At 67.5% G+C, this 55326-nt stretch carries 55 protein-coding genes and 1 tRNA gene (2 of these 56 only partly in view); 23 read left to right on the forward strand and 33 right to left on the reverse strand.

Annotation, left to right across the window (positions count from 1 at the left end; all coding sequences use genetic code 11):
* The 3 genes in view from HWX62_RS18150 to HWX62_RS18160 are tightly spaced (each overlapping or abutting the next) and all read left to right on the forward strand, a layout consistent with a single transcriptional unit that may run on beyond the window.
* A protein-coding gene (locus HWX62_RS18150; protein WP_175931451.1) for a high-affinity branched-chain amino acid ABC transporter permease LivM crosses the window boundary here: on the forward strand, positions 1 to 360 show its 3' portion. The gene continues 912 nt to the left of window position 1, outside the view; only the last 360 of its 1272 coding nucleotides appear in the window; its start codon lies off the left edge, out of view; its stop codon occupies positions 358 to 360.
* Positions 357 to 1130 carry a high-affinity branched-chain amino acid ABC transporter ATP-binding protein LivG gene (gene livG, locus HWX62_RS18155; protein WP_034204315.1) on the forward strand — a complete coding sequence of 258 codons (774 nt, stop codon included), beginning with the start codon at positions 357 to 359 and terminating at the stop codon, positions 1128 to 1130. Before HWX62_RS18150 ends, livG begins: the two co-directional genes overlap by 4 nt.
* The gene (locus tag HWX62_RS18160; protein ID WP_011694813.1) at positions 1130 to 1831 is read left to right on the forward strand and encodes an ABC transporter ATP-binding protein; all 702 of its coding nucleotides are present in this window, start codon (positions 1130 to 1132) and stop codon (positions 1829 to 1831) included. Before livG ends, HWX62_RS18160 begins: the two co-directional genes overlap by 1 nt.
* An 89-nt stretch (positions 1832 to 1920) precedes the next feature.
* Here the strand turns inward: HWX62_RS18160 and HWX62_RS18165 are convergent, their stop codons facing one another.
* Positions 1921 to 2772 (reverse strand): LysR substrate-binding domain-containing protein, encoded by an 852-nt coding sequence (locus HWX62_RS18165; protein WP_006480717.1) that lies wholly within the window; start codon positions 2770 to 2772, stop codon positions 1921 to 1923.
* Between the two features lie 132 nt (positions 2773 to 2904).
* Between HWX62_RS18165 and HWX62_RS18170 the strand changes: the two genes are divergently transcribed.
* The 4 genes from HWX62_RS18170 (at position 2905) to HWX62_RS18185 (ending at position 6252) form a co-directional block, all read left to right on the forward strand.
* On the forward strand, positions 2905 to 3885 hold the full coding sequence (locus HWX62_RS18170; RefSeq protein ID WP_175931450.1) for a hypothetical protein: 981 nt from the start codon (positions 2905 to 2907) through the stop codon (positions 3883 to 3885).
* Positions 3886 to 3912: 27 nt separating this feature from the next.
* Positions 3913 to 4899: a 2OG-Fe(II) oxygenase gene (locus HWX62_RS18175; protein ID WP_175931449.1), complete on the forward strand. Its 987-nt coding sequence runs from the start codon at positions 3913 to 3915 to the stop codon at positions 4897 to 4899.
* A gap of 13 nt (positions 4900 to 4912) precedes the next feature.
* Positions 4913 to 5836, forward strand: coding sequence for a DMT family transporter (locus HWX62_RS18180; RefSeq protein WP_175931448.1), 924 nt, complete (start codon positions 4913 to 4915; stop codon positions 5834 to 5836).
* Between the two features lie 65 nt (positions 5837 to 5901).
* On the forward strand, positions 5902 to 6252 hold the full coding sequence (locus HWX62_RS18185; RefSeq protein ID WP_175931447.1) for a VOC family protein: 351 nt from the start codon (positions 5902 to 5904) through the stop codon (positions 6250 to 6252).
* A 30-nt stretch (positions 6253 to 6282) separates the two neighbouring features.
* On the opposite strand, the gene HWX62_RS18190 is transcribed toward HWX62_RS18185, so the two are convergent.
* The 3 genes from HWX62_RS18190 to HWX62_RS18200 all read right to left on the reverse strand — a co-directional run bounded on the left by HWX62_RS18190 (position 6283) and on the right by HWX62_RS18200 (position 8643).
* Positions 6283 to 6690 carry a DUF2000 domain-containing protein gene (locus HWX62_RS18190; protein WP_175931446.1) on the reverse strand — a complete coding sequence of 136 codons (408 nt, stop codon included), beginning with the start codon at positions 6688 to 6690 and terminating at the stop codon, positions 6283 to 6285.
* A gap of 44 nt (positions 6691 to 6734) precedes the next feature.
* A complete protein-coding gene (locus HWX62_RS18195; protein ID WP_175931445.1) occupies positions 6735 to 7592 on the reverse strand; it encodes an AraC family transcriptional regulator in 858 nt (285 codons plus the stop codon).
* 73 nt (positions 7593 to 7665) lie between these two features.
* Complete coding sequence (locus HWX62_RS18200; protein ID WP_175931444.1) at positions 7666 to 8643, reverse strand: AraC family transcriptional regulator; 978 nt, start codon at positions 8641 to 8643, stop codon at positions 7666 to 7668.
* A 41-nt stretch (positions 8644 to 8684) separates the two neighbouring features.
* Here HWX62_RS18200 and HWX62_RS18205 point away from each other — a divergent pair, with 41 nt between their 5' ends.
* Complete coding sequence (locus tag HWX62_RS18205) at positions 8685 to 9431, forward strand: SDR family oxidoreductase (protein ID WP_175931443.1); 747 nt, start codon at positions 8685 to 8687, stop codon at positions 9429 to 9431.
* Between the two features lie 83 nt (positions 9432 to 9514).
* On the opposite strand, the gene HWX62_RS18210 is transcribed toward HWX62_RS18205, so the two are convergent.
* The gene (locus tag HWX62_RS18210) at positions 9515 to 10816 is read right to left on the reverse strand and encodes an aspartate aminotransferase family protein (RefSeq protein ID WP_175931442.1); all 1302 of its coding nucleotides are present in this window, start codon (positions 10814 to 10816) and stop codon (positions 9515 to 9517) included.
* Positions 10817 to 10894: 78 nt separating this feature from the next.
* Between HWX62_RS18210 and HWX62_RS18215 the strand changes: the two genes are divergently transcribed.
* Complete coding sequence (locus HWX62_RS18215; RefSeq protein WP_175931441.1) at positions 10895 to 11779, forward strand: LysR family transcriptional regulator; 885 nt, start codon at positions 10895 to 10897, stop codon at positions 11777 to 11779.
* Positions 11780 to 12010: 231 nt separating this feature from the next.
* Here the strand turns inward: HWX62_RS18215 and HWX62_RS18220 are convergent, their stop codons facing one another.
* Positions 12011 to 13252 (reverse strand): MFS transporter, encoded by a 1242-nt coding sequence (locus tag HWX62_RS18220; protein ID WP_175931440.1) that lies wholly within the window; start codon positions 13250 to 13252, stop codon positions 12011 to 12013.
* 143 nt (positions 13253 to 13395) lie between these two features.
* On the opposite strand from HWX62_RS18220, the gene HWX62_RS18225 reads away from it, so the two are divergent.
* Positions 13396 to 14268 carry a LysR family transcriptional regulator gene (locus tag HWX62_RS18225; RefSeq protein WP_175931439.1) on the forward strand — a complete coding sequence of 291 codons (873 nt, stop codon included), beginning with the start codon at positions 13396 to 13398 and terminating at the stop codon, positions 14266 to 14268.
* Between the two features lie 74 nt (positions 14269 to 14342).
* Here HWX62_RS18225 and HWX62_RS18230 read toward each other — a convergent pair.
* Positions 14343 to 14427: transfer RNA gene (locus HWX62_RS18230), tRNA-Leu, on the reverse strand.
* 141 nt (positions 14428 to 14568) lie between these two features.
* On the opposite strand from HWX62_RS18230, the gene HWX62_RS18235 reads away from it, so the two are divergent.
* Positions 14569 to 15882: a leucine-rich repeat-containing protein kinase family protein gene (locus tag HWX62_RS18235; RefSeq protein ID WP_175931438.1), complete on the forward strand. Its 1314-nt coding sequence runs from the start codon at positions 14569 to 14571 to the stop codon at positions 15880 to 15882.
* A gap of 15 nt (positions 15883 to 15897) precedes the next feature.
* Here HWX62_RS18235 and HWX62_RS18240 read toward each other — a convergent pair whose 3' ends face one another.
* From HWX62_RS18240 to HWX62_RS18275, 8 genes are all read right to left on the reverse strand, one after another.
* Positions 15898 to 16527 (reverse strand): LysE family translocator, encoded by a 630-nt coding sequence (locus HWX62_RS18240; RefSeq protein WP_175931437.1) that lies wholly within the window; start codon positions 16525 to 16527, stop codon positions 15898 to 15900.
* A 98-nt stretch (positions 16528 to 16625) separates the two neighbouring features.
* Entirely contained in the window at positions 16626 to 16799 is a 174-nt protein-coding gene (locus tag HWX62_RS18245) for a hypothetical protein (protein ID WP_175931436.1), read from the reverse strand.
* 32 nt (positions 16800 to 16831) lie between these two features.
* Positions 16832 to 17275 carry a copper chaperone PCu(A)C gene (locus HWX62_RS18250; protein WP_175931435.1) on the reverse strand — a complete coding sequence of 148 codons (444 nt, stop codon included), beginning with the start codon at positions 17273 to 17275 and terminating at the stop codon, positions 16832 to 16834.
* 83 nt (positions 17276 to 17358) lie between these two features.
* Positions 17359 to 17724, reverse strand: a complete 366-nt coding sequence (locus HWX62_RS18255; RefSeq protein ID WP_175931434.1) for a copper resistance protein CopC — start codon at positions 17722 to 17724, stop codon at positions 17359 to 17361.
* 291 nt (positions 17725 to 18015) lie between these two features.
* The gene (locus HWX62_RS18260) at positions 18016 to 18393 is read right to left on the reverse strand and encodes a DUF2946 domain-containing protein (RefSeq protein WP_175931433.1); all 378 of its coding nucleotides are present in this window, start codon (positions 18391 to 18393) and stop codon (positions 18016 to 18018) included.
* Between the two features lie 92 nt (positions 18394 to 18485).
* Positions 18486 to 18980, reverse strand: coding sequence for an SRPBCC family protein (locus HWX62_RS18265; protein ID WP_175931432.1), 495 nt, complete (start codon positions 18978 to 18980; stop codon positions 18486 to 18488).
* A gap of 19 nt (positions 18981 to 18999) precedes the next feature.
* Positions 19000 to 19302 carry a 2Fe-2S iron-sulfur cluster-binding protein gene (locus tag HWX62_RS18270; protein ID WP_175931431.1) on the reverse strand — a complete coding sequence of 101 codons (303 nt, stop codon included), beginning with the start codon at positions 19300 to 19302 and terminating at the stop codon, positions 19000 to 19002.
* An 82-nt stretch (positions 19303 to 19384) separates the two neighbouring features.
* Positions 19385 to 21286, reverse strand: a complete 1902-nt coding sequence (locus HWX62_RS18275) for a sigma-54-dependent Fis family transcriptional regulator (protein ID WP_175931430.1) — start codon at positions 21284 to 21286, stop codon at positions 19385 to 19387.
* 271 nt (positions 21287 to 21557) lie between these two features.
* On the opposite strand from HWX62_RS18275, the gene HWX62_RS18280 reads away from it, so the two are divergent.
* Together HWX62_RS18280 and HWX62_RS18285 are read left to right on the forward strand one after the other, a co-directional pair.
* Positions 21558 to 21749 carry a DUF2964 family protein gene (locus HWX62_RS18280; RefSeq protein WP_244136059.1) on the forward strand — a complete coding sequence of 64 codons (192 nt, stop codon included), beginning with the start codon at positions 21558 to 21560 and terminating at the stop codon, positions 21747 to 21749.
* A gap of 239 nt (positions 21750 to 21988) precedes the next feature.
* The gene (locus HWX62_RS18285; RefSeq protein ID WP_006486743.1) at positions 21989 to 22276 is read left to right on the forward strand and encodes a DUF1488 domain-containing protein; all 288 of its coding nucleotides are present in this window, start codon (positions 21989 to 21991) and stop codon (positions 22274 to 22276) included.
* Positions 22277 to 22522: 246 nt separating this feature from the next.
* Here the strand turns inward: HWX62_RS18285 and HWX62_RS18290 are convergent, their stop codons facing one another.
* Positions 22523 to 23824: an NCS2 family permease gene (locus HWX62_RS18290; protein WP_175931429.1), complete on the reverse strand. Its 1302-nt coding sequence runs from the start codon at positions 23822 to 23824 to the stop codon at positions 22523 to 22525.
* Between the two features lie 782 nt (positions 23825 to 24606).
* On the opposite strand from HWX62_RS18290, the gene HWX62_RS18295 reads away from it, so the two are divergent.
* Positions 24607 to 24885: a hypothetical protein gene (locus HWX62_RS18295; RefSeq protein WP_027807295.1), complete on the forward strand. Its 279-nt coding sequence runs from the start codon at positions 24607 to 24609 to the stop codon at positions 24883 to 24885.
* A gap of 171 nt (positions 24886 to 25056) precedes the next feature.
* On the opposite strand, the gene HWX62_RS18300 is transcribed toward HWX62_RS18295, so the two are convergent.
* From HWX62_RS18300 to HWX62_RS18320, 5 genes are all read right to left on the reverse strand, one after another.
* On the reverse strand, positions 25057 to 25431 hold the full coding sequence (locus HWX62_RS18300; RefSeq protein WP_175931428.1) for a DUF2917 domain-containing protein: 375 nt from the start codon (positions 25429 to 25431) through the stop codon (positions 25057 to 25059).
* A 250-nt stretch (positions 25432 to 25681) separates the two neighbouring features.
* Positions 25682 to 25969 (reverse strand): hypothetical protein, encoded by a 288-nt coding sequence (locus HWX62_RS18305; protein WP_175931427.1) that lies wholly within the window; start codon positions 25967 to 25969, stop codon positions 25682 to 25684.
* 79 nt (positions 25970 to 26048) lie between these two features.
* The gene (locus HWX62_RS18310; RefSeq protein ID WP_175931426.1) at positions 26049 to 26954 is read right to left on the reverse strand and encodes a metal-dependent hydrolase; all 906 of its coding nucleotides are present in this window, start codon (positions 26952 to 26954) and stop codon (positions 26049 to 26051) included.
* Between the two features lie 29 nt (positions 26955 to 26983).
* Positions 26984 to 28771, reverse strand: coding sequence for an SDR family oxidoreductase (locus HWX62_RS18315; protein WP_175931425.1), 1788 nt, complete (start codon positions 28769 to 28771; stop codon positions 26984 to 26986).
* Positions 28772 to 28812: 41 nt separating this feature from the next.
* A complete protein-coding gene (locus HWX62_RS18320) occupies positions 28813 to 29712 on the reverse strand; it encodes a M24 family metallopeptidase (RefSeq protein ID WP_175931424.1) in 900 nt (299 codons plus the stop codon).
* Positions 29713 to 30219: 507 nt separating this feature from the next.
* On the opposite strand from HWX62_RS18320, the gene HWX62_RS18325 reads away from it, so the two are divergent.
* Positions 30220 to 31497 carry a haloacid dehalogenase-like hydrolase gene (locus tag HWX62_RS18325; protein ID WP_175931423.1) on the forward strand — a complete coding sequence of 426 codons (1278 nt, stop codon included), beginning with the start codon at positions 30220 to 30222 and terminating at the stop codon, positions 31495 to 31497.
* A 23-nt stretch (positions 31498 to 31520) separates the two neighbouring features.
* On the opposite strand, the gene HWX62_RS18330 is transcribed toward HWX62_RS18325, so the two are convergent.
* From HWX62_RS18330 to HWX62_RS18340, 3 genes are all read right to left on the reverse strand, one after another.
* Positions 31521 to 32294 carry a slipin family protein gene (locus HWX62_RS18330; protein ID WP_175931422.1) on the reverse strand — a complete coding sequence of 258 codons (774 nt, stop codon included), beginning with the start codon at positions 32292 to 32294 and terminating at the stop codon, positions 31521 to 31523.
* Complete coding sequence (locus tag HWX62_RS18335; RefSeq protein ID WP_175931421.1) at positions 32291 to 33847, reverse strand: nodulation protein NfeD; 1557 nt, start codon at positions 33845 to 33847, stop codon at positions 32291 to 32293. Before HWX62_RS18335 ends, HWX62_RS18330 begins: the two co-directional genes overlap by 4 nt.
* Positions 33848 to 33968: 121 nt before the next feature.
* Complete coding sequence (locus HWX62_RS18340; protein WP_059584518.1) at positions 33969 to 35003, reverse strand: AraC family transcriptional regulator; 1035 nt, start codon at positions 35001 to 35003, stop codon at positions 33969 to 33971.
* A 136-nt stretch (positions 35004 to 35139) separates the two neighbouring features.
* Between HWX62_RS18340 and HWX62_RS18345 the strand changes: the two genes are divergently transcribed.
* The 6 genes from HWX62_RS18345 to HWX62_RS18370 all read left to right on the forward strand — a co-directional run bounded on the left by HWX62_RS18345 (position 35140) and on the right by HWX62_RS18370 (position 42629).
* The gene (locus HWX62_RS18345; protein ID WP_175931420.1) at positions 35140 to 36273 is read left to right on the forward strand and encodes an acyl-CoA dehydrogenase family protein; all 1134 of its coding nucleotides are present in this window, start codon (positions 35140 to 35142) and stop codon (positions 36271 to 36273) included.
* 160 nt (positions 36274 to 36433) lie between these two features.
* The gene (locus tag HWX62_RS18350; RefSeq protein WP_175931419.1) at positions 36434 to 38140 is read left to right on the forward strand and encodes an AMP-binding protein; all 1707 of its coding nucleotides are present in this window, start codon (positions 36434 to 36436) and stop codon (positions 38138 to 38140) included.
* 114 nt (positions 38141 to 38254) lie between these two features.
* Positions 38255 to 39784, forward strand: coding sequence for a CoA-acylating methylmalonate-semialdehyde dehydrogenase (locus tag HWX62_RS18355; RefSeq protein ID WP_175931418.1), 1530 nt, complete (start codon positions 38255 to 38257; stop codon positions 39782 to 39784).
* Positions 39785 to 39802: 18 nt separating this feature from the next.
* Positions 39803 to 40705 carry a 3-hydroxyisobutyrate dehydrogenase gene (gene mmsB, locus HWX62_RS18360; RefSeq protein ID WP_175931417.1) on the forward strand — a complete coding sequence of 301 codons (903 nt, stop codon included), beginning with the start codon at positions 39803 to 39805 and terminating at the stop codon, positions 40703 to 40705.
* Entirely contained in the window at positions 40702 to 41493 is a 792-nt protein-coding gene (locus tag HWX62_RS18365) for an enoyl-CoA hydratase (protein ID WP_175931416.1), read from the forward strand. Before mmsB ends, HWX62_RS18365 begins: the two co-directional genes overlap by 4 nt.
* Positions 41490 to 42629, forward strand: coding sequence for an enoyl-CoA hydratase/isomerase family protein (locus HWX62_RS18370; RefSeq protein WP_175931415.1), 1140 nt, complete (start codon positions 41490 to 41492; stop codon positions 42627 to 42629). Before HWX62_RS18365 ends, HWX62_RS18370 begins: the two co-directional genes overlap by 4 nt.
* 53 nt (positions 42630 to 42682) lie before the next feature.
* On the opposite strand, the gene HWX62_RS18375 is transcribed toward HWX62_RS18370, so the two are convergent.
* On the reverse strand, positions 42683 to 43618 hold the full coding sequence (locus HWX62_RS18375) for a LysR family transcriptional regulator (protein WP_175931414.1): 936 nt from the start codon (positions 43616 to 43618) through the stop codon (positions 42683 to 42685).
* Positions 43619 to 43807: 189 nt separating this feature from the next.
* On the opposite strand from HWX62_RS18375, the gene HWX62_RS18380 reads away from it, so the two are divergent.
* Positions 43808 to 45346, forward strand: a complete 1539-nt coding sequence (locus HWX62_RS18380; RefSeq protein WP_175985200.1) for an MFS transporter — start codon at positions 43808 to 43810, stop codon at positions 45344 to 45346.
* 37 nt (positions 45347 to 45383) lie between these two features.
* Here the strand turns inward: HWX62_RS18380 and HWX62_RS18385 are convergent, their stop codons facing one another.
* The 8 genes from HWX62_RS18385 to HWX62_RS18420 form a co-directional block, all read right to left on the reverse strand.
* Positions 45384 to 46757, reverse strand: a complete 1374-nt coding sequence (locus tag HWX62_RS18385; protein ID WP_175931709.1) for an efflux transporter outer membrane subunit — start codon at positions 46755 to 46757, stop codon at positions 45384 to 45386.
* Positions 46758 to 46771: 14 nt separating this feature from the next.
* On the reverse strand, positions 46772 to 48814 hold the full coding sequence (locus HWX62_RS18390; RefSeq protein ID WP_175931710.1) for a MacB family efflux pump subunit: 2043 nt from the start codon (positions 48812 to 48814) through the stop codon (positions 46772 to 46774).
* A gap of 2 nt (positions 48815 to 48816) precedes the next feature.
* On the reverse strand, positions 48817 to 49995 hold the full coding sequence (gene macA / locus HWX62_RS18395) for a macrolide transporter subunit MacA (protein ID WP_175931711.1): 1179 nt from the start codon (positions 49993 to 49995) through the stop codon (positions 48817 to 48819).
* Between the two features lie 325 nt (positions 49996 to 50320).
* Entirely contained in the window at positions 50321 to 51079 is a 759-nt protein-coding gene (locus HWX62_RS18400) for a DsbC family protein (RefSeq protein WP_175931712.1), read from the reverse strand.
* A gap of 43 nt (positions 51080 to 51122) precedes the next feature.
* On the reverse strand, positions 51123 to 52028 hold the full coding sequence (locus HWX62_RS18405) for a DUF3658 domain-containing protein (protein ID WP_244136060.1): 906 nt from the start codon (positions 52026 to 52028) through the stop codon (positions 51123 to 51125).
* Between the two features lie 870 nt (positions 52029 to 52898).
* Positions 52899 to 53480: an HD domain-containing protein gene (locus HWX62_RS18410; protein ID WP_175931713.1), complete on the reverse strand. Its 582-nt coding sequence runs from the start codon at positions 53478 to 53480 to the stop codon at positions 52899 to 52901.
* A gap of 77 nt (positions 53481 to 53557) precedes the next feature.
* Entirely contained in the window at positions 53558 to 54124 is a 567-nt protein-coding gene (locus tag HWX62_RS18415; RefSeq protein WP_175931714.1) for a helix-turn-helix transcriptional regulator, read from the reverse strand.
* Positions 54125 to 54171: 47 nt separating this feature from the next.
* Positions 54172 to 54810: a hypothetical protein gene (locus HWX62_RS18420; RefSeq protein WP_175931715.1), complete on the reverse strand. Its 639-nt coding sequence runs from the start codon at positions 54808 to 54810 to the stop codon at positions 54172 to 54174.
* Between the two features lie 346 nt (positions 54811 to 55156).
* Between HWX62_RS18420 and HWX62_RS18425 the strand changes: the two genes are divergently transcribed.
* A protein-coding gene (locus HWX62_RS18425) for a DUF308 domain-containing protein (RefSeq protein WP_175931716.1) crosses the window boundary here: on the forward strand, positions 55157 to 55326 show its start. 1234 nt of this gene lie beyond the right edge of the window; only the first 170 of its 1404 coding nucleotides appear in the window; its start codon is at positions 55157 to 55159; its stop codon lies beyond the right edge, outside the window.

A 55326-nucleotide genomic window follows, 5' to 3' on the forward strand; every position in this document is an offset into this window, starting at 1 on the left:
ATCGCGTGCCGTTCGCTCGGTCTGAACCCGACGCGCATCAAGCTGTCGGCGTTCACGCTCGGCGCGGCGTTCGCGGGGATCGGCGGCGCGTTCTTCGCGGCGCGTCAGGGCCTCGTGAATCCCGAATCGTTCACCTTCATCGAATCGGCGCTGATCCTCGCGATCGTCGTGCTCGGCGGGATGGGCTCGCAGCTCGGCGTGATCCTCGCGGCGATCCTGCTGACCGTGCTGCCGGAAGTCGCGCGCGGGTTCGCCGAGTACCGGATGCTGATCTTCGGTCTGGTGATGGTGTTGATGATGATGTGGCGTCCGCAGGGCCTGTTGCCCGCGAGCCGTCCCCACGTGGAGCTGCCGCAATGAGCGCGAATGCAGAACTGTTGAAGGTCGCCGGGCTGCAGATGCGCTTCGGCGGGTTGCTCGCGGTGGACGGCATCGATTTCGACGTGCGCCGCGACGAGGTGTTCGCGATCATCGGGCCGAACGGCGCGGGCAAGACCACGGTGTTCAACTGCGTCGGCGGCTTCTACAAGCCGACCGGCGGCGACGTGGTGCTCGACGGCCATGCGATCGCCGGGCTGCCGAGCCACAAGATCGCGTTGAAGGGCCTGGTGCGGACGTTCCAGAACATCCGGCTGTTCAAGTCGCTGACGGTGGTCGAGAACCTGCTCGTCGCGCAGCACCGCAAGGTGAAGGCCGGGCTGCTGCACGGCCTGTTCGCGACGCCCGCGTATCGTCATGCGGAGAAGGAAGCGCTCGAACGCGCGGCCGTGTGGCTCGACCGGATGGGGCTGACGTCGGTCGCCAACCGGCCGGCCGGCACGCTGTCGTACGGGCACCAGCGGCGCCTCGAGATCGCGCGCTGCATGATCACCGAGCCGCGCCTCTTGATGCTCGACGAGCCGGCGGCCGGCCTCAACCCGCAGGAAAAGATCGAGCTGCAGCACCTGATCGACAAGCTGCGCCGCGAGTTCGGCGTATCGGTGCTGCTGATCGAACACGACATGAGCCTCGTGATGGGCGTGTCGGACCGCATCCTCGTGATGGAGCACGGCCGGCCGATCGTGATCGGCACGCCGGAAGCGGTCCGCAACGACCCGCGCGTGATCAAGGCGTATCTGGGGGAAGAGTGATGCTGAAGCTGGAACAGGTCCATACGCACTACGGCGCGGTCGAAGCGCTCGCGGGCGTGTCGATCGAGGTGAACAAGGGCGAGATCGTCACGCTGATCGGCAGCAACGGCGCCGGCAAGACGACGCTGATGATGACCGTGTGCGGTACGCCGCGCGCGTCGTCGGGCCGCGTGTTGTTCGAGGGCAACGACATCACCGCGATGTCGACGCACCAGATCATGCGGCAGGGAATGGCGATCTCGCCGGAAGGGCGGCGCGTGTTCCCGAGCCTGACGGTGCTCGAGAACCTGAAGATGGGCGGCTTCTTCGCGAGCCGTCACGAGATCGACGACGGCATCGAGCACGTGTTCAAGCTGTTTCCGCGCCTGAAGGAGCGCGCGACGCAGCGGGCCGGCACGATGTCGGGCGGCGAGCAGCAGATGCTGGCGATCGGCCGTGCGTTGATGAGCAAGCCGCGTTTGCTGCTGCTCGACGAGCCGACGCTCGGCCTCGCGCCGCTCGTGATCGCGCAGATCTTCGACATCATCCGCACGATCCGCGACGAAGGCGTCACGGTGTTTCTCGTCGAACAGAACGCGAACAAGGCGCTGGGCGTGGCCGATCGCGGCTACGTGCTCGAAACGGGGCGCGTGGTGCTGGCCGACACGGGCGCGAACCTGCTCGCGAACGATCGCATCAAGCAGGCGTATCTCGGCGGTTGACGAGAGAAAGCCGCCGGCCTGCAACGGGCCGGCGGCGTGTTGCTTTTCGACGTTTCTGCATGCAAGGCCGGTTCGCGGCCTTGTCTTCCCTATCCGATCCTGAACGTGCTTTTCAGTACGTCGCGCAGATGCAGCGCGGCGCGATTGCTGTCGTCCGTCAGCACCGTGATCAAGTGCGGCGGCAGATCGGGCAGCACGATGCCGGCAACGTGGCTCGTCAGGTTGCCCGACACGCGATCGTGCTCGATCAGGCCGACCGCGAGGCCGTTCGCGATACACGCTTCCACCGCCGGCGAGCTGGCGCTTTCGAGCAGCATCCGGTGCGCGATCTTCGCCTTCTTGAGTGCATTCAGCGCGGTGTCGCGATACGGGCAGCCCTGCAGTTGCACCGCGATCGGCAGCGGCGCATCGGGATTGAACTTGAACGTGCGCGCGGCGACCCACACCGGATGGGTCTTGCTGAGGAGCTCGGCGTGCGGCAGCGCCTTCGGTACGACGGCGATCGTGATGTCGAGCTGGCCGCGCGCGAACAGCAACTGCAACTCTTCGCTGGAGCGCGCTTCGACGGTCAATTCGAGCAATGGCCGGTCGGCGGCGAAGCGCGGCAGGAATTCCGCCATGAAATGCGCGGCGTAGGAATCGGGGATGCCGAGCCGCAGCTTGCCGGTCAGCATCTGCGGCGACAGCGATTCGACGAGCCGGTCGTGGCTCAGCAGGAACTCGGTGGTGTCGCTCAGCAGCTTGTGGCCGAACTGCGTGAGTTCGACCGCCTGGTTGTTTCGCGTAAACAGCCGCTGCGCGACCATTTCTTCCAGCTTCTGGATCTGCGCGGTGACCGACGACGGGCTGCGGTTCACGTGAACGGCCGCATCCTTGAAGCGGCCGAGCTTCGCGACGGCATGGAAGGTACGCAGCAGGTCGACGTCCAGGGTGCGCGGCATGATTTGGTTTTTCCGAATCAGTGATTCAGGTAATGTCGATTGACGGAATTATTGGGCATCCCTATCCTCGGGTCAACAGGCAGACAACGGCAGGCAGCCGGTCGGGCGTTGCACGCATCCGGGGAACGATTCATGTCGATCAATGATTTTGTCGTAGATGCATTGGTGCGGGACAGGAAGCTGAAGGCGGAGTCGGTATGGACGGTCGAGAATCACGAAAAATATTCGACGTTGCATCGCACTGACGATGACGCGCGGCGACGGGCAGCGGGGCGCGAAGTCTTTTCGCTGATGCGCAACCTGAACGAGCTGGGCGTGCGCAGCCCGGCACTGTGCGCGGACCGCGACGGCAACGGTTCGTTGCGCGAAGCGATCGGTGCGTTGAGCGAGCGGCTGGCCACCTTGTCGCGCGGCCGCGATGTCCATTACATCGAGCTCGGTCCCGAGCCGGTCAAGACCACCGAGCTGATGAAGGCGGTCAGCGGCGGCGGGCCGGACCATCTGCGTTACACGGCCGTCGACATCAACGAGTCGTCGGAAGACGCGATGCGGCACGCGATCATGCCGTTCCTGAAAACGCCCGGCTGTTTCAACTACATCGCCGACGATTACCGGAACGTGCAGTGGAGCCATGTCGACCTGGGCCAGGACGTGACGTTCATCACGATGCTCGGGTTCCAGGAAGGCAACGAGTTGCCGGTGACGATCGGCCGGCTGATTCGCACTCTCGGCGGCAAGTCGACCTATGTCGTGTCGGAGATGCAGTTGCTCGTGGAGGGGCGCGAAGAGCCCATCTACAACTTCTACCAGAACGAGAACATGGTGCGGTTCTCCGAAATCGTCAGCCGGCAGCAGGGCTTCGAGCCGCATGGCGCGCATCATGTGTCGATCGTGCGGCTCAATCTGCTCGGCGACCAGTTCCATGTCGCGGTCACGCTGCAGCCGGTGTCGAAGGCGGGGGCCGACGGCCATCTGATCACCAACGTCTGCCTGAAATACACACCGGAGCAATTCCGCCACGTTCGCCTGAGCCACGGCAATTGCCGCGTGATCGACGAATTGCGCAGCGGGGACGGCAGCGTCGTGTACCAGATTGCGCAGTTCAAGGGCTGAATGGCGAGGTCGACAGCGAGGCACGCGATGAACAAGGGACATGCATTGCCGGTATTTGCGCGCGGGTTGGGCCGGGTGAGGCTGGCGTTGCAGACGTCGCTGTCCGTCGACGCGAACGTCGGCGGCACGCTCGATGCGTCGACGGAGCCGATGCGCTGGAGCGGCGCGTGCCTGCGCGACGGCTACGAGGTGCGCTACCGCCGCAACCTCGACGATCTCGGTTATCGCGACGTGCCGATGCGCGGCACGCGCTCGGATGCGCTGAACGCGGTGTGTCATCTGCGCGGGTTGTTTTCCGACGAAGCGGTCGGCGCGTTGCGCCAGATCGGCCGCGCGCTCGAACACAGCGCGTCGAGCAGCAACTGGATCATCTCGAAGCGCGTGCGTGCTGTGACGAACCGCTCGCGCTTCATCGACGACATGATGCACGATCGCGCGTTCCTGCTGAGGGTGTCGCGTCTCGCCGGTGTGCCGTTGATCCCGTATCCGATGGCCAACGCGCGCTCGCAGTTCAACTACTACTATCCGACGGGCCAGCGCGACGGCAAGACGCAACTCGGCATGTGGCACACCGACGGCACCAGTTTCGTGCTGAACATCGTGCTGTCGGATCGCGCCGAGTACGAAGGCGGCAACTTTCTGTTCTACGAATCGACGGCGGAAACGTTCGATCGCCACGATCGCGAACGCCGGCATGTGAAGACCGCGAATCTGGACTACGCGGGCGATGCGCTGCTGATCTACGGCAGCAAGCTGTTTCACGGCGTCGAACCGGTCGAGGCCGGGCGCCGCATGTCGCTGGTGCTGTCGTTTCATTGTCCGTACACGCGCGAGGACGACAACGGGTTCTGGCATCTCGCGTCGGACGACGGCATTGCGCGCACCGTCGTGAACTGGCTGGCGCTGCGGCGCGCGCTCCGGGACGACGCCGAACTGCAGTACCGCCGCCTGGGGCTCGAACCGATCCGGCCGGAAGACCTGGGCGAGCAGCGCCTGTCCGCGGCCCCTCTCTGAGAGCCGTCGCGCCATGCAGCTTTTCCTGCTTCAACTCGTTTTCGTCCTGTCGTGGAGTTCCGGGTTCATCGGCGCCAAGCTCGGCGCGGAAACGGCCGGCGCGTTCAACCTGCTGTTCTGGCGCTTCCTGCTCGTCACGCTGTGCCTCGCGATCGTCCTCAACCGGCAGCTCGGGCGCCTGACGCTCGAAAAAATCCGCTATCACGCGGTGATCGGTTTCCTGTCGCAGTTTCTCTATCTGACCTGCGTGTATGTCGCGATCCAGCACGGCCTGCCGCCGGGTATCGCCGCGATCGTCGCGGCGTTGCAGCCGCTCATCACGGCGGCGATGACGTCGTTCGGCGGCAGCGAGCGCAGCGGGGCGCGCCAGTGGGCCGGGCTCGTCGTCGGATTCGTCGGCGTGGGCATCGTGATCGGCGGGCAATACGCGCTGCCGGCCGGGTCGGTCGGGATCGTCATGTACCTGCTGCCGCTGGTGTCCGCGTTCGGGCTGTCGATCGCGACGATCTATCAGCGGCGGCGCGCGCTGACGGCCGCGCGCAGCAACGAGGACGGGCTGTTCCTGCCGCTGTTCGTGCAGGGCTGCGTGAGCCTCGTGCTGTTCGCGGCGTGCGGGCTCGTCACCGGCGACCTGCACGTGCCGACGCAGCCGAACGTGTGGGTGTCGGTCGTGTGGCTGACGGTGTTTTCGACCTTCATCGCTTACCTGTCGCTGTGGGCGCTGCTCAAGCGGATGCCGGCGACGCGCGTGGCGACGCTCGTCTATCTCGAACCGCCGGTGACGCTGATGTGGGCCGCGTGGACGTTCGGCGACCGGATCGAGGTGACGACCTACGTCGGCATCGTCGTGGTTGCCATCGGCGTCTGGCTGGCCGGCAAGCACGGCGCGCGGCCCGCGCGGCCGCGCTGCGCGGACATGGAGACGGCCGGCCGTTGACGCACTGGTGGTGCGTGCGATTCCGGTGTAGCTTCGCGAGACTGCCCGCCTCGTGAAGGAGCCCGATGAAAGTCAAACGGATCGTCGCCAACGTCGATACTCGCTCGATCGACGACGCGAAGCGCTTCTACCAACGGATCTTCGGTCTGGACCTGCTGATGGATCACGGCTGGATCGCAACCTATGGCAATGCCGAGCAGATGAGCGTGCAGATCAGCTTTGCATCGCACGGCGGGTCGGGTACGCCGACGCCCGATCTGTCGATCGAGGTCGACGATGTCGATGAAGCGCTCGAGCGCGTCCGGGCGGCCGGCATTTCCGTCGAATACGGCCCGGCCGACGAACCGTGGGGCGTGCGGCGGTTCTACGTGCGCGACCCGTTCGGCAAACTCGTCAACGTGCTCGCGCATCGCTGAGCGGCGCCGGCGCGGCGGGCAGACCGGCGTTCACGCATGCAGCGCCAGCCCCTTCACCGCCTTGTCGACGGCCTTCTTCGGCCCGTGCAGCGCCAAACCGACCAGATCGGGATTGTCCGCATCCTCGGCGCGAAACGCTTCGCGGTTGGCCGCATCGTGCCCGGTCGAAAACATCGCGCGCACGTACGGCACGATCGTCAATTCGCGCGACAGCGCCTGCCGGTGCGCGGCCTGCAATCCGTTCAGATCGGCCGCGAACACCAGCATCGGCTGGCCGAGAATACGGCCATAGCGGCGCCCGGCCGCATCCTCGTAAGGCTCGCCGAGTGCGTCGGGCGCGCCGGCCGCGACACCCGTCGCGAGAAACGCGACCACGTTGAGTTTCTGCCACGCGGCGAGATCGTCGCGCACGATCAGCGCTACCTTGGTATCGAACATGCTTGCTCCTGGTTGGAGCGCCCATGATCGGACGTCGTGCGCGATCAGTCTGGAACGTTTGTGCAGAGTTGCCGGTACGCGGCCGGCGTGATCCGGTACGCGCGCCGGAACCAGCGGCCGAGGTGGCTCTGGTCTGCGAAGCCGACGTCCGCCGCCGCCTGCGCGGGCGTGCGGCCGGCGGCCAGCAGCTTGCGCGCGGCGCGCAGCCGCAAACGCACGAGGTACGCGTGCGGCGACGTGCCGAACGCGCGCTGGAACATCCGCGTCAGCCGGAACCGGTCGATGCCGGCGACGCTCGCGAGTTCGTCGAGGCCGATGTTGTCGCCCATGCGTTCGTGCAGCAGGTCGCGCACGCGTGCGATCGCGGGCGGCACGACGCCGCTTTCCAGCGCGGGCGAGCTGCCCAGTTGGCTACCGAGTCGCATCAGCAGGCGGTCGAGCGTCTGGTCGCGCGCAAGCCTGCCTTCGTTGCCGTGGATCGCGAAGAAGGCGTTCCGGATCGCGTCGACGAGGCCGCGATCGTCGACGAGCGTGTGGCCGAACGTGGCTTCGACGCTGCCGAGGCCCGGCAGGTCGAGCCGGCGCGCGGCGCGCTCGACCCACGCCTGCGGCAGGTACAGCATCCCGTACGTGAAGCCGCCGGCTTCGGGCGCGTGGCCGTCGTGCATCGCGCCCGGCTCGATCAGGATCGCGCGGCCCGGCACGCTCGTATGCAGCGAGCGGTGGCACTGGAAGCGTTGCACGCCCTGTTCGGTGAAGCCGACCAGCATGTCGTCGTGATCGTGCGCATCGTAGGCGTGGCCGTTGAAATGCGCGTGCAGGCTTTCGATGCCGGTGTCCGCGTCGCGGCGCGCGACGAGCCAGTGGTCGACCGTGTCGGCCGCCTTTGCGTCGGTCGTCATCGGGTACCTCGCACGTCGTCGCTGCGTGATGGAACGTGCAGGCAGGCGACGGAGCAGGGGTGGCGCGTACGGTTCATGCTTCGCTCACCGCCGCCTGTTCGTCGCGCGCGTATTGCGCGGGCGGCCGGCCGACATGCCGCGTGAACGCGACGCTGAAGGTGCTAGCCGAGCTGTAGCCGACGCGCGCCGCGATCTCGGCGATGCGGCCTTCGTTGCGGCGGAGCAGATCCTTCGCGAGCGCCATGCGCCAGGTGAGCAGGTATTCCATCGGCGCGACGCCGACCGCGCGGCTGAACCGTTCGAAGAACGTCGAGCGCGACAGCGCGGCTTCCTTCGCGAGCTCGACGATCGTCCACGGGTGCGCGGGGCGTTCGTGCATCCGGCGGAGCGCGGCCGCGAGGCGGGTGTCGGCGAGCCCGCGCACGAGGCCGGGCGACGCGTGCGTGCCGGTCGTGAACCGCAGCGCTTCGATCAGCAGCACTTCCAGCAAGCGCGCCAGCACGATCTCGCGGGCAGGCCGCTGCGCGCGCGACTCGTCGCGCACCAGTTGCACGAGCGTGGTCAGCCGCGGCTCTCCGCGCACGTGCACGAAGCGGGGCAGCAGCGACACCAGCAGCGCCGCATCGGGCGAACCGAAGCTGCAGTTGCCGGCCATCATGCGCGTGTCGACCGGGTTCGCGGGATCGCCGATCCGGTATTCGCCGTGATCGAGCATGACCGGCGGTGCGGTCTCGACGCCCGGCGGCGGCGGTTCGAGGCTCGACATCGCGACGCCGTAGGCCGCCGGAATCAGCATGAAGTCGCCGGGCAGCAACTCGATCGGCGCGTGCCCGTCGATCGCGATCCGGCACCCGCCGTCGAGGATCGCGCAATAGAACGGCTCGCCGGCGACCGTGCGGTTGATCGCCCACGGGCTCGCGCCGCGCACGTACTTCGCGTATCGCGCGCCCGGTTGCAGCAGCGTCACGACTTCGGTCAACGGGTCGATCATTGCCGGACTCTCGCAAAAGAAAAGCGGATTGTCGATTGTAGCGAATACGGATCCGGCCATCTATCGTACGGACACGTGCCCAACACATCCCAGGAGTTTGCATGAAGACCGTACTGATTACCGGCTGTTCCTCCGGCTTCGGCGTCGAAATCGCGCGCCATTTTCTGGCGCGAGACTGGCAGGTCGTCGCGACCATGCGTCAGCCGAGCGACGACGTGCTACCGCCGTCGGAGCGCCTGCGCGTGCTGCCGCTGGACGTGACGAACGCGGACAGCATTCGCGCCGCGATCGACGCCGCCGGCCCGATCGACGTGCTCGTCAACAACGCGGGCTTCGGCGCGGCCGCACCGGCCGAACTCACGCCGCTCGACACCGTGCGCGCGCTGTTCGACACCAACACGATCGGCACGATCGCCGTGACGCAGGCGGTGCTGCCGCAGTTTCGCGCGCGTGGCGCCGGCGTGATCGTGAACGTCACGTCGAGCGTCACGCTGAAGGCCTTGCCGCTGGTCAGTGCGTACCGCGCGAGCAAGGCGGCGGTGAATGCGTTTACCGAATCGATGGCGGTCGAACTCGAGCCGTTCGGCGTGCGCACGCATCTCGTGCTGCCGGGGCGTGCGCCTGGCACGCGCTTCGCGGACAACGCACGGGCCAACATGCATGGCTTCGAACACGAAGCGTATGCGGACTTCGTCGGCAAGGCCGTCGCGCGGATGCTCGACGCGTCGGGGCCGATCACCCATGCGCAGGACGTTGCCGAAGCCGTGTGGCGCGCGGCGACCGATCCGTCGAGCCCGCTGCGCATTCCGGCCGGCGCCGATGCGCAAGCGTGGGCGGCGGAGGCGTGAACAGGCTCTGATCGAGCGGAAATCCGCCGCGCCGGCCGGTTGAGCCGGGGCGACGGATCGCGTGAGGTAGAGACGGCGTTACGTCAAAGCGCGCGGGTCATCGCCTGCTCCAGCAGCGACAGGCCGAGATCGATCTCGTCGTCGCTGACGGTCAGCGGCGGCGCGATCCGGAACACGCCGCCCATGCCGGGCAACTGCACGATGTTCATGCTGAGCCCGAGCTTCATGCATTCGCGCGTGATCTTCGCGCCGAGCCCGTCCGCCGGCTCCTTGGTGCGGCGATCCTTGACGATTTCCACGCCGAGCAGCAGCCCGCGCCCGCGCACGTCGCCGATGCAGTCGAAGCGCTCCATCAGGTCGAGCAGGCCGCGCCGCAGCCGCTCGCCCATCGTGTTCGCGCGCGCGACGAGGCCGTCGCGCTGCACGACGTCGAGCACGCGCAGGCCGACGGCGGCCGGCAGCGGGTCGGACACGTGCGTCGTGTAGAACAGGTAGCCGAGTTCGTGCGCGCGTTCCTCGATGGCGGCGGACGTAACCATCGCCGCGAGCGGCAACCCGGCGCCGAGCGTCTTCGACAGCGTCAGGATGTCGGGCGTCACGCCGTCGCGCTGGCACGCGAACATCGTGCCGGTGCGGCCGACGCCCGTCTGCGCCTCGTCGAGGATCAGCAGCATGCCGCGTTGCTCGCACTTGCGCTTGAGCGCGGCCATGTAGCCTTCCGGCAACTCGATGATCCCGCCCGAACTGAGGATCGGCTCCGCGATGAACGCGGCGAGGTTGCCGCTCGACTGGCGGTCGATCAGGTCGAACGCGTAATCGAGTTCGGCGAGCGGGTCGTACGCGCCGTTGCGCTCGAAGCGCGGCCGGTACGCGAACGGCGCCGGAATCGCGAACGAGCCGACCGACGCGGGGCCGACGCCCTTGCGGCCCGCGCTGTACGTGGCCGATGCGGCCGCGCCCGTCATCCCGTGCCACGACTGCGCGAAGCCGACGATCTCGTACTTGCCGGTGACGAGCTTCGCCATCCGGATCGCCGCCTCGTTCGATTCCGCGCCGGTGCTGAGCAGCAGCGCGTGGTCAAGCCCGGCGGGCGTGATGTCGGCCAGGCGCGTCGCGAGATCGACGACCGGCCGCGACAGCATCCCGCTGAACAGGTGGTCGAGCCTGCCCGCGTATTCGCCGATCACGGACACGATCTCCGGATGGCTGTGGCCGAGCACCGCGCTCATCTGGCCCGACGTGAAGTCGAGGATCGCACGGCCGTCGGCGTCGTAGACGAAGCTGCCTTGCGCGCGCTCGATGATCATCGGCTCGAACGTGCCGCCGTAGCGGACCAGGTGCTGTCTGGCGTTGCGCCAGAAGGTTGCGTCGTCGTTCAGGGACATCGGGCGGCTCCGGGCAGAAGGTCAGGGGTCGCTTGCAGTCTAGGCGCGCGTCTGGTTTGATGGAAACGAATAGTTTTAATGCAAGGTAGAAAAGGGGCTAATACCTTGGCGCTTTCGCTCGAAATCGACCTGCTGCGCTCGTTCGTCGTGATCGCCGAGGTGCGCGCGCTGAGCCGCGCGGCCGCGCGCGTCGGCCGCACGCAATCCGCGCTCAGCCAGCAGATGAAGCGGCTCGAGGAAGTTGTCGACCAGCCGCTGTTCCAGCGCACCGGCCGCGGCGTGGTGCTCACGCAGCCGGGCGAGCGGCTGTTCGTGCATGCGCAGCGCATCCTGCGGCTGCACGACGAGGCGATGGCCGACCTGTGCGGCACGGGGCTGTCGGGGACGATCCGGTTCGGGTGCCCGGACGATTACGCGCACGTGTGGCTGCCGGCGCTGCTGCGGCAGTTTTCGAGTCAGCATCCGCAGGCGATCGTCGAAATCGTCTGCGGGCCGACGCCGCGGCTCGTCGAACACCTGGAGAAGCGCGCGGTCGATCTGGCGATGATTTCCGTGCCGGACGACGGCGCGACCGACGACGTCATGCGCCGCGAGCAACTGGTCTGGATCGGCTATCCGGGGCTCGAGCCCGCGCATTTCGACCCACTGCCGCTCGCGCTGTCCGATCGCGATACGCTCGATCACCTCGCGGCCTGCGACGCGTTGAACCGCGCGGGTCGCGACTATCGCGTCGCGTATGCGAGCAGCAGCCTCGCCGGGCTGATCGCGCTGGTGCGCTCGGGGCAGGCGTTCGCGGTGATGACGCAGACGGCCGTGCCGGCCGATCTCGCGATCGTCAACGGCGATCCGCGCTTGCCGCCGTTGCCGGCCGTGGGCATCACGCTGCGGTTCGACCGGAAGCGGCCGTCGCACCTGACGGCAGCATTCGCCGACCATATCCGGCAAACGCTGCCGTTGCTGTGACGGTCGACGCGAATCAGTCGACGATCGACGACGCCGACACCTGCGCGGGGCCGGGCGTCTGCGTTGCCGCATCGCGCAGGCGGATCGCCGCCTGCATGCCCGACAGCTTCAGTTCGTTTTCCTAATATTGGCTGGCCGGCTAGGAATCGGCCATGCTGCCGCAGCCCGCGAACAGCCGGCACGCGCTGCCAGCGACCGGCGCCGAGCGCGCGATCGTCGGCTGGCGTCGCATCACGCTCGGTTCAACCGCCGCGCCGCGAGCAACGCGATGGCGAGCAGCACCGCGACATACGCGGCGACGCTCACCCACGCACCGCGTTGCCAGAACGCGCCGCCCACCGAGCCGAGCACGCTCGACCCGACATAGTAGGCGAGCAGGTACAGCGAAGCCGCATGCCCCTTCGCGGCGCCCGCGAGCGCGCCGACCCAGCCGCTCGCGACCGAATGGGCGACGAAGAAGCCGATCGTCACGAGCACGATGCCGACGACGCTCGCGACGAGCGAATGCGACAGCGTCAGCGCGAGGCCCGCCGCGAACACGACGATGCCGCTGACCAGGACCGGCGCCCGCCCGAGACGATCGGCGAGCGCGCCGGCGCTCGATGACGACACCATCCCGAACAGGTACGCGCCGAAGATCAACCCGCAGGCAGTCGGGCTCAGGTTGAACGGCGCCGCCATCAGCCGGAACCCGGCGTAGTTGTAGATCGTCACGAACGCGCCCATCACCAGGAAGCCGATCGCGAACACGAACGGCAGGCGCGCGTGACGCAGTTGCGCGTGCCACAGCCGCAGGTGGTGACGCAGCGTCAGGTCGGTGCGCTTCACGAAGCGTCGCGACGCCGGCAGCAGCATCACGAACGCGATCGCCGCGAGCAGATCGACGACGCCGATCGACAGCATCGCCGTGCGCCACGAGAAGTGCTCTTCGAGCGCGCTCATCCCGATCCGTCCGATCATGCCGCCGAACGCGGTGCCGCCCACATAGAGCCCCATCGAGAAGCCGAGCCCGTCGGCGGCGATTTCTTCCGCGAGATAGGCCATCGCCACGGCCGGCACGCCGCCCAGCGCGAAGCCTTCGAGCGCGCGCCAGACCAGCAGCAGGTGCCAGTTCGGCGACAGCGCGGCGAGCAGGTTGAACAGCGCGGCCAGCGTCATCGACACGAACATCAGTCCGCGCCGTCCGACCCGTTCGGACAGCGCGCCGGCGCACAGGATCGACACGGCGAGCATCCCGGTCGACAGCGACAGCGACAGCGAACTCGACGCCGCGCCGACGTCGAACTCGCGTGCGAACGCGGGAAGCAGCGGCTGCACGCAGTACAGCAGCGAGAAGGTGGCAAAGCCGGCGAGGAACAGCGCGAGCGCGATGCGCTTGTACGCGGCCGAGCGCGGGGACACGCCGGCCGGCAGCGCATCGGGCGCGGTGTTCTGCGTGCCGGGCAGGGAGCGGGAAATCGAAGCGGAGGACATGAGGGCACTCGATGTGCGACGGAATACACGAATTCTTGCGCACGGTCATGTATATGTCCAATATATGAAATGAACCGTAGCAATATGTTTTGACACTGGCTGACTGACTGGCCAATCCGACTCATCGCGAGGTCGCATCACGAATGGAACTCCGGCATCTGCGCTACTTTCTGGCCGTCGCGGCCGCGTCGAATTTCACGAAGGCCGCCGAAGCGCTCGGCATCGGCCAGCCGCCGTTGAGCCAGCAGATCAAGGCGCTCGAGAACGAGCTCGGCGTGGAGCTGTTCAAGCGGACCGCGCGCGGCGCGGAGCTGACGCTGGCGGGCGAGGTCTTCGCGGAAGAGGCGCGCCGCGTGCTCGACGATGCCGAGCGCGCGGCACGGGCGGCCAGGCGCGCAGCGCGCGGGGAAACCGGCCATCTGCGGGTGGGCTTCACCGGGACGGCCGCGTTCAATCCGAAAGTGTCGGATCTGCTTCACCGCTTTCGGGAGGCATTTCCGGATGCCGAGCTGACGTTGCAGGAAGCGACGTCGGGCGTGCTGCTGGAGGCGCTGGAAAGCGGGCGCCTCGACGTCGCCATCGTGCGGCCCGAGCGCCGCGTCGCCGCGACGCTGCGGGTAGCCGACTGGGACGAGGAGCCGATGTTCGTCGCGCTGCCCGTCGCGCACCGGCTCGCGCAGCGGCGGCGCATCGATCTGGCGGAGCTGGCCGACGAATCGTTCGTGCAGGTGCCGCGCGCGGCGGGCGCCGCGCTGTTCGACGACATCGTCGCTGCCTGCAAGGCCGCCGGGTTCGAGCCGCGCATGGGGCAGCCGGCGCCGCAGATCGCGTCCGCGGTGACGCTGGTGGCGGCCGGGCTCGGCGTGTCGGTCGTGCCGAAGGCGATCACGCAGGTGCAGGTGCCCGGGGTCGTATACCGGCCGTTCGTGGGTAACGCGTTTCGCGCGAGGCTCGCCATTGCGTCGCGCTGCGACGAGCCGTCCGCGGTGGTGCGGAATTTTCTGCTGCTCGCGTAGCGGACAACAAAAAACCCGCGAAGCCATCTGCTGTCGCGGGTTTCGGAAATGCTGGAATGCGAGGAAAACGCATCTGGTGCCGACGGCGAGACTCGAACTCGCACAGCTTTCGCCACTACCCCCTCAAGATAGCGTGTCTACCAATTTCACCACGTCGGCACTGCAAGGGGCGCAATTCTAACGTCACATTTCGCGTTTGTGAAGGGGGGATGACAAAGTCGGGTACGGGCACGCGATCGATCCCGGTAGAATCGTCCGATCGACCCGACGGGTCCCCGCAACCGCCACCCGTTTTCTTCCGTGACCCACACCCTCGAACAACTGCAGGCCGGCCAACTGTCGGGCGCGCGGCAACTCAAGCTCGCGTGCGGACTGACCGAATTTCCGCGCGAGATCTTCGATCTGGCCGACACGCTCGAAGTGCTCGACCTGACCGGCAATGCGCTGTCCGCGCTGCCGGACGACCTGCCGCGGCTGCATCGGTTGCGCATCCTGTTCGCATCGGGCAACCGCTTCACCGCTTTCCCCGCCGGGCTCGGCGCGTGCGAACGACTCGAGATGATCGGCTTCAAGGCGAACCGGATCCGCACGGTGCCGCGCGGCGCGCTGCCGCGTGCGCTGCGCTGGCTGATCCTGACCGACAACGCGATCGATGCACTGCCGGCCGACATCGGCGACTGTGCGCGGTTGCAGAAGCTCATGCTGGCCGGCAACCGGCTGCGCGCGCTGCCCGCGGAAATGGCCGCGTGCCGCGCGCTGGAGCTGGTGCGCCTGTCGGCGAACCGGCTGGAGGCGTTGCCCGACTGGCTGCCGCGCCTGCCGCGTCTCGCATGGCTTGCCGTGGCCGGCAATCCGCTCGGCGCGGGGCCGGAGGCGGCGGCGTCCGGCGGAGCGGACGTCGCGGAGATCGACTGGGCCGCGCTGTCATGCGAAGAGAAGCTGGGCGAGGGTGCGTCGGGTGTCATTTACCGCGCGCAGTGGCAGGCGGAAAGCCAGCCGCCGCGGACGGTCGCGGTCAAGCTGTTCAAGGGCGCCGTGACGAGCGACGGCCTGCCCGATTGCGAAATGGCCGCGTGCCTGCATGCCGGCCGTCACCCGAACCTGATTCCGGTGATCGGCAAGGTGCGCGGGCATCCGGGCGGCACGCACGGCCTCGTGATGGAACTCGTCGATCCCGCGCTGACGAATCTCGCGGGGCCGCCGAGCTTCGCGTCCTGCACGCGCGACGTCTATGCCGCCGATGCGACCTTCGATCCGGCGCACGCGCTGCGGATCGCGCACGGCATCGCGTCGGCCGCCGGCCATCTGCACGCGCGCGGCATCATGCATGGCGACCTGTATGCGCACAACATCCTGCACGACGGCGCGGGCGGCGCGTTGCTCGGGGATTTCGGGGCGGCGTCGCCGTACGACCTGAACGAGCGCACCCACGGCGCCCGGTTCGAGCGGCTCGAAGTGCGCGCGTTCGGCTATCTGCTCGGCGAATTGCTCGCGCGCTGCGAACCGCACACCGGGGCGCTCGACGCGCTGGCGGCGGCGTGCGTGAACGAGGACGTCGATGCGCGGCCGTCGTTCGACGAGATCACGACCGCGCTGGCCGCTCGCCTGCGCTGACGGGATGGGGCCGGTTCATGCCTGCCGCGCGGTCAGCAGCTTGATGCCGAGCCCGACGAACAGCAGCCCGCTCGCGCGCTTGAGCGCGCGCACCGCGCGGCTCATGCCGAAGCCGCGATGTAGGCGGCGCACGCCGGCCGAATAGATGCAGTGAACGACCACGACCGTGCACGCGATCGTCGCGTACATCACGACGAACTGCAGCGCGAGCGGGCGGTCGTGCACGATGAACTGCGGCATGAACGCCGACAGGAAGATCATCGTTTTCGGATTGCTGCCCGACACGAACAGCGCTTCGCGAAACAGCTTCCGGCGATCGGGCACGGCGAGCTCCGCGGCGCCGCTCGGTGCGGCCGCCTTGCGGTCGCCGCGCAGCTGCCGGACACCCAGAAAGATCAGGTACGCGGCGCCGACCACCTTCATCGCGACGAACAGCGGCGGCATCGCGGCCAGCACCGCGCCGACGCCGAGCGCGACCAGCAGCACGACCGCGCCCTGCGCGACGAGATTGCCGGCGATTGTCGCGGCGGTGCCATGCGCGCCGTAGCGCACCGTGTTGCGAATCACGAGCAGCACGTTGGGCCCCGGCGACAGCGTCGTGGCGAGATAGGCTGCGGCAAACAGCAGCCAGGTCTGAATGGGCATGCGGCGCTCCGAAAGGCGGTTCCGGCGGTCGGGATGAAGCGATGGTGCCACGCCAATAATGGCGCGGGCCGCCGCCGGAACCGTGCGGTCGCGATGCGTCAGTGCGCGTCGCGCATGCAGTACGCGGGAATCGACGGCGGCGTGTCGATCGCGGCAGGCCGCGTCATCCATGCGATCCAGGCGGCCCATATCCCGCAGACGATCAGCACCGCGAGGTTCAGCGGCGTCCGGTAGCGGACGATCAGGTCGGCCAGCGGCAGGCGGTCTTTCATGTGCGTCTCCTTCGATCGAGAGGCCGGCGGCGTTACTGGCCGGCGTAGGTCGGCGCCTTCGCGTCGCAGGTCACGGACACGGTCGAGCCGTCCGCGAAATGCAGCTTGAACGGCACCTTCGCGCCGGGCGCGACGGCCCGGCGCGGTTCCTCCAGCATCACGTGATAGCGCTTCGGCTTGAACGTCAGCGTGCCGTGTGCGGGCACGACGACCGAGTCGACGTGAACCATTTTCGCGGTGCTGCCGCTCGTCTGCGTTTCGTGCACCATCGCCATCCCGTACGCGGGCGTGTCGATACCGGTGAGCGTCGCGGGCGCGTCGCCGTCGTTCTTCAGCGTGAGGTAGCCGGAGGACGGCACCGTCGCCGGCATCGTGCGGATCCAGCATGCATCGGCCTGCACGGCGGGCGCCGCGAACGTGGCGGACGCGTGCAGCGCCAGCGCCACGAGCAGGCCGGTCGGAATCGAGCGTTTCATCGTGTGTTTTCCTTGTCGTGTGCGATGCCGGAGGCATCGATGCGAATGCGATCGGCGCGGCGCGCCGATGCGCACCGTGCGCGTTACTTGACCGTGAATGCGTAGCGGCCGTGCGTGCGGTGGCCGTCGCTGGCCACCGCGATCCACGCGACCGTGTAGGTGCCCGGCTTCAGGCTCGCCAGGGCGACGTGCATGCGCTTCCGGTTGCCGGCGTCGACGGCCGACTTCCCGTCGACGACCGACTGCCCGTGGCTGTCGGTCACGGCGATCGAGCTGAATGCCGGTTCGAGCGCCTCGCCGAAATCGATCGTGACCGCGTGCGGCGCGGCCGAGAGCGTGGCGTCGGGAGCCGGGTCCTGCGTTTTCGGGAGCGCATGCGCATGGGCGGCCTGGATGACGACGAAGCCGAATGCGGCGAGTGCGCCGCGAACGAAAGTGAGGGTTCTCATGGCGGTTGAGCGAGTGACGAATCGGATGGAAAAAGACGGATTCGACGGACGGCTGCGCGAGCGGCATCGATGTCCGGCAGCGTACGGCGCGGACGTGCGAGGGCAGGCATTCGCATGCGGGCGAGTGCAGGCACGGCAATCCGGATCGGTGGCGGCCAACCGTGCGCCCGGCATGACGCCGCGCGCAGCAGGGTGAGACATGATCGTCCTTCGAAACGTGACATGTCGCGCACGCGGGCAGCGTGCGCGGACGACGCGATGCACGACGGCATCGCGTGCGATGACGACGGATCAGGACGTGAACGGCGGGGCGCGCGGTTGCGCGGCCGTGAGCGGCAGCGCGCGGCGCAGGCTGTCGAAGCGGGTTGCCGCGCGATGCTCGGTCGCGTGCACGTGGGCCGCGAACGTCAGCTCGGGGGCGGGCAGCGCGGGGGTATGGGCGAGCAGGCTGCAGTAGCCGCATGCCTGGAGATGGGCCTGCAGGCTTTTCGTCGACGAATCGGCGGCGTGGTCGCCGGCGGCCGGCGCGGCCGAACAGTAGCCGGCCAGCAGTGCGTCGACGCGCCCTTGCGCGGTCAGCGCCTGCGAGATCGTCGGCGCGAGCGCCGTCATCAGGATGGCGAGCATCCCGATCAGACTGCCGATCTTCCGGAGACGACGACTCAGCATGCGATGCGCGGCGGCGGGTGGACGACGATGCGGGCGATTATGCCACGCACGTCGGGCCGCCGGTCGGCGCGAACGTGCGGCATCGCGGCGCGCTATGCGTGCTTCGCCAGATACTTCGCGATCAGCGTCATCTGCGCGGCCCAGCCCTGGTCGTTCATGTCGCGCGCCGTTGCGCGACGCGCTTCGATCAACGCGTCGAAACCCGTTTCGGTGACCGTGAGCAGCGTGCCGCCGGCTTGCGCCGCGAGCGTGAACGTGACGAGCGTCATCGGCTCGGACGCGTAATCGAAATCCGGATCGATCGCGAACGGATGCCAGCGAAACGAGAGCAGTTGCCTGGGCTCGATGCGGTCGACGACGATTTCGAACACGGTGCCCGCATAGGGCTCCTGCGCCTTCGCGACGTCGTCGTCGACGCGGGTCGGCGTGATGCGGCCGAACAGCGGCTGGCCCGCTTCGAACGGCCCGTCGAACGAGACGCCGAACCACTGGCCGAATTCGCCGGAATGGCTCACGGCTGCCCAGACGCGGTCGGGCGACGCGGCGAGCAGCGTCTGTTTTTCGATGCGATCGGTTTGCTGGACCATCACGTTCTCCATGCAGGCCCTAGTCGAGCATGACCGCCTCGGGCACGTCGAGCACGAGATCCGACGTCGCGACGGCCACGCACGGCAGCGTATAGCCGTCGGCCTTTTCCTCGCGGGAGAGCCCCGGCCATTCGATCGTGTAGCGTACGCTGCCGCTGACGATCCGGCAGAGGCAGCTTCGGCACGTGCCGTTGCGGCACGAGCGCGGCAGCGATACGCGCGCGAACGCGGCGGCTTCGAGCACGGTCAGCGAACCGGGCGCGTCGAAGGTCGCGCCGAGCGGTTCGATGCGCACGAGGGGCGGTTGTTCTGGGTCGGTCATGACTGAAGCGGGCGGCGGGTCGGCGGCAACGCGCCAAGCATACCCGAACGCGCCGGCGGCCGACGGCCGCCTACCGTGGGCGTCAGTGCCGCCGCAGATACCGGTACACGGTATTGCGGGCGAGGCCGAGCTCGCGCGCGGCCGCCGATACGTTGCCGCCGTGCCGTGCGAGCACCGCGTCGATCATCGCGGCCTGGTGGCTTTGCAGCGTCGTGCCTTCGCGCCTGCCGACCGAGGGGGACGATACGGCGGCCGGCGTGGCCGGCGCATCGTCGCAATCGAGCCAGAAATCGTCGGGCAAATGCGCGAGCGTGATCTCGGCTTCGTCTTCGGCGAGCATGCCGGCCGTGCGCAGCACGTTGGTCAGCTGTCGCAGGTTGCCGGGCCAGCGGTGGCGCGCGAATGCGTCGAGCACGTCCGCCGCGAGGCGGCGCGGCATCGGCTCGCTGCGCGCGAGCCTTGCGAGGATCCGCTCGACGAGCGCGGGCAGGTCGGTGCGCGTGGCGAGCGCCGGCAGCGTGACCGCGAGCCCGTTGATCCGGTAGAACAGGTCTTCGCGGAACGTGCCTTCCGCGATCATCGCGCGCAGATCGCGGTGGGTCGCGCAGACCACGCGCACGTCGACCGGCACCGCGCGTGCGCCGCCGAGCGGCATCACCGCGCGCTCCTGCAGCACGCGCATCAGCCGCACCTGCTGCGCGAGCGGCATGTCGCCGATTTCGTCGAGAAACAGCGTGCCGCCGTCGGCCTGCGCGATCTTGCCCGGGCTGCCGCGCTTGCGGGCGCCCGTGAACGCGCCGTCTTCATAGCCGAACAGTTCGGCCTCGATCAGCGAATCGGGCAGCGCCGCGCAGTTGACCGCGACGAACGGGCCGTCCGCGCGCGGCGACGCCTGGTGCAGCGCGCGGGCGAGCCACTCCTTGCCGGTGCCGGTCTGGCCGAGGATCAGCAGCGGCAGGTCGCGCCCGCGGATCTTCGCGACGCGTTCGAGCACGGCGGCCATGCGCGCGTCGCCGGTGTCGAGCGTCGCGAACGTGATCGCGTCGGGGTCCGGCGCACGCACGCGTGCGGCCGGTGCGGGCGGCGTGACCGCGACGGCGGTTTTCTGCGTTTCGGGGAACTCGCAGCGGGCGAGCACGCGCACGCCGGTCGACAGCGTGAGGCGGAACGTGGCGCCCGGCGCGCGGGCGGCCTGCTGCGCGAGCTGGCCGAAGCGCATGCCGAACAACGCGTCGCTCGCCTGATGCTGCAGTGCGTCGAACGACGCGCCGAGCTGGAATTGCGCGCTGCGGTTCGCGGCGATCAGCCCGCCGTCGGGGCCGAAGGCGACGAGCCCGGCGAACAGCGAATCGACGCAATCCTCGTGTGCGTGAAAGCGCAGCCGCAACGCTTCGCCGCACTGGTTCGCGAACAGGTGGTTCTCGATCAGTTGCGCGGACATGCGCACGAGCGCGAGCGTATGCGGGCTGGAGCCGCGCGGGTCGCCGCTCACGTCGAGCGTGCCCAGCGTGCGGCCGAACGGATCGACGATCGGCGCGCACGCGCAGGTGAGGATGTGGTTCGCGCGCAGGAAATGTTCGGCACCGTGCACGACCACGGCCTGGCCCGACGCGAGCGCGGTGCCGATCGCATTGGTGCCGCGTGCGCCTTCGGCCCACGACACGCCGTTGCACAGCGCGACGCGGTTGGCTTTCTCGATGAAGTCCGCGTCGCCGATGCTGTGCAGGATCACGCCGTCGGCGTCGGTCAGCAGCACGAGGCTTTGCGTATCGGCGATCTGCGCGTGGAGGTCCTCCATCACCGGGCGGGCGTGCGAGAACAGCGTGTGGTTCGTGTCGAGCAGCTCGCGCAGCGCGACGCGCGACAGCGGCGAGAAATCGGGGCGTTCGTGCGCGCGCAGGCCGACCGCGGTCGAACGCGCATGCGCCTGCGCGAGCAGGTCGGTACGCCCCGCGGCGGCGGGCAGCACGAAGGATTGCGGCATGATGTGTCTCCTGTTCCCCGGGGCCGTCGGGGCCGACCGGATCGGAATCGGCGGCGCAGTGCGGCTCCGCTCGCGGTGCACCATTCGGCGCGACAGCCGACCGTCCGGGCACGCATCATCATACAAGCGCCACGTGCGATGCGCGACCGGGGAGCAAAATCCCCTTGCTTTTAAGCACCCGCCTGCAATCATGGAAATGGAGCACGCACGCGCCGTGTTCCGCACTGCAACATGCATGCGACGCGACATGCATCCGTTCGGGAGACGCATCATGGTTCGGACGGAACTGAGAGTCGTGCTGGCGGCCATCGCCACTTTCATCATGCTGGGCGGCATTGCCGTGGCGATCCACGGTTTGCTGTTCGATCTGGGCGATGCGGTGAGATACGGGGCGGCCGCGATTGCGGTGGGCGTCACGACTGCCGCGATCGCCCTCAACATCTGGCCGACCGATCCGCACTGACGCCGTTCGCGAAACGGTGCCGGATGCCGCGCAGATCAGACGAAATGCGCGTCGGAACGACGCACACCGAAATTTTTGTCTCCCGCGCGAAACCGTCTAAAGTGGAATTCAACCGGCATGCATCGACCGCGCCACACTCCGCGGCCGGGGCCTCCGCCGGCGAGCCCGCGTACATTTCGTCCGGCCGGTAGCGGACGACGGACGCGGTCATTCGTTTTCTACCGGTCGAGGCGGCTCCCATGCAGATCCATTTCACGAACGAGAAGCCTGAGTATTCGGGGCGTGACCTGATGCTGGGGTTCACGGCACTGGTCAATGGCGAGCGCGTCCAATGTCAGATCACCGCCGAGGCGCTGGAAGACCACTTCGGCGCGGCATCGCCGCGCTTCGAGGATATGGTCGGCGCATTCGACCAGCACCGCGAGCGCATCGAGGCGGCGGCCCGCCGCCTGCTGTCGGAAACGCGTGCGCAATGCGTGACGCTGCGCAGCGGCTACGTGCGCTTCTACGAGGCCAACTGGCGCTGACGACACGACGCTCGTCGGGCGGCGCGCGCACGCGAGCGGCGCCGCCAAGACGTTGCCTTTCACGCAATGCCGTTCGGTGGGGCCGGGCGGCATTTTCGTATGCGGGCCCGAGCGGGGTTGACCGCGCTTCGGCCAGGTCGTGCGCGTCGATTCCCGAGGATCGCGGAAGGATCGTGCGAAAACAAGAACGCCACCCGAAGGTGGCGTTTTTTTCATGTCGTCGTGCGGCGCAGCGATGCGTTTCGCTTACTCGCTGCCGAGATAGAAGAAGCGGAACAGGAACACGGCCGCGATGATCCACACGATCGGCTTGACCGTGCGGGCCTGGCCCGTCAGCAGCTTGAGGCCGCCGTACGCGATGAAGCCGAATGCGACGCCGTTCGCGATCGAGTACGTGAACGGCATCAGCAGCGCGGTCAGCGCGGCCGGCACGGCTTCCGTCGCATCGTCCCACGGCACCTCGACCATCTCGCGCAGCATCAGGCACGACACGTACAGCAGCGCGGGCGCCGTCGCATAGCCCGGCACGACGCCGGCGAGCGGCGCGATGAACAGGCACGCGAGGAACAGCACGGCGACGGTGATCGCCGTCACGCCGGTGCGGCCGCCGGCCTGCACGCCCGACGCGCTTTCGATGTACGCGGTGGTCGACGACGTGCCGAGCACCGAACCCGCGACGATCGCCGTGCTGTCGGCGAGCAGCGCCTTGTTCAGGCGGTGCATCTTGCCTTCGACGAGCAGGCCCGCGCGGTTCGCGACACCCATCAGCGTGCCCGTCGCGTCGAACAGCTCGACGAGGAAGAACACGAGGATCACGTTGATGATGCCGGTCGACAGCGCGGCGCCGATGTCGAGCTTGAACAGCGTCGCGTCGATCGACGGCGGCGCCGAGAACACGCCGTGAAACTGGTTGCCGCCGAAGAAGAACGACAGGATCGTCACACCGATGATGCCGATCAGGATCGCGCCGCGCACGCGCAGGTGGTCGAGCGTGACGATCGTGAAGAAGCCGACGATCGCGAGGATCGTCGTGGGCTTGTGCAGGTCGCCGAGCGTGACGAGCGTGGCCGGGCTGCCGACGATCACGCCCGACGTCTTCAGCGAGATGATGCCGAGGAACAGGCCGATGCCGGCGGTGATCGAGATGCGCAGCGATTTCGGAATGCCGTTGACGATCGCCTCGCGCACGCGGAACAGCGTGACGAGCAGGAACAGGCAGCCGGAGATGAACACCGCGCCGAGCGCGGCCTGCCACGTGAAGCCCATTCCCTTGACGACCGTGTACGCGAAATACGCGTTCAGGCCCATGCCGGGCGCGCAGGCGATCGGGTAGTTCGCGTACAGGCCCATGATGATCGACGCCAGCGCCGCGACGAGGCAGGTCGCGACGAACACGGATTCCTTCGGCATGCCGGCATCGCCGAGGATCGCGGGGTTGACGAAGATGATGTAGGCCATCGTCAGGAACGTGGTGACGCCCGCGAGTATTTCGGTGCGGAAGTCGGTGCCGGCTTCAGCGAAGCCGAAATACCGCTTGATGGATTCCATGAAGGCGTTTCTCCGGTCGGATTGTCGTGTTGATTGTTGTGCCGAATTGTTGTAAAGGCAGCGCGGCGGCTAACTGTAACCAGCCACTATTGTCCGGCTATCGGCGGATTGTAATAGCGTGGATAGCTCGGACGATATAGTTGGGGGCACGATCGGTTGCTTGCGCGCGAACGGTCGGGCAGCCTGCTCGCGCGACGAAGGCGCGCATTTTACCGGTTCGCGCGGCGCGGGCCGGCAGAAATGGCTGAAACGGGGCGGAACGGGGAGGCGACGGGAAGCGGCGCAGGCGGGGAAACCGGCCGATGCGTGCGCAACGGCACGCCGGCTGCGTCGCGCCCGGCCGATGCACGACGACATGCGACTGAAACGGGGCGCCCGCATGCTGCACGAACGCGGTGCAGACGGTGCGTGCTGCATCCGCACGTGCGCGGCCGGTATGGATGCGCGGCAGCGGCGTGCAGCGGCCATTCGTCAGTCCAGGCGGTTGCAGGTATCGGGCTATCCTGCGCCGAAGCCGTCCCGTCCGCAACTGTCATTTCGCGATGCGGGGGCGACTGTGGTTTCTGTGTAAAAGATTGCAAGACCCCATCGCGTAAACCGGCAAGTCTTTCTAGGATAGATACACCGCTCATGCACACGCCGGCCGGTCATTGCCGACGCGGGGAAGTCGCAGTCCGTGCAGGCCAGGCGGTGAAGGGCGGGTCAAGGCCGCTGCGCGTTCGGGCAGGCACGGCCGGTTGCGATTGCCCGATGCGGGTTCGTCCGTAATCACGGAGGTCAGCATGTTGAACTGGATCAGCCGCTGGGCGATGCGACACGCCCCCACGCCGGAAAAAACCGCTGCGTCGATGCTCGTGACGGCGCGCATGGAACTGTTCGCAGCCGAACAGCGCGTCATCGATGCGAAATTACAGGCGGATTACTGGCGCACACGTGTGTCATTCCTCGAAGAGGTGCAGAAGCAGGGCATCGATCCGTGGGTGACCTCGCAGGCCGCGCAACGTCCCGACCTCGATGCCACGCCCCGAAGCACGGGCCCGCGTCTCGCCGCCAGCACCTGATGCACGGGCTGCATCCTGTCGCCGCGCGCGACGCGCAATCGCTCGCGGCACGCACGCGCGTGCCGCGTCCTCCGCTGCGCACCTGCGGCGCGTCGCGCCGCGGGTGCGTCCGTTTACGGGCGCGGCCGTTCCGCGTCTCGCGTGCTTGACGCGTGCGAAACGGCGCGCCGCTCATCCGCTTCTTCTCCCTATCCCGACGAGCAAACGCTGCACTTGCGCGAACATGCGCCGGATGCGTTCGCCGCGCCGCACGTACGCGGTCGTGATCGTCGCTTCGGCCGACTGGTCGGCATCGGTGCCGATCCAGATGCGTTCGCCGCGTGCGATGCGCAGCACGTCGCCGGGCCGCACCCAGTAATCGTCGACGCTCGGCGGGCGCGTGATCCACAGCGCCGCGCCGTGCGCGCGGATCTCCGCGTCCCGCGGCGCGCGCCAGGTCATCGTCGTGCGCGGTGCGACCGCGAAACGGATCACGACGGTCGGTAACGCGATCGTGCCGGCGGGGCGCCGACCGCGGCGTTCAAACAGCGGGCTTGCCTGGTCCATCGTCTGCTCCATTCAGTGAGCCGGACGGATGACGCGCACCAGAACAAAAAGGCCTCATCCGTTTCCGGCGAGGCCTTGTGTGACATGCGGTACTGCTCGATTGCTAACGCACAAGCGCCTCCCGTGATCCATTCTTTCGAATGTTCACCGGGCAATGAATCGCGATGGCGACGAGCTTGAACGTAGGCATGCGAACGAGTGTGTCGTCGCAGCGCAGCGCTGTCAACGGAAATTTCGAGATACGTGGCGGTTACGCGTCGCGTTGCGCGAGGCCGTTCACGAGCAGTTCGGACAGCAGGCCCGTCATCCCTGCCGGGTGCGTGGCCGCGCGTGCCTTCAGTTGCTCGACGAGTTCGGCGTTGAGCTTGCACGCGAACGGCACGAGGCCCTGCTCCTGGTCGAGCTTGCGCTGCGCGCGGCGGTCCAGCTTGGCCGCTTCTTCGGCGCCCTTGCCGAAACGCGCGGAGCTCGACTGCTTCATCGCGTGCGTCAGCTTGAGCGCCTTGTTCTTTTCGAGATCGGTTTTCTTCATGGCCATCGCGGCACCTCCGGGAAATTGAAGCCGCGATTGTACGCATTTCGGCGGGCGCCGCCCGCCGAGCCGGCCGGCAAGCCGCTCACGCGCCTTTCGTCGTGCCCCAGTTGCCGCCGTGCGCGGCCGCCTGCGCGGCGGGCGAGCGGGCGAGGTAGGCGAGCGCCTGTTCGGTCGAGCCTTCGTGGTGCGGCGTATAGCCCGGCTTGAAATAGCGCAGCGCCGCGCCGATCACCTTCCAGAACGACGGCAGGTGCCCGCGCCGCGAACCCTGCCACCACGCGAGCACGAAGCCCGGGTAGCGGCCGGCGTCCGGGTCGCGCCGGTACATGAACTTCGCGCCGGTCGTGATGTAGTAGAGCAGCAGCAGGATCACGAACGCCATGTGCACGCAGCGCTCCGGATAGGTGCCGCCCATGTGCCGGTAGATGTCGAACGCGACGGTGCGGTGCTCGACCTCCTCGGCGCCGTGCCAGCGCAGCAGGTCGACCATCGTCGGGTCCGCACGGCCTTCGTCGAGACCGTGCGCGTTGAGCACCCAGTTGCCGAGATAGCCGAAGAAATGCTCGAGCGACGCGATCACGGCCAGTTGCTGCCGCAGCCAGAAGCGCGTATGGCCGATCTTCAGCCCGAACGGCTGCTCGCCGAGCACGCGCGTGAACAGCCGGTTGAGCTTCTGCGTGAACGGCTTCGTGTCGATGCCGTGGCGGTCGTAGTAGTGCTTCAGCACGCCGCCGTGCGAGCGCGAATGCACGGCTTCCTGTCGCAGGAAGCCTTCGGCTTCGTCGCGCAGGCGCGCATCGGCGATCAGCGGCAGCGCCTTGTTGTACACGCGGCAGAACCACAGCTCGCCTTCCGGGAACAGCAGGTTCAGCGTGTTGATGATGTGCGTGCTGCCCGGATCGTTCGGCACCCAGGTGATCGGCGTGTCGCTGAAGTCGAACTTCACGTGCCGGGCCTTGATCTGGTGGTAGTCGGCGGTATCGGTCATGTTGTCTCCCTGTGCGGCGTCGTGCGCCGTCAATGCGATGCCATGCTGACGCGGGCGATCATCCGGCCGAGCCACGGCATGAAGCGGCCGACGAAGCGCATCGCGTGCGCTTCGCCACCGACCGCGACGACGGGGCGGTTGCGCAGCACGCCGTCGACCATCGCCCGCGCGACGGTTTCGGGTTTCAGGCCGCGCATCTGGTACAGCCGGGTCGCGCGCTTGCGCAGCCGCGCTTCGTCCTGGGCGCTGGCGCCCGCGTAGTGCGTCGACGCCATGATTCCGGTTTCGGCGAAGCCCGGGCACACGGCCGTCACGCCGATGCCTTGCTCCGCGAGTTCCGCGCGCATGCATTCGCTGAGCATCAGCACCGCGGCCTTCGTCGTCGCATACGCGGGCAGGTCGCGCGACGGCCCGAACGCGGCGGCCGACGCGGTGTTGACGATGTGCCCGCCGCTGCCGCGCGCGGCCATCTGTCGCGCGAACAGCCGCGAGCCGTGGATCACGCCCCACAGGTTCACGTGCAGGATGCGCTCCCAGTGCTGCGCGCTCGTGTCGAGGATGCCGCCGGCCATGCCGATGCCCGCGTTGTTGATCACGACGTCCGCGCCGCCGAGCTCGCTGCCGACCCATGCCGCGAGCGCCTCCATCTCGTCGGCGGAGCCGACGTCGACGCGTTTCGCGTGGGCTTGCGCACCGATGAGCCCGAGCAGCAGCGCGGTGCGTTCGGCGCTCGCGAGATCGATGTCGCACGCGACGACCGTCGCCCCTTCGCGTGCGAAGGCCAGCGCCGCGCAGCGGCCGATGCCGCTGCCCGCGCCGGTGACGACCGCGACCTTGCCGCTGAAGCGCCCGCTGGTGGCGCGGCGGCGCGCGTTCGCGAGCGCGGGCGGTTCGTTGCCGGATTCGACCGCGTCGATCAATTGCCCGGCGAGTTCCGCGAAGCGCGCGGGATCGGCGAGCGGCAGCCAGTGGCCGGCCGCGATTTCGCGGCGGTAGTACTGCGGCACCCAGCGCGACAGGTTCTCGGACAGCGCGGGGCTCACGTACTTGTCGCCGAGCGGCACGATCGTCTGCACCGGTGCGTGCGCGTAGCGCTCGCGCGGCGCGAACAGGCAGCGGATGAAGTTCGCGCGATAGAGGCGTACGCCGCGCGCGCCGTCGTCGGCCTGCGTCGGGCGCGGCGCGGCGGGCGTTTTCTCGAGCCGGCGCAGCAGGCCCGGCCACGCGCGGCCGAGCCACAGCCGCCAGCCGAGCTCGGGAAGGAAAGGCAGGTGGAACAAATACACGTACCACGAGCGCACGAGCTGGCCGCCGAGCTTGGCCAGCGACGCGGGCGTCGGGTGGAGCACGCGTTCGCGCAGCCAGTAGCCGACGTGATCGAGGCACGGCCCCGAGCACGACGTATACGACGCGATGCGGCCGGCGAGACGCGGATCGGTGACGAATTCCCAGCCCTGGATCGACCCCCAGTCGTGCGCGACGAGGTGCACGGCGCGCCCCGGGCAGAGCGCGTCGATCACCGCGACGAAATCGTCGGTCAGCTTCGCGAGATGGTAGTCGGCCGTGCGCGTCGGCACGCCGGACAGGCCCGCGCCGCGCACGTCGTACGCGATCACGTAGTGCTGGCGCGCGAGCAGCGGCGCGACGTGCTGCCAGACGCTGCTGTCGTCGGGATAGCCGTGCACGAGCACGACCGGCGAGCGGGCCGGGTCGCCCCAGGTCCGGACCGCGAGCGTCAGGTCGCCGGAGGCGACCGCCGTTTCGCTGTGAACCGATTCGAACAGGGCCAGCGGCGCTTCGTCGGAAAGAGGCTGCATCGTGAGTCCGTCGTTCAGGGAGTCGGAAGGAGGCCGGCGCGTCACGCGGCGGCCGGCACGTTCGCCGCGGCCTGCGCGCGCTCGGCCTGGCGGCGCTGCCAGCGGCGCACGTGCGGCAGGTCGTCGTCGAGCCAGTACGCGTCGTCGTCGGTGATCACGAGCAGCTCCTCGAATTTCGCGCCGACGCCGGCGAAGCCGAGATGCGGCTCGACGGCCCACAGGCCCGGCACGGGCGCATGCTCGGAGCGGCGATCGATCGACCACAGCGGCGACCAGCCTTGGTGCTTCGCCGCGCGGCCCTGGTCGAGCAGCAGGTTGCGCGTCGCGTTCAGCCCGAAACGCGCGACGAAGCGCGGCTTCGACAGCTTGTGGATCTTCGCGACGCGATGCGCGAGCACCTTGAACGGGTAGGCCTTGTGGCGCGGCTCGACGCCCTGGCGGCGGCACAGCGCGTCGACTTCCTGCGCGACTTCCGCCATCGGCCGGCGCGCCTTCACGAGCCGCACGATCATGTCGCGATGGTCCATCAGGTCGTCCTGCAACTGCTCGAGGATCGGGTTGCGGCCGAGGCAGTGCGCGTAGCCGACGTCCGCGACGATGCCGTCGAGCACCGGCGCGACGTCGAGGATCACCGGCATGTCGGTTTCGAGCTGCCGGTTGCTCGGGAAGAACGCGAGATTGAAGCCGCCCATGTGCTTGAGGCCCGAGAAGCCCTCGAACGCGGTGCGGTCGCCGAACCACGCGAACGGCTTGTGCAGCCAGTCGTGCACGCCGTTGTCCTGCAGCCATTCGGTCAGCAGGCGCGCGGCTTCCTTCTCGGTGATGCCGGGGTAGAGCATCGCGCCGACGGTTTCGACGCAGCGGTACGCCAGCTGCTGGACCGCGCGGAATTGCGGCAGCTCGTCGAGGTGGACTTCCGGCAGCGGATGGTGGGCGGTCATGATGCGTCTCCATGTGTCGGCCCGCGTTGGCGCCTCGGCGCGACGCGGGTCCTGTGCAAGGCAGGTGCCGATCCGGAACGCATCCGCCGGCGATCGCGATGCGGATTATTCGGTCAGCATTTAATGTGCCATTGATTGATGTAACAATCATAGCCGGTTCGACGTCGCGCGCCAGCCCCCGCAGATGAGGACTTCTCCTAATGACGGGCCCGAAATGGAGGGGAAGCTCTAGGTTTGCGGCGGTCGGGGCCGGATGGCCGTCGCCGTGCACGCGCGTCGAGCGGGGGAGCCGGCTGGGCGGGGCTTGCGCGACGTTGCGGCGCGGCCCCGGGATGTCGCGCCGGATCAACTCTCCGTCGTGTCGCGGCGCGACGGCGTCAAATTGCCGAAATAATTTCGTCACATCATCCGCCCCCGATTCGAAGCCTTTTCGGCTTCGCGGGCCGGTGTGCCGCGCGTCGCGCGGGGCAGCGACCGAAGCCGATTCGGCATTTCAACGGAGAGACCATGCAACGCCGCCAGTTCATGAATACCCTTGCCGCGGCGACCGCTGCGACGCCGCTGATGCTCAAGGCCGGCATGGCCGACGCGAAGGGCGCCGCCGCGCCGGACGCGCTGGACCCGGGCCGCTGGTCGCCGTTCAACGCCGCGCGCCTGCAGGCGGTGCTCGACCGGCATGGCGTCGCGAGCGCGCGCTACGACGCAAAGCGCCGTCCGTATGCGGTGTTCGACTGGGACAACACGTGCATCATGAACGACTGCGAAGAGGCGTTGCTGATGTACCAGATCAACCATCTGCAGTACAAGCTGACGCCGGACGAGTTCGTCGCCGTGATGTGGAAGGACGTGCCCAAGGGCGCGTTCATGAAGGACTACACGACCGTCGACGGCAAGCCGGTGACGATGGAGGATCTCGCCGCCGACGTCGAGTCCGACTACCGCTGGCTTCATGCGAACTACCAGGGCTTCGGCGGCGACAAGAGCCTCGACGAGATTCGCGAGACCGACCAGTTCAAGGATTTCCGCGCGAAGCTGTACTTCATGTACGACGCGATCTGCGACACGCATCCGCTCGAAGTCGGCTACAAGTGGATCATCTACTTCTACAAGAACATGACGACCGCCGAGCTGCAGGCGATGGCGCAAGCGTCGAACAACTACGGGATCGGCGACGCGCTGCGCAAGGTTCGCTACGAAAGCCCGAAGGCGCTGCCGGGCAAGGCCGGCGTGGTGGCCGACACGCATTTCCACGGCATCCGCATTCACGAGGAAATCCGCGCGGTGATGCATACGCTGCGTGCGAACGGCATCGACGTGTACGTGAGCACCGCGTCGCTCGACGACGTCGTGCGCGTGTTCGCCGGCAATCCGAACTATGGCTACGGCGTGCCGCCCGAGAACGTGATCGGCCTGCGTCTGGACATGCAGGACGGCAAGTATACGAGCACCTATCCGGCCGGCTGGCATTTCAACTGGGGGCCCGGCAAGACGGTGGGCATCCGCAACGTCCTCGCGTCGAAGAAGGGCTACGGCCCGCTGCTGGTGTTCGGCGACAGCGACGGCGACGCGTGGATGCTGCGCGACTTCAAGGACACCGCGGCCGGCGTGATCGTCAACCGGATGAAGAAGGGCGAGATCGGCGCGGACAGCAAGCTCGCGGCCGAGCAGATCGGCAACCCGGACGCGCGCTTCCTGCTGCAGGGCCGCGACGAGCACACGGGGCTGATGATCCCGGACGAGAAGTCGATCAAGTACGGCAAGACCGAGCGCAAGCTGCTGGCCTGACGGCGGGTGGGCCCACGCGCGTCTCAATGCTCGCGCTTCGGCCCCAACCGATCCAGCAACGCGCCCAGCAGGTCGACCGGCAACGGAAACACGATCGTCGAATTCTTGTCCGCCGCGATCGTCGTCAGCGTCTGCAGGTAGCGCAACTGCATCGCCTGCGGCTGCTGCGCGAGCCGCTGCGCGGCCTGCAGCAGCTTCTCCGACGCCTGCAGTTCGCCTTCGGCGTGTATCACCTTCGCGCGTCGCTCGCGTTCGGCTTCGGCCTGCCGCGCGATCGCGCGGATCATCGTCTCGTTCAGGTCGACGTGCTTGATCTCGACCGTCGACACCTTGATCCCCCACGCATCGGTCTGCGCGTCGAGCGTCTTCTGGATGTCCGCGTTCAGTTGTTCGCGCTCGGCGAGCAGCGCGTCGAGTTCGTGCTTGCCGAGCACCGCGCGCAGCGTCGTCTGCGCGAGCTGGCTCGTCGCCTCGAAGAAGCGCGCGACCTGGATCACGGCCTTCTCCGGATCGACGACGCGGAAATACACGACCGCGTTGACCTTCACCGACACGTTGTCGCGCGTGATCACGTCCTGCGCCGGCACGTCGAACACGACGGTGCGCAGGTCGATCCGCACGACCTGCTGGACGATCGGGATGATCAGCACGAGCCCCGGCCCCTTCACTTTCCAGAACCGGCCGAGCATGAACACGACACCGCGCTCGTACTCGCGAAAGATGCGGATCGACGACGCGACGAGCACCACGACGAAGACGACGAGGACGCTGCTGAAGCCGAACGTGTAACCGATCATGAAGGTTCTCCCTGCGGATGGGCGGCGGGCACGTCGTAGAGCGGCGCGACCGTCAGCGTCAGCCCGTGGCGGCCGGTCACGCGCACGCGGCAGCCGGCGGCCAGCGGCATGCTGCTCGCCACGCGCCAGCGCTCGCCGTGCACGCGCGCCCAGCCGGCGGCCGACGGCGCGGGGCCGGCCGCGCCTGGCGGCTGATCCGGATGCAGGCCGTCGTCGAGCACTTCGCCGATGCTGCCGAGCATCGCCTCGGCGCCGGTCACGACGGGGCGGCGCCGCGCGCGCAGCGCGACGCTCGACACGCCCGCGACGAGCAGCCCGCCGCCGAGCGCGAGGCTCGCGATCACGGGCCACGGAATCCCGTAGCCGGGCACGTCGGTGTCGATCAGCATCAGCGCGCCGATCGTGAACGCGACGATCCCGCCGAACCCGAGCACGCCGAAAGTCGGCAGGAACGCCTCGGCGACGAGGCAGCCGAGCCCCAGCAGCACGAGGCCGAGGCCCGCATAGCTGATCGGCAGCAACTGCATCGCGAACAGCCCGACCAGCAGGCAGATCGTGCCGGCGACGCCCGGCAGCACGAAACCGGGATTCGCGAATTCGAAGAAAAGGCCGTAGATGCCGATCGTCAGCAGGATCAGCGCGACGTTCGGATCGGCGATGATCGCGAGGAACCGGCTGCGCCAGTCGGGCGCGAGCACGACGAGCGGTGCGCGCGCGGTCGCGAGGTGCAGCGTGCCGGCGGTCGTCGTCACCGCGCGGCCGTCGAGCTGGCGCGCGAGATCGGCCGGGTCCTGCGCGATCAGGTCGACCACGTGCTGCGCGCGCGCCTCGTTCGCCGACAGGCTCACGGCCTCGCGCACCGCGCGCTCGGCCCATTCGGCATTGCGCCCGCGCAATTGCGCAAGGCCGCGGATGTACGCGGAAGCGTCCTGCATCGCCTTGCGGATCTCGGTCGACTGCGTATCGGTCGGCAGCGCGGCAGCCGCGGCGGACGCGCCCGACGCGTCTGATGACCCCGATGCCCCGGTCGGCCGCGGCGCAGCGGGGTTCGCGCCCGGCGGCGCGGCGCCGCCGATGCCGAACTGCACGGGCGACGCCGCGCCGAGGTTGGTGCCGGGCGCCATCGCCGCGAAGTGGCTCGCATAGACGATGTAGGTGCCCGCGCTCGCGGCCCGCGCGCCGCCCGGCGCGACGAACGCGGCGACCGGCCCCGGCGAGCCGAGGATGGCCTTGATGATCTGCCGCATCGACGTATCGAGGCCGCCCGGCGTGTCGAGCTGCAGGATCGCGAGCGGCGCGCGCTCGCGGGCCGCGCGGTCGAGCGAACGCACGATGAAATCGGCGCTGGCCGGGCCGATCGCGCCGGTGACGGGAATCACGACGACCGGATGCGCGGCGGGCGCATCGGCCGATGGCGGCGCGGCGAGCGCGGCGCATACGACGAGCAGCGCCGCGAACAGCGCGGCGCGCGCGACCCGCGCGGACAGCGGGTGACGGGGGCGGCCGCCGGGCGCGACAGGCGCCGGCGGCGGCCCATGACGATGAAAACGCATCGGGACGTCCGGGCGGCACACGGCCGCGTGCCGTCCGGCTTGCGGAAAGGGCGTGAGCCCGATACTTGAAGATTAGGCGGTTTCAGCCGAAAGCGCGAAGGGGCGACCGCACCGGCCGGCGTCAGCTTGCGCCGCCGCCGCGCGCGAGCACTTCGTCGCGATAGTCGGCCGGGCTGCGGCCGCTCCATTTGCGGAACGCGCGGTAGAACGCGCTCGGCTCCGCGAAACCGGTCGCGGCCGCGACGTCGGCGATCGTGCGGGCGGGGTCGGCCAGCGCCTCGAACGCGAGATCGCGCCGCAGCGTGTCCTTGATCGACTGGTACGCGTGGCCTTCCTGGTGCAGCTTGCGGCGCAGCGTCGCTTCGGCCACGTGCAGCCGCGCGGCCATCCCGCCCGCGCCCGGCCACGCGGCGGGCGGCATCCCGCGCAGCACCGCGCGCACGCGCTGCGCGAGCGCGTTCGGGTTGCGGTACTTGACGATGAAGCTGGCCGGCGCGTTGCGCAGAAACGTTTTCAGCGTCTTCGCGTTCTGCACGACCGGCAGCGTCGCGAATTCGGGATCGAAATCGACATACGAATCGGGCTCGTTGAAACGCATGTCGTCGCAGAACATCGACGGATATTCGTGGTCGGCCGGCGGCGTGTCGCAGCGAAAGCTCGCATGCAGCAGCGGAATGCGCCGGCCGATCAGCCAGCAGGTGAGCCCGTACACGATGATGAAATAGGTCGCGTACGTGAACATCGCGGGCGTCGCGCCGTTGTTGCGGTGCACGAAACGCAGCCGCACGCGCTGCGGGTTCGCGTCGAGTTCCGCATGGAGATCGTCGAGCACGCAGTGCATGAAGTTCACCGCGCGCGCCATCGCGTGCAGCCCGTCGCGGGCGGACAGCGCGGCCTGGCTCATCGCGATGAAGCTGCCGCTGCGCATCGGATGGCTGTCCTGCCCGAAAAACTCGTCGTCGAGCGTGCGCGCGATCGCGTTCCACAGCGCGCCGTATTGCTGCGCGGACACGCGTGCGCGCGGCTGCCCGAGCAGCGCGGGCGCGATGCCGGCCTGCGCGAGCAGCGGCTCGGCCGCGACGCCGCGCCGCGTGGCGAGCGCGACGCTGTACGCGACGAGGCTGATCGCGACGGTTCCCTTGTCTTCCTGCTTCATCGGTGTCGCCGGTGTGGCAAAAACGCTCAGTGTAAATGAGCGACGCGAGCATCGAACAGTCGCGCGCGCTTGCCTACACTTGTTGCATCGAAACGCAAGGACGGTCGCGCCGGGCGGCCGCGGGAGACAGCAGCACATGGACGAGCTTTACACCGAAGACCAGCGGATGATCCGCGACGCCGCGCGCGCCTTTGCCACCGAGATGCTGGCGCCGAACGCGGCGCAGTGGGACCACGACGCGCACCTGCCCGACGCGATCGTCGCGCAGCTCGGCGAACTCGGCTTGCTCGGGATGATCGTGCCGCAGGAACTGGGCGGCTCGTATACGGACTACGTGGCCTATGCGCTGGCGATGGAGGAAGTGGCGGCCGGCGACGCCGCATGCGCGACGATGATGAGCGTGCACAACTCCGTCGGCTGCGGGCCGATCCTCGGCTTCGGCACGCCCGCGCAGAAGGAGCGCTGGCTGGCCGACATGGCGGCCGGCCGCGTGATCGGCGCATTCTGCCTGACCGAGCCGCATGCCGGGTCCGAGGCGAACAACCTGCGCACGCGGGCCGAACTGCGCGACGGCCAATGGGTGCTGAACGGCGCGAAGCAGTTCGTGACCAACGGCCAGCGCGCGGGTGTCGCGATCGTTTTTGCCATGACGGACCCGGAAGCCGGCAAGCGCGGCATTTCCGCGTTCCTGGTGCCGACCGACACGCCGGGTTTCATCGTCGGCAAGCCCGAGAAGAAGATGGGCATCCGCGCGTCGGATACCTGCCCGATCACGTTCGAGAACTGCGCGATTCCGGAGGAGAACCTGCTCGGCAATCGCGGCGAAGGGCTGAAGATCGCGTTGTCGAACCTCGAAGGCGGACGCATCGGCATCGCCGCGCAGGCGCTCGGCATCGCGCGCGCCGCGTTCGACAAGGCGCGCCGCTATGCGGGCGAGCGCGTGCAGTTCGGCAAGCCGATCGCCGAGCATCAGGCGATCCAGCAGAAGCTCGCCGACATGGCCGTGCAGATCAATGCCGCGCGCCTGCTCGTGCATCACGCGGCGAAGCTGCGCACGGCCGGACTGCCGTGCCTGTCGGAAGCGTCGCAGGCGAAGCTGTTCGCGTCCGAGATGGCCGAGCGCGTGTGTTCGGACGCGATCCAGATTCACGGCGGCTACGGCTACCTGGTCGATTACGAAGTCGAGCGTCACTATCGCGACGCGCGCATCACGCAGATTTACGAAGGCACCAGCGAAGTGCAGCGGATGGTGATCGCGCGGCAGCTTTGAGCCGCGACGATCGCACCGGTCCGGACATCACGCAGGGTACGAGGGCAGCGCGGTGAACGCGGCACGCAACGACGTGACCGTGCGCCGCACAGGAGGAAACCGGGCACGTGCTGCAGCGCGTGCACCGGTCGACCGCGAGACATGGAGACTGGAGGCAACGATGACGGTACAGGCATTCCTGGTCGCACGCGACTTTCTGCTGCGCCATCGCACCGACTACGAAACCGCATACCGCGATTTCGAATGGCCGGAGCTCGATGCGTTCAACTGGGCGCTCGACTACTTCGACCCGATGGCGCGCGGCAACGACCAGCCCGCGCTGTGGATCGTCGACGCCGCGACCGGCACGGGCGATCCGTATTCGTTCGCGCAGATGTCCGAGCGTTCGTCGCGGATCGCGAACTGGCTGCGCGGCATCGGCGTCGTGCGCGGCGACCGCATCCTGCTGATGCTGCCGAACCGTGTCGAGCTGTGGGACGCGATGCTCGCCGCGATGAAGCTCGGCGCGATCGTGCTGCCCGCCACCACGCAACTGTCGCCCGACGACGTGCGCGACCGCGTGCAGATCGGCGGCGCGAAATACGCGATCGTCGACGAGCATGAAGCCGCGAAGTTCGAGCAGCCCGATCTCGGCCTCGCGCGGAAGATCGTCGCCGGCGCGCCGCGCGCGGGCTGGCTCGCGATGAACGACGGCTATGCGGCGAGCGCCGCGTTCGAGCCGGACGCCGTCACGCACGCGAACGACCCGATGCTGCTGTACTTCACGTCCGGCACGACGTCCAGGCCGAAGCTCGTCGAGCATACGCACCGCACCTATCCGGTCGGGCACCTGTCGACGATGTACTGGGTCGGCCTGCAGCCGGGCGACATCCACTGGAACATCAGCTCGCCGGGCTGGGCGAAGCACGCATGGAGCTGCTTCTTCGCGCCGTGGAATGCGCAGGCCTGCGTGTTCGCGTTCAACTACGCGCGCTTCGAGCCGAAAGTCGTGCTCGATGCGCTCGTCAAATACCGCGTGACGACGCTGTGCGCGCCGCCGACCGTGTGGCGCATGCTCGTGCAGCAGCCGCTCGCGTCGTTCGACGTGAAGCTGCGCGAGATCGTCGGCGCGGGCGAGCCGCTGAATCCCGAGATCATCGAGCGCGTGAAGAAGGCATGGAACATCTCGATCCGAGACGGCTACGGCCAGACCGAGACGACCTGCCTGATCGGCAACTCGCCGGGCCAGCCGGTCGTCGCGGGCTCGATGGGCCGGCCGCTGCCCGGCTACCGGATCGCGCTGCTCGACCCGGACGGCGCGCCGGTGACCGAAGGCGAGGTCGCGCTGCCGATCGGCGCCGGCGCGCCGCGCCCGGTCGGGTTGATGACGGGCTACGCGAACAATCCCGACGCGACGGCCCATGCGATGCGCGACGGCCACTACCGTACGTCCGACATCGCGATGCGCCGCGACGACGGCTATTACGTGTACATCGGCCGCGCGGACGACGTGTTCAAGTCGTCCGACTACCGGCTGAGCCCGTTCGAACTGGAAAGCGTGCTGATCGAGCATCCGGCGATCGCGGAGGCGGCCGTCGTGCCGAGCCCGGACCCCGTGCGGCTGTCGGTGCCGAAGACCTTCATCACGCTGCGCCAGGGCTACGAGGAAAGCGCCGCGCTCGCGCTGGAGATCTTCCGCTTCTCGCGCGAGAAGCTCGCGCCGTACAAGCGCATCCGCCGCCTGCAGTTCGCGGAACTGCCGAAGACGATCTCCGGAAAGATCCGCCGCGTCGAGCTGCGCCGCCGCGAGATCGAGCGCGGCGACGACGCGACCGCGCGCATGCCCGGCGAATACTGGGAAGAAGATTTCGCCAACGAACTGAAATGACCGGCCGCGGGCCACGCGCGCCGCTTTTTTCGGCGCGCCGCCCGCCGCCTCGCTGAACCGAACCGGCCGCGCGTCGCACGACGTCACGCGGCCCACTGCAAGGAGAGAACGCTGATGAACGCGAATCCGACGCCCCGTACGGGGCAAGACGTGCCGACGGTCAAGCTGCTGATCGACGGCGCCTTCGTCGAGTCCGCCACGCAAGAGTGGCGCGACATCGTCAACCCGGCGACGCAGCAGGTGCTCGCGCGCGTGCCGTTCGCGACCGTCGCGGAAGTCGACGCGGCCGTGCAGGCCGCGCACGCCGCGTATGCGACGTGGAAGAACACGCCGATCGCCGCGCGCATGCGCATCATGCTGAAATTCCAGGATCTGGTGCGCGCGAACCAGCAGCGCATCGCGAAGACGCTGACGGCCGAGCAGGGCAAGACGATCCCCGATGCCGAGGGCGACATCTTCCGCGGCCTCGAGGTGGTCGAGCACGCGTGCTCGATCGGCACGCTGCAGCTCGGCGAATTCGCGGAGAACGTCGCGGGCGGCGTCGACACCTACACGCTGCGTCAGCCGCTCGGCGTGTGCGCGGGCATCACGCCGTTCAACTTCCCCGCGATGATTCCGCTGTGGATGTTTCCGATGGCGATCGTGTGCGGCAACACGTTCGTGCTGAAGCCGTCCGAGCAGGACCCGATGTCGACGATGGAGCTCGTCGAGCTCGCGCTCGAGGCCGGCGTACCGAAGGGCGTGCTGAACGTCGTGCACGGCGGCAAGGAAGTCGTCGACGCGATCTGCACGCATCCGCTCGTGAAGGCGATCTCGTTCGTCGGTTCGACGGCCGTCGGCACGCACGTGTACAACCTCGGCAGCCAGCACGGCAAGCGCGTGCAGTCGATGATGGGCGCGAAGAACCACGCGATCGTGCTGCCCGACGCGAACCGCGAGCAGGCGATCAACGCGCTCGTCGGCGCGGGCTTCGGCGCGGCCGGCCAGCGCTGCATGGCGACGTCGGTCGCGGTGCTGGTCGGCAAGGCGCGCGAATGGCTGCCCGATCTCGTCGAAAAGGCGAAGACGCTGAAGGTCAACGCGGGCTCGGAGGCGGGCACCGACGTCGGGCCGGTCGTGTCGCGCGGCGCGAAGGCGCGCATCCTGGCGCTGATCGACGCGGGCATCAAGGAAGGCGCGAAGCTCGAGCTCGACGGCCGCGACGTGAAGGTGCCCGGCTTCGAGGACGGCAACTTCATCGGGCCGACGATCTTCTCGGGCGTGACGACCGACATGACGATCTACACGCATGAAATCTTCGGGCCGGTGCTGGTCGTGATGGAAGTCGACACGCTCGACGACGCGATCGCGCTCGTCAACGCGAACCCGATGGGCAACGGCGTGGGCATCTTCACGCAGAGCGGCGCGGCGGCGCGCAAGTTCCAGAGCGAGATCGACGTCGGCCAGGTCGGCATCAACATTCCGATTCCGGTGCCCGTGCCGTTCTTCAGCTTCACCGGCTCGCGCGGCTCGAAGCTCGGCGATCTCGGCCCGTACGGCAAGCAGGTCGTGCAGTTCTACACGCAGACCAAGACGGTCACCGCGCGCTGGTTCGACGACGACACGACGGCCGGCCCGGTGAATACGACGATCCGGCTGCATTGAGCGGCGGAGGAAACGAACATGAAAATCGGATTTATCGGCCTCGGCCACATGGGCGCCCCGATGGCGCTGAACCTGCTGAAAGCCGGCCATGACGTGCATGCATTCGACCTGAGCGCCGACGCATTGCGCGCACTGCAGGACGCCGGCGCGCAGGTGGCCACGTCGCCGCGCGACGCGGCGACGGGTGCCGCGTTCGTGATCACGATGCTGCCGGCCGCGCCGCACGTGCGCTCGGTGCTCGCCGGTGAGAACGGTGTGCTGGCCGGCCTCGGCGCGGGCGCGACGGTGATCGATTCGAGCACGATCGACCCCGCGAGCGCGCAGGCGTTCGGCGCGCTGGTGCGCGAGCACGGCGGCGCGTTCGTCGATGCGCCGGTGTCGGGCGGCACCGGCGGCGCGGCGGCCGGCACGCTGACCTTCATGGTCGGCGGCAGCGACGCGGATTTCGAGCGCGTGAAACCGGTGCTCGCCGGCATGGGCAAGAACATCGTCCACTGCGGCGCGACGGGCATGGGGCAGGTCGCGAAGGTGTGCAACAACCTCGTGCTCGGCATCTCGATGGCGGCGGTGTCGGAGGCGATGTCGCTCGGCGTCGCGCTCGGCATCGACCCGAAGGTGCTGGCCGGCATCGTCAACACGTCGACCGGCCGCTGCTGGAGCTCGGACACCTACAACCCGTATCCCGGCGTGATCGACACGGCGCCGTCGTCGCGCGGCTACTCGGGCGGCTTCGGCACCGACCTGATGCTGAAGGATCTCGGCCTCGCGAACGATGCGGCGAAGCAGGCGCGCCAGCCCGTCTATCTCGGCGCGCTCGCGCAGCAGCTGTACCAGACGATGAGCAGCCGCGGCGACGGCCAGCTCGATTTCTCGGCGGTGATCCGCCTGTATCAACCGGCTACGAAGAAGGACGCCTCATGATCGAACTCGACTACGTCGACGACGGCGCGATCGCGTGCGCGACGCTCAAGCGTCCGCCCGCGAACGCCTTTACCGCCGACGGGCTGCAGCAACTGCAGGCCACCGTCGCCGAACTGAATGCGAACCCGCGCGTGCGCGCGCTGGTGATCACCGGCGACGGCCCGAAATTCTTCAGCGCGGGCGCCGACCTGAACACGTTCGCCGACGGCGATCGCGCGGTCGCGCGTGCGATGGCGTCGCGTTTCGGCGCGGCGTTCGAGGCGCTGCACGACGCGCGCGTGGTGACGATCGCGGCGATCAACGGCTACGCGATGGGCGGCGGTCTCGAATGCGCGCTTGCATGCGACCTGCGAATCGCCGAAACGCATGCGCAGATGGCGCTGCCCGAGCCGTCGGTCGGCCTGCTGCCGTGCGGGCTCGGCACGCAGACGCTGCCCTGGCTCGTCGGCGAAGGCTGGGCGAAGAAGATCATCCTGACCGGCGCGCGCGTCGATGCGGCCACCGCGCTGCGGATCGGTCTCGTCGAGGACGTGGTGGAAAGCGGCGCCGCGCGCGATGCGGCACTCGCGCTGGCGCGCAACGTCGCGCGGCAAAGCCCGCACGCGGTCGTCTACAGCAAGGAGCTGATCGGCCTCGCGCGCCGCGGCGTGCCGCGCGGCGCGGCGCTCGCGGTCGAGCGCGAACGCTTCGTCGACCTGTTCGACACCGCCGATCCGCGCGAAGGCGTGGCGGCGTTCCTGGGCAAGCGCGCGCCCCAGTGGCGCACCGACGGAGAGCCGCAACGATGAGCACGCCGGTGACGAATCACGATGCACTCGCGGAGCATGCGCCCGAGGTGCTGTTTCGCGTGGTGAACCGCGTGGCGTTGATCACGCTGAATCGGCCGGCTGCGCTCAATGCGCTGTCGTACGCGATGATCGGCGAGCTGGCCGCACTGTTCGAGCGCTGCCGGCGCGACGAGCAGATCGTCGCGGTCGTGCTGCGCGGCGCGGGCGAGAAGGGCTTCTGCGCGGGCGGCGACGTGCGCGCGCTGTACCGGATGGTCGCGCAGCGCGAAGCCTGGCTGCCGTTCTTCGTCGACGAATACCGGCTCGACTACGCGATCCACACGTTCCCGAAGCCGGTGGTCGCGCTGATGGATGGCGTGACGATGGGCGGCGGCATGGGCCTCGCGCAGGGCGCGGCGCTGCGCGTCGCGACCGAGCGCAGCAAGATCGCGATGCCGGAAACGCGCATCGGCCTCGTGCCCGACGTCGGCGCGACGCATTTCCTGTCGGGCATGCCGGCCGAACTCGAACTGTACGTGGGGCTGACCGGCGCGATGTTGTCGGGCGCCGATGCACTCACCGCGAAGCTCGCGGATCTGTGCGTGCCGTCCGCGTGGCTCGACACGTTCGAGACGCGCATCGAAAGCGTGAAGTGGGACGGCGATGCGCTGCCGTTGCTGCGCAAGGTGTTCGAGCCGCCGTGCAACGTGGTGCCGCATGCGGCGCTCGACGGCCAGATGCCGTGGATCGTCCGCCACTTCGACAAGCGCTCGACCGTCGAGCGGATCGTCGCGACGCTCACGCAGGATCTGGCGCGCGACGAACTGGCGCGCGAGCACCGCCAATGGCTGCAGGCGACGCTCGATGCGCTCGCAAGCCATTCGCCGACGATGCTCGCCGTGACACGCGAGGCGTTGCTGCGCGGCCGGCAAATGACGCTCGCCGAATCGTTCCGCATGGAGCTCGGCATCGTGGCGCGCGCGATCGAGGAAGGCGACTTCTGCGAAGGCGTGCGCGCGCATCTCGTCGACAAGGACCGCAAGCCGCGCTGGGCGCCCGCGTCGCTCGTCGAGCTGCGCGCCGAACGCGTGCGGCATTTCCTGACGTCGCCGTGGAAGCTGTTCGCGCATCCGCTCGCCGATCTCGGCGCGGCGTGATCGCCGCCTGACGGCCCCGTCATGGCCCGACGCGCCCGTGCGGCGCGTCCGCTTCAGCCCGCCTTCTTGTCGTTCGCGGGCGCCGGGCGTTCGATCATCGGCGGCACCGCCTGCATGAGCGCATCGATCACGCAGCGCGTCTTGCGCGGCAGGTAGCGCGTCTTCGGCCAGATCGCGTGAATGTCGCCTTCGCAGACGAAGCAGCGATCCAGCACGACCACCATCTCGCCGCGCTGCACGTATTGATCGAGCAGCCAGCTCGGCAGCCATGCAATGCCGAACCCCGATGCACCGGCCGCCGCGATCGCCTGCACGTCGTCGAAACTGAGCTGATGCGGCATGTCGATGTGGACGGTCGAGCCGTCCGGCGCACGCAGGTACCACGGCTGCACGACGCCCGAGCGTGAATACGCGACCGTGCGGTGGTTTTTCAGATCGTCGAGCGATCGCGGCATCCCGTGGCGCGCGAGATACGACGGCGCAGCGCCGAGGCTGCCGTATTGCGTGCCGAGCCGCCGCACCGCGAGGCTCGTGCTGTCGGCGAGTGGGCCGATCCGCACCGCGAGGTCGATCCCTTCCTCAACGAGATCGACGAAGCGGTCGGTGATCGACACGTCGATCCGCAGGTGCGGGTAGGTGCGCGCAAGGTCGAGCACGATCGGCGTCACGCAGTGATGCCCGAACGCGAGCGGCACGCTCAGCCGCAGCTTGCCGCGCGCCTCGTTGCGGCCGCAGTCGAGATCGGCTTCCGCCGCTTCCAGCTCGGCCAGCGCGCGCACGCAGCGGTCGTAGTACGCCTGGCCGTCGTCGGTCAGGCTCTGGCTGCGCGTCGTGCGCTGCAGCAGCCGCGCGCCGAGCCGCTTCTCGAGCCGCGCGATCGCCTTGCCGACCGCCGAACGCGTCATCTCGAGCCGTTCCGCGGCGAGCGCGAAACTGCCCGATTCCACTACCTGGACGAAGGTCGTTACGCCGTCGAGTCTGTCGGTCATCGTGGGTTGCGTTGGGTTGCGTCGATTGGGTCCTGGAATTCCCCAGTGCGTGGAAATGCACGCGTCAATGGGGAGGCAAATTCTCACTATAGTACCGATTCCCGTCCAGCGTGCGTCGCCGGCCGCACGCGGCGAATCCCTATTCACCTGGAGGCGCGCGGCCCGTCGTCGGGCCGCCGCGCAATACGCATGACGCTATCCGACTCCCGCAGGAATGCGGTCGCGCTCGCGGCCGTCTGTCTCACGTCGCTGATGTTCGGCCTCGAAATCTCGAGCGTGCCGGTGATCCTGCCGACGCTCGAACACGTGCTGCATGGCGATTTCAACGGCATGCAGTGGATCATGAACGCGTACACGATCGCGTGCACGACGGTGCTGATGGCGGCCGGCACGCTCGCGGACCGGTTCGGCCGCAAGCGCGTGTACGTGACCGGCACCGTGCTGTTCGGCGCGACATCGCTGCTGTGCGGGCTCGCGCCGAACGTGCCGGTGCTCGTCGCCGGGCGGCTGCTGCAAGGCGCGAGCGGCGGCGCGATGCTGATCTGCCAGATCGCCGTGCTGTCGCACCAGTTCCGCGAAGGGCGCGAGCGCGGCCGCGCGTTCGGGATCTGGGGAATCGTGTTCGGGATCGGCCTCGGGTTCGGGCCGATCGTCGGCGGGGCGATCGTCGCGCTGGCGAGCTGGCCGTGGGTGTTCCTCGTCCATGCGCCGCTCGCGGCCGTCGCGCTCGTGCTGATCGGCGGCGCCGTGCAGGAATCGCGCGATCCGCATGCGGGCTCGCTCGACGTCGCGGGCATCGTCACGCTGTCGCTCGCGGTGCTCGGCCTCGCGTTCTACATCACGCAAAGCGCCGAACTCGGGCTGACGAGCGCGGCCGGCGTCGGCGTGCTTGGCGCGACCGTGGTCGCGGTGCTCGGTTTCTTCATCGCGGAGCGCGCCAGCGCGCGGCCGATGTTCGACTTCTCGGTGTTCCGGATCCGCGCGTTCACCGGTGCGATCTTCGGCTCGATGGGCATGAACTTCAGCTTCTGGCCGTTCATGATCTACCTGCCGATCTGGTTCCAGGTCGCGCTCGGCTACGACAGCGTGACGGCCGGCCTCGCGTTGCTCGCTTACACGTTACCGACGCTGATCGTGCCGCCGGTCGGCGAACGGCTCGCACTGAGCTACGGGCCGGGCGTCGTGATTCCGGGCGGCTTGTTCACGATCGCGGCCGGTTTCGTGCTGATGCGGCTCGGCAGCGCGGCCGATCATGCGAACTGGCTGACGATGCTGCCGGGCTGCGCGATCGCCGGCATCGGGCTCGGGCTGACCAACACGCCCGTCACCAACACGACGACGGGCGCGGTGCCGAGCGCGCGGGCCGGGATGGCGTCGGGCATCGACATGAGCGCGCGGATGATCTCGCTCGCGCTGAACATCGCGACGATGGGTTTCGTGCTGGTGGCGGGGATCGTCGCGAGCCTGAAGGGCGGGCCGGCCGGCGCGATCGGCGACGCGGCGCTGCGCAGGCTCGCGCAGGAAATCGCGGCGGGCCGCACCGACGGGCTGCAGGCGCTCGCGCCGGCGCTCGCGCAGGCCGACCCGACCGGCGCGGCGCTGCACGCGGCGCTCGTGCACGGCTTCGGCTGGGTGATGGTGTACGGCGCGACGGGCGTGGCCGTGCTCGCGACTGCGAGCGCGGTGGCGTTCGCGCCGGCGCGGCGCGGGGCGGCCGTGTGCGAATGACGCGGCCGGCGTGCGGCCGGTGGCGTGTGACGGCCGGTCAGGAGGTCCCGCCGCCGAGCGCGCGGTAGAGCTTCATCTGGTTGTTGAGCCGGTTCAGGCGCGTCAGTTCGTCGGCGCTTTGCGCGCTCCTCAGCACCTGTTGCTGGTCGAGCCACGGCTGCACGGCGGTCGCGCCGGCCGCGAAGCGCGCGGCGGCCAGCCGTTCCGCACGCTGCGCCTGCGCGAGCGACAGCGCGCGTTGTTCGGCTTCGCGTTCGAGCTGCACGCGTGCCGACAACGCGTTCTCGACTTCGGCGAGCGCCGTGTAGAGCCGCTGGCGGAACCCGACCACCGCCTCTTCGTACTGCGACTTCGACACCTTGATCTGCAACTGCATCGTGTTCCACTGGATGAACGGCAGCGCGAGGCCGAGCCCGAGCGTGCCGACCGGATTCGTCAGCACGCGCTCCAGGCTCGTGCTCGTCGTGCCGGCGCTGCCGGTCAGCGTGAAGGTCGGGTAGAAGCTCGTGCGCGTCGCGTCGACTTGCGCGAGCGACTCGCGCAGCCGGAATTCCGCCGCACGCAGGTCGGGGCGCCGGCCGAGCAGGCTGGCCGGCAGGCCGGCCGCTACCTCGGGCGGCGCGGCAGCCGGCAGTGCCGGCGGTTCGGCCGCAAGCTGCTGCGGCGGCCGGTCGAACAGGATCGCGAGCGCATGGCGGTTTTCGGTGCGCTGCTGGATCAGTTGCGTCTGCGCCGCGCGCTGCGCGGCGAGGCTCTGCTCGGCCTGCGCGAGATCGAGCCCGGACACGGCGCCGGCCGCGTGCCGAGACCGGACGAGCGCGAGCGTGCGCTCCGCATACGCGATGTTCGCGTCGCCCAGCGCGATCTGCCGGTTCAGATAGCCGATCTGCCAGTACAGCGCCGCGGTCGTGCCGATCAGCGACAGCCGCGCGGCTTCCAGATCGGCGGCCGTCGCGTCGGCTTCCCAGTGCGCGGCATCGCGCAGCGCGGCCAGCCGGCCCCACAGGTCGATTTCGTAGCTGAGCGAACCGTTGAGGCCGCTCGACTGGCTCGTCCGGTGCGTATCGAGCGTGCGCGACACGGCGCCGTTCGCGCCGAGCGTGACGTTCGGCGTCAGGTTCGTATCGACGAGCCCGGCCTGCAACTGCGCGCGATACACGCGGATCGCCGCGATCGCGAGGTCGTTGTTGGCGCGCAGCGCGTCGTCGATCAGCGCGTCGAGTTGCGGATCGCCGAAGCTGCGCCACCAGTCGCGCGTGGCGGCCGGCGCGTCGGTCGCGACCGGCGCGGCCCAGTTCGCGGGCATCGCGACGGCCGGCAGCGGATCGTGGCGCGCACCCGCGCAGCCGGCGAGCAGCGCGGCCGCGCATGCGAATGCGCCGAGGCGGTGAAGCGGGGAGAAATGCGTCATGGCGGTTTTTTGCGTCAGTCGCGCGCGAGCGCATCGATCGGATCGAGCCGCGACGCATTGCGCGCGGGCATGAACCCGAAAATCACACCGGTGAGCGTCGAGCACACGAACGCGGTCACGATCGCGCCGGCCGAGAACACCATCTTCCATTGCGTGACGAACATCGAGAACAGCGCGCCGAGCCCGAACGACAGCGCGATGCCGATCGTGCCGCCGAGCAGGCACACGAGCACGGCCTCGACGAGGAACTGCTGCAGGATGTCGGACTGGCGCGCGCCGACCGCCATCCGGATGCCGATCTCGCGCGTGCGTTCGGTCACCGACACCAGCATGATGTTCATCACGCCGATCCCGCCGACGACGAGCGAGATCACCGCGATCAGCGACAGCAGCAGTGTCAGCGACTGGCCGGTTTTCTCGACCGTCTTGACCACGCTGTCCATGTTGTACGTGAAGAAATCCTTGCGGCCGTGGCGCTGGATCATCAGCTTCTCGAGGCTTTTCTCGGCGGCGGCGCTCGGCTGCCCGTCGCGCACGCGCACGGTGATGCTGTCGAGATGGTGCTGGCCGAACAGGCGCCCGCTCGCGGTCGTGTACGGCACCCACACGTTCAGGCTCTTCACGCTGCCGAATGCGCTTTTCTTGTCGGCGGTCACGCCGATCACGACGCACGGCACGTTGTCGACCAGGATCGCTTCGCCGACCGGATTGCGCGTCGCGCCGAACAGCTTGCGGCGCGTGTTCTGGTCGATCACGGCCACCTGCGCCTGGCGGCGCACCGCGTCGTCGTCGAACGCGACGCCGAGCGCGAAGCGCATTCCGCGCGCCTGGAAGTAGCGTTCGCCGACGCCGCTCACGAGCGCGTTCACGTTGATGTTGCGGTAGCGCAGCAGCAGCGTGCGCGACGTTTCGGGCGTCGCGCTGTCGATGTACGGCTGCTCGGCGAGCGCGGCGACGTCGGCGGGCACGAGCGTCTGGATCGTGTCCGCGCGGCTGTCGCCCCAGTCGGTGCCCGGATAGAGGCTGATCGTATTGGTGCCGATGCTGCCGATCTCTTCGAGCATGTAGCGCTTCGCACCTTCGCCGACCGCGACGATCGACACGACCGACGTGATGCCGATGATGATGCCGAGCATCGTCAGCAGCGTGCGCAGCCGGTGCGATACGAGCGCGATCCACGCCATTCGGCACGCCTCGGCGAAGCGGCCGGTGCCGGCCGCGAAGCGTCGGGCGTGCGGGCCGGGATCGGTGTCGGCGGGCGGCGGTGCATTTTCGGAAGCCGGGGCGGAGGCCGTGTCGGTTGCCGGTTCGATCGTTGCTGCCGTTGCCGCCGCGCCGACGCCGGCTTCCGCCAGCGCGTCCGCGTAGTGACGATTCGGCCGGTCGGCGACGATCGCGCCGTCGCTGATCTCGATGATGCGCCGCGCATGGCGCGCCACGGCCTTGTCGTGCGTGACGATCACGATCGTATGGCCGAGCGCGTTCAGCTCGTGCAGGATGCGGATCACGTCCTGGCCGCTTTTCGTGTCGAGCGCGCCGGTCGGCTCGTCCGCGAGAATCACCTGGCCGCCGTTCATCAGCGCGCGTGCGATGCTCACGCGCTGCTGCTGGCCGCCGGACAGTTGGCCGGGCCGATGATGCGCGCGATCGGCGAGCCCGAGGCGCGCGAGCAGCTCGCGTGCGCGTGCGTGCCGTTCCGCCCGACGGGTGCCCGCGTAGATCGCCGGCATTTCGAGGTTCGCGACCGCGTCGACGTGCGGCAGCAGGTGATAGCGCTGGAACACGAAGCCGAAGTGCTCGCGGCGCAGTTGCGCGAGCTCGTCGCTGTCGAGCATCTGCGTGTCGCGTCCGCCGACCGTGTACGTGCCTTCGCTCGGGTGGTCGAGACAGCCGAGGATGTTCATCAGCGTCGACTTGCCGGAGCCCGACGCGCCGACGATCGCGACGATCTCGCCCGCGTCGATCGACAGGTTGACGTTGTTCAGGACGACGACGTCCTTCTCGCCGGCCGGAAAGCGTCGCGTGACGGCGGCGAGTTTCAGCAGGGGCTGGCGCATGGTCACACCGCGTCCGACAGCGGGACGTGCTCGTCCGCCGACGCTTCGCCGATCACGACGCGCTCGCCGTCCTTGAGGCCGGCCAGCACTTCGACGCGCACGTTGTTGTTGATGCCGATGCGCGCATGCCGCGTTTCCGTGCTGCCGTCGGCGCGCAGCACGCGTACCGCGACGGTGCCGTCCTTGCGCTTCTCGCCAAGCGCGGCGGCCGGGATGCTCAGCGCGTTGCGCGCGTTGCCGAGCACGATGTTGACTTGCGCGGTCATCGCGATGCGCAGCCGGTGCTCGGGATTCGGCACGTCGAACAGCGCGTTGTAGAACACCGCGGCGTTCGGCTTCGAGCCGCCGCCGAGCGGGCTTTGCGCGTCGGCGTAGTTCTGCGGCGCCGGTTCGATCGCGCGCAGCTTGCCGTAGTGCCGCTTGTCCGGTTCGCCGAGGCTCGTGAAATAGGCGGTCTGACCGGCGCTCACGCGGATCACGTCGGCCTCCGACACTTGCGCCTTCACCGTCATCGTGTCGAGATTCGCGAGCTTCAGGATCACCGGCGCCTGCTGCTGCGCGATCACGGTCTGGCCTTCCTGCGTGACGATCGCGACGACCTCGCCGTCGATCGGCGCGACGATGCGCGTGTAGCCGAGGTTCGCCTGCGCGGTCTCGATCTGGATGCGGGCCGAACGGATCTGCGCGGCGAGCGACGCGAGGGTCGCGCGCTGCACGTCGAGCGTCGCCTTCGCGGCCTCGAACGACTCGCGCGACGTCGCGTCGTCCGGCAGCATCGCCTGCTGGCGGCGGAACGCGAGTTCCGCCTGCGTCAGTTGCGCGGCGGCCGATTGCTGCTGCGCGCGCAGGCTTTCTTCGCTGGCGCGCGCCTGGCGCAGCGCGTTTTCCGAGATCACGGGATCGATCTCGGCGAGCCACTGGCCCTTCGTGACCTTGTCGCCGAGCTTGACCTTCAGCGTTTTCAACTGCCCCGACACCTGCGCGCCGACATCCACCTGCTTGAATGCCTGCAGCGAGCCGGTCGCGAGCACCGCGTTCTCGAGATCGCCGCGCGTGACGGGCGCGGACAGGTATTGCGGATGCTTGTTCGGTGTGGCTATCGTTATTGCTACAACAGCGGTGGCAATGGCGGCACCGCTGATGGCCAGCACGGTGAGCCGGCGGCGGATCTTCTTATTCATGAGAATACGACATGGATGAGTCGGGCGTCGGCGGCGTGGACGGCCAATCAGGGTGGTCCTGCAATCGCGGCATGCAGTGCAGATCGATACAGGAGTCGGATGACCGCGCGGCGGTGCGGGTTCGGGTCAGGCGGCCATGATAATCGAGGTAATTTCGTGAATTCGTGTAGGAATTGTGCTGAATTGTGCCGACAGTTCTGCGGCGTGGCTGCCGAGCATTGTCGGTGTTTCAATTCATGGAATGGCAGGTTAATACAAGGGGCGGAGAGGATCGTCACCCGGATTCGATCCGCGCTACCGTGATCGCGGAATGACCCTTCCAACTTCAAGGGCTGGATGGGGTTCTAAGTTCCACGTGGTTATTGCGATCAATCTTGTCAACCAAATCTTTCCCGGAAATAAACCCCGCGACTCTTTCTCCGGAAGGCAGGAACGTGGTGGGTGTTCCCCTGATGTTGAGCTTCTTTCCGAGTGAAAGGAGTTCTTTGGTGATGGTGGACTGGCAACGCTTGCGGGGGACGGTGGTTTTCCCTCTTTCGACCCATTGCTTCCATGCTTGGAGTCGGTTGTCGGCGCACAGGATGATTTCGGATTTGATGGCGGAGTCGGTAGAAAGAACTGGATACAGAAAAATGTATACGGTTGCGTTGGGAACCTTGCCTAGCTCGGGACTCATTTTCTTGCAAAACGAGCAGTTCGGATCGAAGAATGTAGCGATCACGCGCTCTCCGGTTCCATTTTTCTGTTTGATGGCGTATTGGAATGGAAGGTCATTGATGTTTATGCTGTTAATTTTATTGAGTTGTGTTTCTGTTATGTTTTCCTGGCTGTTGGTATCGAACAGGTTGCCGATAATAATGTGTGATGCCGATGAATTGCTGTAGAAAATTTGTGAATTTGCAGTGACCTCATATAATCCGTCGATTTTTGACGGCATAACATTCTCTATCTTCAGTTCGGGGAGTTTGGCTTGCAATTCTCGTTGCAAGTTCGCTTCTACATTAGCGGCGGCTGTCTCGGTGTGCGCCGTGGCGAGCGCGATTGTAAAGAGTGATGTCAGGAGTAACTTTAGATTATTCGGCATGGCGTGTGGAAGCTGAAATTTGCATGGCTGAGGAATGGAGATGTCAGGTACTCGCAATTCGTATCTGTGTTTGCGTGATGCTGACTTCAGCTTGCTTCTCGATGATGCCGTTCAAGAAGAATTTCTCGAGTCGATGATAGAGAAAAATGTCTCCCGGAAAATCACGTCTTTCCGAGCGGATTTTTTTCATTATGCGCAATACTACTATCGGCGTGGACTCCCACTTCCGAGTCATGGAATTGATGATGTATTCATCGAAATCCGATGATCGGAATGATTGAATTTTTCCAATTTTGTTGATCATTCTAAAATCGGCATTTTCCTCAACCAGGGAGCCCCATTCTGTAATGTAGAGGTTAGCGTCGGTCGATTTTCTTTCAACCGCGTTGTCGAGAAGTTCGGCAAGATCGAAGAAATTATCCGCAGACGGATGGGCCAGTTCTTCCGGGATCGAAATCAACAGGAAATCGCGTGGAGTATCGTGACTTACCCAGTGTATGAAATTCGCATATTCTATTGATGATAATGGATTTACCCATGCACATATTTTGATCGAATCGTTGGTGGGGATGATAGGGGTGTCGATGGTCAAGTCGTTTGGGATGTACCCAAAATTATCGGAAAACCACGCTGACAGTGTCGAGATGTTGCGTTCTTTGAGAGGACCGAGGTGCCAGTTTCCGCCAATAAGAACGTGTGATCCCATCAACCGCCCGTCTGAAATTGCAGATGCGATGACATTGGACGTGATGTCCGAGAATGATGCCTGGATCAAATTTTGGTGATCTTTGTTTTGGAGCATTGGTGTGCCTTGATATTGGGTAGAAATTTCAACCTCGTCGCGAGCGAACGACGGATTTTTGTTCGGGTGAGCGCCATCGACATAACTACTCGCGACGAAGCACATCACTGTCGTTATACAGCGCAACCGCTGATCATCGGCCACCATCCATTCGAGCGATTGCAGTTATTCAAGCAATCTGCGCATCGTGTCATGCCAGCCGTGCTGCCGGGTCTGCTGCCATATCGCTGAATGCACATTGTGTAGAAAACAGAGCAACTTGTGAATGCTCGTTGATTGGAAGTGTTCGGACCTTCGAGGATCTTGCTCGCAAGCCCGTCGGCAGCAGCACTGCCAGGATGAAGCAAGGCAATGACGATGCCAAAGGTGACTGCAGCCGATCTGGTGGCCTTTCGAGTGAAGAAGCTTTGCTTGGAATGCATCGAAACCTCCGTTGTGACGGGTTGAGGAAAGACAATGATTTCTTGATGCAATGGGTATGTTTTTGAGATTTAATTGCTGATTTCAATTTAGTATTCCTGTGTTTGGTAGATTAATTTTCTGAGAAGTGTTTTTTCAAGCATTTATTTTTTTGAGATAATTCAATTGTTGCTGATTGTCATTTTTGTTAAATTTGTCAAATCGGATTGGTTGGTGTTTCCCAATTGCGACATGAGTTGATTCGGAATCCTCGCGAGCGGCAGGGTCAAGAGGTTTCGCTTATCCGGGCAGGAAACTGGAGTGCCGTTGGGGAGTGGCGTGGATGTTGTGTCCGGTCCGGCAAAAGCAGCGGGGGACTGCCCGGATGGAGGCGAAGGCATCGAGCAGATGGCGTTCGCTTGGCGGGCATGGAAGGCGGCCGGATATGTAGCCCGTCCGTGCTGGTGCCGAATGCGACGCGCGGCGGCTTTGCCAGTCGTGTCAGTCGAACATGGCTTCCGGGTGGAGAGGTTCGCGCGCCGCTAGTGACTACGGATGTACCGAACAGTCGGCGACGGGTACGACAACAGCGTGCCTCGTGCTACAGCCGTGCCGCGCTTACGCGCGGCGTCCGCCCGCGTCGATCCTGCGCTGCGTGTCGGCGTCGATGATCTGGCGGATCGCGCGGAGCACTGGTGCGGCATCGGTGTAGCGCCGGCCGTAGCCGAGATTGAACGCATAGTCGAAATCGGGCGGATTGCTGCCCTGGTTGTGCTGCAGGATCGTTTCGAGCTTGTCGAGCGCCTTCGCCGCGCGGGCTTCCGGCGACGCGGCCGCGTCGTATTCGTCCCACAGCGCGACGATCTCGTCGCGCACCGCGCGGTCGAGCGGCGCGGTCAGCGTCAGCAGGTCGTCGCGTTCGTGCGCGCGCTTGTCGGGGTGCGCGGCCTGCTCGATCGCGGGGATGTCGCCGTGCAGCGCCTCGCCGAGGTCGTGGACGACGCACAGTTTCATCAGCTTCAGCGGGTCGACGCCCGGCAGCGCGTCGGCGAACACCAGCGCCATCAGGCACAGCCGCCAGCTGTGCTCGGCCGTGCTTTCCGCGCGTCCGGCCGACGTATAGCCGCTGCGCAGCACGTCCTTCAGGCGTTCGGCTTCGCGCAGGAAAGCGAGCCGCGCGTGGATCGTATCGGGATTCAAGATCTGTCCTTGCGATGAGCCGTCAAGCGTACGCCGGCCGGCCGCGCTGCGTCCACGCATGAAATATGCGCGGCGCGTCAGTGGGTGTCGAGCGTTTCCACGAGCCGCACGGCCGAGCCGTCCGACAGCGTCATCCGCGTCCACCGGCACCGGCCGCCGCGAATCGGCACGACGCGCGACGCATTCGCGCCGGTGTCGAACTCGACGCTCGGCGGCCCCGCGCGATCGTGCCAGCCGAGCGGGTCGAGCGCGGCTTCCATGCGGACGATCTCCGGCGTCGCGTAGCGCCACAGCGACGTGCCGAGCAGCGTCGAAAGCGGCTGCGAGAACTCGGCCGCGCGCGCCGGCGAACTGGCGAGCAGACGGTGCGTGAGGTCGCACACGAGATGCATGCGGCCCGCGCTGCAGGCGATCAGCCGCGCGAGTGCGTGGTCGCCCGCCGAATCGAGGCGCGCGGCGAGCAGCCGTTCTGCCGTCGCGCGCTCGTCGGGCGACATTTGCTGAAGGCCGGCCTCCCAGCGCGAGATCGTCGACTGCGCGACGCCGAACAGTTCGGCCGCGTGACTTTGCTTCACGCGGTGCAGCGCGCGCCAGCGCTTGAGTTGGGGGCCGAGCGACGGCGTATGAAGCGGTGAGGCGGTCATGGCGATGCTCCCGTTGGGACCGTACCGTGCGCGCCGTTACAGCGCCGTTACATGATCCGGATGCCGCCGTTTGCCTGGATCGCGATGGCCGCGAACGGCACGAGCACGATGCCGCCCAGCACGAGTACGCCATCGGCGGCCACCGTGATCGGCGTGGCGAGAATCCGCAGACCCATGCCGACGACGGACGGCGATTCCACGATGTAAACCGAGTACGGGCGGTTGAACGGTTGCGCGGCCGCCTTGTCCTTCTCGACGAAGCCTTCGGTCGAGTAGCGCTTGCCGTCGATGTCGCCTTCGAGCACGAGGCCGGCCGGCTCGCTGACGAAGCCGTCGGCGGAGGCGGCTCGTCGATCGTCGTCCGAAGCGTTCTTCGGCAGCACGATCCGGTAATGCCCGGTGACGCTGCCGCCGCTCGCATGAAAGCCCTCGAATGTCGTGCGTACCGATTTCCGGTAGCCGGACAGCAGTACCGGCCGCAGTTGAGCTGGCAGATCGAAGATGTAATGGTAGCGCGCGCCGAGGACGACCAGTTTCTTGCCGTCTTCGGTCATCATGAATGCGGATACGTATTCGGTGTAGGCGTCGTTCTTGTACAGCTTCGGCGTCAAACAGCCCGACAGCGCAAGGCTACTCGCGGCGATGCCAGCGACCAGCAGGCGCCGGCGCGTGATGGATGTGCTCATTTCTTGTTGTCCCGTCTGTGCGGTTCGGTTCAGTTCTGTGGCTTTCGCCCTCGGAAGCCGGATTCTCGCGTATCCGCCGCGCGTTGTCGAACCGGAAATCTGCCGTGGCAGCGGGGCAGCCTTGCCCGTCCGCGCCCCGCCGACAACGTTTTCGCGACGCTTTCAACCGGCCCCACCATATCTTATTATTCGGCCAGAGCGGCGCGTGCCGGCCGTGATCGGTCATGTCGACGGCATGACGCGCCGGCAACTTTGACCGCCTGCCGGCCGGCACGTCGCCCGACGCGCGGTCGAAACGACAGGGAGCGCGAGGCCGCGCGTATCCCGAAAAAGATACGAGGGCGCGATGGTACGACTGGTGTTGCTGCTGCTGGGCATCGAATATCTGCGAACCCGCTGGCGCGGGCTGACCGTGCTCGGCTGGTTATGGGTGGCCGCGGGCGTCGGCATTTTCATCGACGCACTCGACGGCGCGCTGCATTTTCCGATCGAGCTGTTCGCGTGGCTGTTCCTGAT

The sequence above is a fragment of the Burkholderia sp. BCC0506 genome (assembly GCF_902833145.1).
Taxonomy (GTDB): Bacteria; Pseudomonadota; Gammaproteobacteria; order Burkholderiales; family Burkholderiaceae; genus Burkholderia.

Coding starts and splice junctions, on each gene's coding strand:
- HWX62_RS18285 (WP_006486743.1), top strand. CDS start 21,989: ATGCAGATCCATTTCACGAACGAGAAGCCTGAGTATTCGGGGCGTGAC.
- HWX62_RS18270 (WP_175931431.1), bottom strand. CDS start 19,302: ATGACCGACCCAGAACAACCGCCCCTCGTGCGCATCGAACCGCTCGGC.
- HWX62_RS18405 (WP_244136060.1), bottom strand. CDS start 52,028: ATGGTGGCCGATGATCAGCGGTTGCGCTGTATAACGACAGTGATGTGC.
- HWX62_RS18210 (WP_175931442.1), bottom strand. CDS start 10,816: ATGTCCCTGAACGACGACGCAACCTTCTGGCGCAACGCCAGACAGCAC.
- HWX62_RS18390 (WP_175931710.1), bottom strand. CDS start 48,814: ATGCGCCAGCCCCTGCTGAAACTCGCCGCCGTCACGCGACGCTTTCCG.
- HWX62_RS18275 (WP_175931430.1), bottom strand. CDS start 21,286: ATGCCGCAATCCTTCGTGCTGCCCGCCGCCGCGGGGCGTACCGACCTG.
- HWX62_RS18310 (WP_175931426.1), bottom strand. CDS start 26,954: ATGACCGATACCGCCGACTACCACCAGATCAAGGCCCGGCACGTGAAG.
- HWX62_RS18180 (WP_175931448.1), top strand. CDS start 4,913: ATGCAGCTTTTCCTGCTTCAACTCGTTTTCGTCCTGTCGTGGAGTTCC.
- HWX62_RS18335 (WP_175931421.1), bottom strand. CDS start 33,847: ATGCGTTTTCATCGTCATGGGCCGCCGCCGGCGCCTGTCGCGCCCGGC.
- HWX62_RS18290 (WP_175931429.1), bottom strand. CDS start 23,824: ATGGAATCCATCAAGCGGTATTTCGGCTTCGCTGAAGCCGGCACCGAC.
- HWX62_RS18200 (WP_175931444.1), bottom strand. CDS start 8,643: ATGGCCGGATCCGTATTCGCTACAATCGACAATCCGCTTTTCTTTTGC.
- HWX62_RS18325 (WP_175931423.1), top strand. CDS start 30,220: ATGCAACGCCGCCAGTTCATGAATACCCTTGCCGCGGCGACCGCTGCG.
- HWX62_RS18315 (WP_175931425.1), bottom strand. CDS start 28,771: ATGCAGCCTCTTTCCGACGAAGCGCCGCTGGCCCTGTTCGAATCGGTT.
- HWX62_RS18415 (WP_175931714.1), bottom strand. CDS start 54,124: ATGACCGCCTCACCGCTTCATACGCCGTCGCTCGGCCCCCAACTCAAG.
- HWX62_RS18250 (WP_175931435.1), bottom strand. CDS start 17,275: ATGAAACGCTCGATTCCGACCGGCCTGCTCGTGGCGCTGGCGCTGCAC.
- HWX62_RS18165 (WP_006480717.1), bottom strand. CDS start 2,772: ATGCCGCGCACCCTGGACGTCGACCTGCTGCGTACCTTCCATGCCGTC.
- HWX62_RS18185 (WP_175931447.1), top strand. CDS start 5,902: ATGAAAGTCAAACGGATCGTCGCCAACGTCGATACTCGCTCGATCGAC.
- HWX62_RS18295 (WP_027807295.1), top strand. CDS start 24,607: ATGTTGAACTGGATCAGCCGCTGGGCGATGCGACACGCCCCCACGCCG.
- HWX62_RS18240 (WP_175931437.1), bottom strand. CDS start 16,527: ATGCCCATTCAGACCTGGCTGCTGTTTGCCGCAGCCTATCTCGCCACG.
- HWX62_RS18340 (WP_059584518.1), bottom strand. CDS start 35,003: ATGAAGCAGGAAGACAAGGGAACCGTCGCGATCAGCCTCGTCGCGTAC.
- HWX62_RS18280 (WP_244136059.1), top strand. CDS start 21,558: ATGGTTCGGACGGAACTGAGAGTCGTGCTGGCGGCCATCGCCACTTTC.
- HWX62_RS18400 (WP_175931712.1), bottom strand. CDS start 51,079: ATGCCGAATAATCTAAAGTTACTCCTGACATCACTCTTTACAATCGCG.
- HWX62_RS18380 (WP_175985200.1), top strand. CDS start 43,808: ATGACGCTATCCGACTCCCGCAGGAATGCGGTCGCGCTCGCGGCCGTC.
- HWX62_RS18305 (WP_175931427.1), bottom strand. CDS start 25,969: ATGGCCATGAAGAAAACCGATCTCGAAAAGAACAAGGCGCTCAAGCTG.
- HWX62_RS18225 (WP_175931439.1), top strand. CDS start 13,396: ATGGAACTCCGGCATCTGCGCTACTTTCTGGCCGTCGCGGCCGCGTCG.
- HWX62_RS18355 (WP_175931418.1), top strand. CDS start 38,255: ATGAACGCGAATCCGACGCCCCGTACGGGGCAAGACGTGCCGACGGTC.
- HWX62_RS18205 (WP_175931443.1), top strand. CDS start 8,685: ATGAAGACCGTACTGATTACCGGCTGTTCCTCCGGCTTCGGCGTCGAA.
- HWX62_RS18220 (WP_175931440.1), bottom strand. CDS start 13,252: ATGTCCTCCGCTTCGATTTCCCGCTCCCTGCCCGGCACGCAGAACACC.
- livG (WP_034204315.1), top strand. CDS start 357: ATGAGCGCGAATGCAGAACTGTTGAAGGTCGCCGGGCTGCAGATGCGC.
- HWX62_RS18190 (WP_175931446.1), bottom strand. CDS start 6,690: ATGTTCGATACCAAGGTAGCGCTGATCGTGCGCGACGATCTCGCCGCG.
- HWX62_RS18370 (WP_175931415.1), top strand. CDS start 41,490: ATGAGCACGCCGGTGACGAATCACGATGCACTCGCGGAGCATGCGCCC.
- HWX62_RS18345 (WP_175931420.1), top strand. CDS start 35,140: ATGGACGAGCTTTACACCGAAGACCAGCGGATGATCCGCGACGCCGCG.
- HWX62_RS18255 (WP_175931434.1), bottom strand. CDS start 17,724: ATGAGAACCCTCACTTTCGTTCGCGGCGCACTCGCCGCATTCGGCTTC.
- mmsB (WP_175931417.1), top strand. CDS start 39,803: ATGAAAATCGGATTTATCGGCCTCGGCCACATGGGCGCCCCGATGGCG.
- HWX62_RS18245 (WP_175931436.1), bottom strand. CDS start 16,799: ATGAAAGACCGCCTGCCGCTGGCCGACCTGATCGTCCGCTACCGGACG.
- HWX62_RS18365 (WP_175931416.1), top strand. CDS start 40,702: ATGATCGAACTCGACTACGTCGACGACGGCGCGATCGCGTGCGCGACG.
- HWX62_RS18215 (WP_175931441.1), top strand. CDS start 10,895: ATGCAAGGTAGAAAAGGGGCTAATACCTTGGCGCTTTCGCTCGAAATC.
- HWX62_RS18420 (WP_175931715.1), bottom strand. CDS start 54,810: ATGAGCACATCCATCACGCGCCGGCGCCTGCTGGTCGCTGGCATCGCC.
- HWX62_RS18350 (WP_175931419.1), top strand. CDS start 36,434: ATGACGGTACAGGCATTCCTGGTCGCACGCGACTTTCTGCTGCGCCAT.
- HWX62_RS18175 (WP_175931449.1), top strand. CDS start 3,913: ATGAACAAGGGACATGCATTGCCGGTATTTGCGCGCGGGTTGGGCCGG.
- HWX62_RS18195 (WP_175931445.1), bottom strand. CDS start 7,592: ATGACGACCGACGCAAAGGCGGCCGACACGGTCGACCACTGGCTCGTC.
- HWX62_RS18265 (WP_175931432.1), bottom strand. CDS start 18,980: ATGGTCCAGCAAACCGATCGCATCGAAAAACAGACGCTGCTCGCCGCG.
- HWX62_RS18330 (WP_175931422.1), bottom strand. CDS start 32,294: ATGATCGGTTACACGTTCGGCTTCAGCAGCGTCCTCGTCGTCTTCGTC.
- HWX62_RS18300 (WP_175931428.1), bottom strand. CDS start 25,431: ATGGACCAGGCAAGCCCGCTGTTTGAACGCCGCGGTCGGCGCCCCGCC.
- HWX62_RS18375 (WP_175931414.1), bottom strand. CDS start 43,618: ATGACCGACAGACTCGACGGCGTAACGACCTTCGTCCAGGTAGTGGAA.
- HWX62_RS18170 (WP_175931450.1), top strand. CDS start 2,905: ATGTCGATCAATGATTTTGTCGTAGATGCATTGGTGCGGGACAGGAAG.
- HWX62_RS18320 (WP_175931424.1), bottom strand. CDS start 29,712: ATGACCGCCCACCATCCGCTGCCGGAAGTCCACCTCGACGAGCTGCCG.
- macA (WP_175931711.1), bottom strand. CDS start 49,995: ATGAATAAGAAGATCCGCCGCCGGCTCACCGTGCTGGCCATCAGCGGT.
- HWX62_RS18385 (WP_175931709.1), bottom strand. CDS start 46,757: ATGACGCATTTCTCCCCGCTTCACCGCCTCGGCGCATTCGCATGCGCG.
- HWX62_RS18260 (WP_175931433.1), bottom strand. CDS start 18,393: ATGCTGAGTCGTCGTCTCCGGAAGATCGGCAGTCTGATCGGGATGCTC.
- HWX62_RS18160 (WP_011694813.1), top strand. CDS start 1,130: ATGCTGAAGCTGGAACAGGTCCATACGCACTACGGCGCGGTCGAAGCG.